Here is a 57,671-nt window from a genome sequence, read left to right on the forward strand (position 1 = left end):
ATAAAAACAATATCTTGTCTACTCTATAAACTACATATAAAAATGAATTTAGAAGACTATAAGAAAACATTTTCAGAAGATGACGCTGTTGGCTGGCTGGAAATCGACAAAGAATTTGATCGTCTGTATCCCAGTCAGGAACCCAAACATTTTGCACCTGCAATTAGTTATATGCTTGGCGGCGATAATCCGCTTGACGGCGTAAGCTATTATGAAAGTAAAAGCCAGGAAGATCACTTTCATTTTATTACTTACGGCTTTTCGGAATTATATTATAACGAAGAAAAAGCAGACGGAGAATACAGCAAATGGGGATTTGAACTCACCTTTAGATTAAAACCTTTTGAAGCCGATAACGGAAACCCAAGCTGGGCTGTAGCTTTATTACAAAATATTGCCAAGTATGTCTTCAATAGTGGTAACTGGTTCGAAAAATTTCATTATATGCCTGCAAATGGACCACTTCGGCTTAATACTGATACCGATATTACCGCTTTAGTTTTTGTTACCGATCCCGAAATAGAAAAGAAACAAACACCTCATGGAGAAGTTTCTTTTTTACAAATTGTAGGAATCACTTCTGCAGAATATGAACATATTAAAGAAAATCCCGAAAGTGTAGAAGAATTAGTAAACAAACTGAGAGAAAAAAATCCGTTACTAATTACCGATTTAAATCGAAAAGATTAAACTAAAACAGATGATTAATTATAACAATAAAGGCTTTAAATAGAAATCCGATAAAAAAACAAGTTCGTTTTATTTAAAAACAGCTAGTATTATAAGATTAAAAACTCCAAAATATTCCAGCATAAAAATAGAATTTCAAATTAATGCCTCGAAAACAATAAAAAGCAGTTGAATTCTATAAAAGAAAAGGATTCATTGAAAAAAATAGAGGTCAGTCCGGTAGCGGAACCTACATTTTATTTGAGTTAACAAAAGAAATTGTGTAATTATACCGCAAAAATCATGAATCAGGAAATTCAAAATTATAATAAGTCTCAAACAGAATCAGATAAAATAATCTGCGACAAACTTTATGGAATTATAAATCAAATTTTACCTGAGGCCGAAAATAAAATCTGGCATGCGCATCCGGTTTGGTTTTTAGATGGAAATCCTATTGTAGGTTACAGCAAATTAAAAGGTTCCGTAAGATTACTTTTCTGGAGCGGGCAATCTTTTGAGGAAGAACAACTCCAAAACGAAGGTTCCTTTAAAGCTGCTGAAATGCGATACACCGATCCCAATCAAATCAACGAAGAAGATCTGAAACGATGGCTTAAAAAAGGCCGGGAAATTCAGTGGGATTATAAAAATATTGTAAAACGAAAAGGAGTTCTGATTCGTTTAATGACCAAACCCTATTAACCATAAACCAAATTAACCCAAAAAACCAAAATGAAATTTTTTTCCTTAACCGCCTTTTTTCTTTTAACTACAATAACTTTTTCACAAACAAAAATGCGCCCTGTAAACGAATTAATAGATCAAAATGATTCCGGATGGAAACTAGTAAAAGAATGGATTGATACTGCCAAGAACAAAGTAGAAATTCTTCCCTCCGATCCCCAAAAAGCAAAAGATGCTTTATACCAGACACAAGTCACTACAAATTCTCCTATGGGAGCTGTAATTTACAAAACGGGGGGTATCTTAATCGATAACGGATGGATTAGAATCTTAGGTTCTGGAAGTCCTAAATTAAACCGCAGCCTTCCTGCCTGGAATAAAGGAAAATCTTTTAAAGAAGCTGGAGAAACGCCTGCCTTTCTTCTAATTGCAGATGATGCCCTTGGTGGTTTTTATTTGTTAAACGGAGGAGCTCTCGGAAAAGATTTGGGCAAAGTATATTATTTTTCGCCTGATAACTTAGAATATGAACCACTTGATATTAGTTATTCTGAGTTTTTAGGATTTTGTTTTTCAAATGATCTGGATAAATTTTATGCCGGAAGCAGATGGAATGACTGGAAAAAAGAAGTTTCAGAATTACAGGGAGATCAGGTTTTTAATTTTTATCCGTTTTTATGGACTGAAGAAGGTAACGACATTAATAAAGTGAGCAGAAAGCCAATTCCTGTAGAAGAACAATACAGTCTTAATCTCGATTTAAGAAAACAACTGGGACATTAAAATTTTATAATTTGGGCATTCTCCGCCGTGGCGTTAGGGCTGTCCGCTAAATTCCCGATTAACAAAAACTACGGCTAGAAAGCCTTGTTTTTCTAAATCGGGAGATACCGCTTCCATCCCTAACGCATACCGTTTTCAAAAGGATATTTTGTGTTAAAATAATTAGTATTTTAGTAAGATCAGAACTACAACCTAAAACCTTCTAAATCATGCTAAAACAAATTATCTTCCTCCTTATTTTTTGTTTCGGGATTCAAATGAATTCTCAGGAAACTGGTTTTACAACTCCTGATTATAAAGCCATCGAAAAAGAAATAAACGATAAAAATTCGAAGTTTTTCTATCCCAAATTAATGGAAAGACTCACCAAAAATGATACACTTTTAACGCATGAAGAATACCGTCATTTGTATCTGGGTTATGTTTTCCAGCCTAAATATGATGCTTTTTGGAAATCTCCGAATGAAGAAAAACTAAACGCGCTTTACAATAAAGAAAAATTGGAAACCTCGGATTACGATGAAATTATCAAGTTATCCAATCATTCCTTAAGTGACTTTCCTTTTGATTTAAGACAGCTCAATTATCTTTCTTACATCTATCATCTAAAAGGAGACGAAGCGGCTGCAAAAATTGCTTCTTTCAAATTTCATAGCATTATGAATGTCATTCTCTCATCAGGTGACGGGAAAAAATGTGAAACGGGATTTCATGTTTTGCTGGTCGAACATGAATATGTACTTCTAAATCTTTTCGAATTGGAATCAAAAGGACAGTCTTTAGTCAAAAATTGTGACTATCTCAGTTTTGAAAAAGGCGCTTACAATGTCGAGGGCATTTATTTCAATATTGAAAAAATGCTAGAAAACGAAAGGAAAATGCTTCGCTAAATAAAACTCAAAATAACTATTATTAAAAATATTTTCGAAACTTCAACAATAATCTTGTTGGAGTTTTTTTTGATTAAAATTATATTTTTATTGTTTATCAATAAATTTTTATTAATTTAACATCATTAACTTTTAATATAACTACAATGGAAATTAAAATTGGAACATCACAGATCCTAAAAATTTTGAATATTTTCTCCTGGATCATTTTTATCGGGTTATGTGTAGAAGCCGGAATGTATCTCTTTAACGGAATTTATACCATGACTATAAATTCCTATAACGCACGTTTTTTAAACTTACTGGATGTTTATAATTACAGTACTTCTTTTTACATTCAGGAAATTTGTTTTATCAGTATTGTTGCCGTCTTAAAAGCAATTATGGTTTATTTAATTGTGAAATTACTGCACGAAAAAAAATTAAATATAGAACAGCCCTTTACAGCAGAAACCGGGCGTTTTATATCTTATCTTTCTTATCTGGCTTTCGGTATTGGTTTATTCTCTCTTTGGGCTGCAAAATTCAATGGTTTTCTTATTACAAACGGAGTAAAAGTTCCATCATTAGAAAGCTTAAATCTGGAAGGCGGAAGTGTTTGGATATTTATGGCAATCATACTGTTTGTTATTGGACAGATTTTTAAAAGAGGAATCGAAATACAATCTGAAATTGAATTAACCGTTTAAACGAAAAAATTATGCCTATTATAGTAAATTTAGACGTCATGATGGCTAAAAGAAAAATGTCACTGAACGAACTTTCAGAAAAAGTAGATTTGACTTTATCCAATCTTTCTATCTTAAAAACAGGAAAAGCAAAAGCGATTCGTTTCAGTACTTTGGAAGCTATTTGTAAAGTTTTAGACTGTCAGCCAGGGGATATTTTAGAATTTTCGGAAGACTAAATATTAATTATTTTCTTTAGAATTAATTTGTATTTTCGTACAAATTAACTGAATTTTCAAATCACCTAAAAAATGAACATTTTAATTGTTTATGTGCATCCAAGCAGAAAATCTTATACTTTTCAGGTTTTAGAAAGATTGAAATCGGTTTTGGCTATAGAAAAATGGAATGTTGAAATTTCCGATTTATACGCTTCCAATTTCGTCAGCGATATGTCTGAAGAAGAATACGAACGGGAAGGTTTTGCTAAAACACAACTTCCAATTCCGGCCGATGTTTTACAAGAGCAGGAAAAATTAGAAAAAGCCGATTGTGTTATTTTCCTTTATCCCGTTTGGTGGAGCGATTGTCCAGCCAAATTAAAGGGCTGGTTTGATCGCGTTTATTCGGTTGGATATGCTTACGGGCAAAATGAAACTTCCAGAAAAATGAAAACCATTTCACTTGGACTGGTAATCTGTACAGCCGGACATCCTAATACTTTTTTAAACGAAATCGAAATTGCCCAAAGCATGGAAAAAATCATGCTCGAAGACCGACTTGGAAAACGTTTTACAAACAAAGAAATGATTATTCTTGGAGGAACTTTAGATCTCGAAAATGTTATGGCAGAACATTTTGAAGAAATTAATCAAATTCCGAAAAAAATTAAATTGATAAAAAACTAAACCTTAAATCTAAAACTAATGACATCAGAAGAAAATGTAGAAAAATCAGTGTTTGAAGAAATTCCAACAGAAAAAATTTATTCAGAAAAAGCTATTCGCATTGCTACATTCTTTGCAGGACCACTTGTAGCCGGTTACTGTATTGCAGAGAATTTTAAAGTTTTTAATGATAAAGAAAAAGTTCAAAAAACCTGGTTAATTACTGCCATCACATCTTTTTTCATAATTTGTCTGGTTTTTCTTTTACCCGAAAATTTTCCTTCCATAATTTTTCCAATTATTTATTCTTTTATTGCTTCTTACTTTTTAAAAACTTATCAGGAAAAGAACATTCAAAACCATATGAGTAATGGCGGAGAAACTTATAGCGGCTGGAGAATGACTTTAATTGGAATTGTTAGTTTGCTTACTTTTTTAGCAATAATCGTGGGCGTTCTTTTAGTTGGCGACAGTCTTTAAGTAAAACTTAGAAAAACAGTATTGAGAATATGAATCTGCAAAAAATAAAAGTTTACCATCTATTCTGGATTGTTTCTTTACTTATTGTGATAATTGGAATTGTACAAAATAATGATCCAAACGCCACTTTGGATATAAATATTCATGATACTTATTTTGTAATACGAAATATGGATGCCACGATATTTCTTTCTGTTTGTTACTTTTTAATAGGACTAGGCTATTGGTTAATTCAAAAAATATTTAAAAAACAACTTGTAAAATTTCTAACCATAACCCATTCCATCATATTAATTGGAAGTTTTATTTTTTATTGGATTATTTTCTTTTGTAACCCACAATATCAGGTAAACAGTAATTTCCCTTTATATGATGATTATGTGTCTGTTAATACAGTTTTAATTATTGAATTTTTGCTAATATTTTTTGTAGCAACACCAATTTATATTATCAATTTACTAATTGGTATTTTTAGAAAAAACAAATAAGGGATTATATACAGATTTCGATAAAAGCCCGACAGGTTTTAAAACCTGTCGGGTTTGCTATTCAAGATAAATATTGTCCGAAACACACCTCAAAATTGTCTTTTAACCACCTTAAACATTTGATTTTTAGATTGTAATTTTACTTTACTAATTTCTAAATCAATCAAAAATGAGCACTCACGATTTTACCACAAAAATAATAGTTAACCAATCTCCCGAAGAAGTTTTTAAAGCCGTACAAAACGTTCGCGGTTGGTGGTCGGAAGAAATTGAAGGAAAAACAGCCAATTTAAATGATGAATTCGATTATCATTATGAAGATGTGCATCGCTGCAAAATAAAACTGACTGAAGTAATTCCAAATCAAAAAATCGTATGGTTTATTGAGCACAATTACTTCAAATTTACAGAAGACAAAACCGAATGGACCGGAACAAAACCGACTTTTGAAATCCAACAAAAAGAAGGAAAAACAGAACTTACTTTCACCCATTTCGGATTAGTTCCGGAATACGAATGTTTCGACATCTGTCGTGACGCCTGGACCAACTATATCCAGAACAGTTTGAAAAAACTTATTGAAACCGGAAAAGGGGAACCAAACGCGACAGGAAAACCACAAACAGAAAACGAGAAGAAGTTGTCAGCTAATTAATGGATTTTAGGCAGTAAATCTTAGATTCTTAGAAACTCAGTATCTTAGAAGCTTAAAAAAAAAGCTACAACAACAATAGATTTGGATACATCATTTGTTTAGATGTTGTACAACTTTGTCATATCTAAAATTCAAAACAAATGAAAATTATAATTACAGGTTCTTTAGGGAACATCAGCAAACCTTTAACTAAGGAGTTAGTACAAAAAGGACATTCTGTTACTGTTGTTACAAGCAGTAATTCGAGACAAGAAGAAATTGAAAAATTAGGAGCGTCTGCAGCAATTGGTTCTGTAGACGATTTAGATTTTTTAGCACAAACTTTTACCGGTGCAGATGCCGTGTATTGCATGATTCCACGTGCCAATTATTTTGACCCTAATTTGGATTTGGATGCCTTTACCCGTAAAATTGGAAATAATTATGCCGAAGCAATCCAAAAATCCGGTGTAAAACGAGTTGTTTTTTTAAGCAGCATTGGCGCACATTTAGAGCAAAATTCAGGAATTATTCAGCGTTACAATGAAATTGAATCTGTTTTTAACACACTTTCAGATGTTTCAATAACATTTATGCGTCCAACTTCTTTCTATTACAATTTACTGGCCTATATTCCGATGATCAAAAACCAGGGATTTATTGCTGCCAATTATGGAGCCGACCAATTAATTCCGTGGGTTTCTCCAAATGACATTGCAACCGCAATTACAGAAGAATTAACCACTCCGCTTGACGGAAGAAAAATTCGTTACGTTGCCAGTGAAGAATTAACAGGAAATGAAACTGTCAAAATTCTTGGAGAAGCAATTGGAAAACCCGATTTAAAATGGGTTTTAATTAGTGACAAAGAAACTTTCGATGGTTTGGTTAACATTGGAATGCAACCCAAAATTGCACAAGGTCTTACAGAAATGTACGCCGGACTTTATAATGGTACTTTAGGCGAGGATTACTATAAAAACAGACCTTCGGAAATGGGAAAAACAAAACTCGCAGATTACGCAAAGGAATTTGCGGCAATTTATAATTAAAAATTAAGTATCTTAGGTTATGGCAAATCAACAACCACACAGAGTAAAAAGCATCTGCGAATTTCACGAGTTTCGGGATTTGCCAAAACCTGAGCATCCTTTGGTAAGCGTTTACAATTTTGAAGATCTAAAATACCTTAACGAAGAAGAACCCAAAAGTCTGATACTTGATTTTTATTCCATTGCACTCAAAAGAAATGCAAATGCAAAAATGCGTTACGGTCAGCAGGAATATGACTTTAAAGAAGGCGTTTTATTATTTATTGCTCCGGGGCAGGTGTTTTCTATAGAAGGGAATGCCGAATTGCAGCATACCGGATATTCGTTACTGATTCATCCTGATTTTTTATGGAATACGCCTCTCGCGCAAAAAATCAAACAATATGAATACTTTGGATATGCTGTTCATGAAGCTTTACACTTGTCTGATAAAGAAGAAAAAATGATTATTGATATCATGAAAAATATCCAGCACGAATATCAGTCCAATATCGATAAATTTAGTCAGGACGTGATTATTGCGCAAATTGATCTGCTTCTCACCTATTCTGAACGTTTTTACAACAGACAGTTTATAACCCGAAAAATAAGTAATCACGAAATTCTGGCTCGTCTGGAAAAACTGCTGGAAGATTTTTTCAATACTGATTTCCTTACCCGAAAAGGACTTCCAACGGTACAGTATATAGCCGAAAATTTAAACGTTTCTCCAAACTATTTAAGCGGATTATTAAAACATCTTACAGGACAAAGCACCCAACAACACATTCATAACAAATTAATTGAAAAGGCAAAAGAGAAACTTTCAACTACAAATTTGTCCATTAGCGAAATTGCTTTCGAATTAGGTTTTGAGCATCAGCAATCCTTCAGCAAATTATTTAAAACAAAGACCAATTTTTCTCCATTAGAATTCAGACAATCATTTAATTAAAAAGAAACTTCTCTGAAAGTTTTCAAAAATCTTCCTAAATTCGTTGTACTAAAACACGAAAAATTATGAACCCACTTTTTAGAAACACTCTGGCAGTTCTTGCCGGCCTTGTTATTGGTAGTATTGTCAATATGAGTATTCTTTCAATTAGTGGTTCTATAATTCCGGCGCCAAACGGTGTAGATGTTACAACTCCAGAAGGACTAAAAGCAACCATGCATTTGTTTGAACCGAAACATTTTCTTTTTCCGTTTTTAGCACATGCCATCGGGACTTTTGCGGGAGCCTTGACAACTGCATTGATTGCAGCTTCGAACAAAACCAAACTGGCTTTTTTTATTGGAGCTTTCTTTTTGTTTGGAGGAATTGTAATGGTTTACACTTTGCCGTCTCCGGTTTGGTTTAGCATTATAGATTTAGTTTTTGCTTATATTCCGACAGCTTATCTGGCTTCTAAAATTGCTTTAAAAAAGAAATAGTCATGAGTATTGAATCTTCTGCAAAACCTGCCAAAAAATGCTACGAACATTTGGGAGGCAAACTAGGCGAATTGCTTTTGGAAAACTTTGCCGATAAAAAATGGATTGCCAAAAAATCTCCTTCAGATAAACATTTTTACATTACAGAATTAGGAGAAAAAGAATTTACAAAATTGGGAATTGATCTTTCCAAAATCAAATCCGAAGCCATTTAATTTTATAAAAATCAAGTCATTTTCTGCAATATTTATAGCGGTTAATTTCATACCTTAGTTTGCTTTAAAATTATTGAATTATGACTAAGAAAGAAATCGCTAAAAACTTCCTGAACCTTGCCGCTAAGGGGCATTCTCACGAAGGTTTTCGATTATATGTCGGAAAGAATTTCAAACATCATAACGCTCATTTCAAAGGCGATGCACAAACATTAATGCTAGCCATGGAAGAATCTGCAAGAACAAATCCTAATAAGATTTTTAAAATTCATCATATACTCGAAGACGAAAATCTGGTTGCCGTTCATTCGCACCTAAAACAAAGTCCCACAGATATTGGTTTTGCCGTAGTTCACATCCTAAAATTCAAAGAAGATAAAATCATCGAACTTTGGGATTTAGGTCAGCCAATTCCAAAAGAAACTATTAACGAAAATGGAATGTTTTAGTTTATAATTTTAGTGGTCAGTGTTCAGTTTTTTAGTGGTCAGTCAAATTAGCACTGAAAACTAGTGGTCAGTGTTCAGCTTTTTTTTTTAGTGGTCAGTCAAATTTGCACTGAATAATGAAACTAAAGATTGAGACTAAAAACTTAAATACTGAACACTAAATACTGAACACTAAAAAACTGAACACCGAACACTAAAAAACCTGAACACTGAACACTAAATGAACTTTATTACTAAAACCGCTCTATTATTACTTTTCACCTTTAGCAGCTGTCATTCATTGGCACAAAAAAAAGACGATTACAAAAAAAGCATTGACAGCTTAATTCAAAATACAAATCCGGTTTTTAATGGTGTTGTCATTGTTTCTCAAAACGGAAAAACAATATATTCAAAAGCTAAAGGATATTCCAATTTTGAAACTAAAAAACCTTTGACATTAGACAGTCAATTTGAAATTATGTCACTTACCAGACAAATTACGGCTGCTTTGATTTTGAAAGAAGTTGAAAAAGGTAAAATTGATCTGCATACTCCAATAAAAAAATACCTTCCCAATTTAAAACAAACATGGGCAGATACTATAACAATCCATCAGTTATTAAATCATTCGCATGGAATCACTGATTTACAAAAACCTTTGCTTTTTAAATCTGGAAGTGATTTTAAATATGGAAATGAAGGTTATCCAATACTCGGTCAGATTCTTGAATCTGTATCAAAAAAAAGCTATTCAGATCTTACTAATGATTTGTTTAAAAAGCTTAAAATGAACAATACCTTTTGTTACTCACAAGATAAGGACAGGAATTTAGTTACTGGATATATGAATAATGGTGGTACTTTAGAAAAAGCGGAGAATAATTTAATATCACCCTACAAAGTACCTTCGAGCGGTCTTATTTCTACTGTTAATGATCTTTTAATCTGGAATAATAATCTTCACAAAGGAAAAATTCTAAAACCCGAATCATACAAATTGATGACATCGTATACGATTAAAAATCAACATAATTTCTTTGGAAAAGAAAAAGAAGGCTATGGTTATGGTTTAAGAATTATTGAACAAGAAGCCATAAAATATTTTGGACATACTGGTCTTGGTAACGGATTTTCTGCTGTAAATTTGTATTTCCCCGAAAGCGACGTCAGCATGATAGTTTTAGAAAATCAGATGCCTGAAGATTCTAATTTGTTTTATGCATCAGAATTTAAAATCAAAAACATTCTTTTTAAAAGTGATTTGTTAAACCAAAAATAAACTCAAAATGGCTGTCAATAAAACCACTGAAACTACAAACAGCGTTACCGATTTTATTAATGCTGTCGAGAATGAAGTAAAAAGAAACGATGCTTTTGAACTTCTTAAAATTATACAGGAAATAACTGGTTTTGAGCCCAAAATTTGGGGACCAAGCATTATAGGTTTTGGCAGTTATCATTACAAATATGACAGCGGTCATGAGGGCGATGCACCTTTAGCCGGATTTTCGCCAAGAAAAACAGCCTTGACGGTTTATTTTTATCTTCCTGAAAAAGAAAGAGAAGAACTTTTACCAAAACTTGGAAAACATACTTCCTCTAAAGCTTGCATTTACATTAAAAAATTAACTGACATCGATATCGAAATTTTAAAAAAGATAATTTTACTATCGAAAGAATATACTCAAAAATTATATCCCCCTAAATAAATGATCACATTTTTAATTCTATTAGCACTAATAGCATTTGCTCTTTATCGATTTTTAAAACATCCAAAATTTGGAAAAGCACCTTCAGGAGAAAGGCTAACTTTAATTCAGAATTCACCACAATATAAAAACGGAAAATTCGAAAATCAGAGCTTTACGCCCGATCTCGCCGAAGGAGCAAGTATGACTGGAGTTTTGTTTGAATTTTTCTTTAAAAAAGTAGAACGAAAAGTCCCTACCGATTTAATTCCGTCTGTAAAAACCAATTTACATGAATTGCCAATTGATCAGGATGTTTTGGTTTGGTTTGGGCATTCGTCATATTTTATTCAGCTTGAAGGGAAACGTTTTTTGATTGATCCTGTTTTCAGTGGCAACGCCTCTCCTATTCCAGGCACAACAAAATCATTTAAAGGAAGTGATATTTATACTGTTGAGGATCTTCCTGAAATTGATTATTTATTGATTACCCACGATCATTACGATCATTTGGATTACGATACCATTCTGAAATTAAAGTCTAAAACAAAAAAAATAATTACCGCTCTTGGCGTTGGTTCTCATTTTGAATTCTGGGGATTTCCAGCTGAAAATATTATCGAAAAAGACTGGTTTTCCAAAATCGAATTAGATGAAAAACTAACACTTTATACAGCGCCTTCCAGACATTTCTCGGGAAGAAGTTTTAAAAGATGTAATACACTTTGGACTTCTTTTATTTTAGAGACTAAAGATTTCAAAATGTATTTGGGCGGAGACAGCGGTTATGATAAACATTTTGCAGAAATCGGCGAAAAATACGGCCCGTTTGATATTGCTTTACTGGATAATGGCCAATACAACGAAAAATGGAAATACATTCACAATATGCCGGAAGATGTTGTAACAGCGATGAAAGACCTCAAAGCAAAAAGAGTATTTCCGGTACATTCCTCTAAATTTGCTCTTTCGCTACATTCCTGGGACGAACCTTTAACTAAAGTAACGGAACTGAATAGTTTAAGCGAAAATCCGATTCCGTTGATAACTCCTATGATTGGCGAAAAAGTGGAACTGAAAAATGAAAAACAGGAATTTAAACAATGGTGGCGCAATATTCGTTAATTGTTAATTGTAATGTCACCCGGAGCGATTCGGTCAAACTTGAAACCTGAAACTTCTAACTTACAAAACCAAAAATGAACCTAAAAAACTTCATAATTACCATAACCTTTCTCCTGAGTTGTAATCTGTTTTCTCAAAACACTTATGTCTTTTTAGGATCTTATAACCGTGATAAATCGGCAGAAGCGATTCAGGTGTATCAGTTGGATACTATTAGTGGAAAATTGACAAAGTTTACTTCGGTTACCAATATTGTTAATCCTTCTTATTTGACTGTTTCTCCTAACGGAAAATACGTTTACGCCTGTACCGATACCAAAACACCGAATGCAGGAAGTGTTAGTAGTTTTGAATTTAGTCCCTCGAATAAAACTTTGACTTTTTTAAACAGTCAGAGAAGCGGCGGTGAAAACCCTGTTTATGTTTCGGTTCATAAAACCGGAAAATGGATCGTAAACGCCAATTATACAGAAGGAAGTGTTTCTGTTTTTTCTGTTTTGGAAAATGGCAAAATCGATTCGATTGCGCAAAATTTTCAATATATGGACGGGAGTGTTAATAAAGAAAGACAAACCAGATCACATGTGCATTCGGCAGTATTTTCACCTCAATTTGACTACTTATTTTTACCCGATTTAGGAGCCGATAAAATTCGTTGTTATGCTTTTGACGAAAATCAAAAAAGACCTTTGGTGGAAACAAAAAATCCATTTACAAAAACCGATTTAGAAGCCGGACCAAGACATTTTACTTTTCATCCCAATCAAAAATATGGATATTGTATCGAAGAAATGGCTGGACAAATAAGTGTTTACAGTTATGAAAATGGCATTTTAAATAAAATCCAGCGCATAGCCACACATCCTGATAAAATAAAAGACGGTTTTGAAAGTTCTGATATTCATATTTCACCGGACGGAAAATTTCTGTATGCTACAAATCGAGGGAAAGAAAACAATATCGCCATTTTTTCAATCGCTAAAAACGGACTATTGAAAAACATTGGCTACCAATCGACTTTAGGAAAACATCCACGAGTTTTTGCTATGGACGAAAGCGGAAAATTTTTAGTTGCTTCGAATGTTAATACCGGGAATGTGGTAGTTTTTAAAAGAGATCCCAAAACAGGATTGCTTAAAAAAGTAGGTAAAGAAGTAAAAATGGAAAACGTTTCCTGTGTTCAGATTAAAAGAATTTAACCCTCGCTTTTCTACTCTTAGAAATGACAAATAACTGATAAAAAAATCAAAAAATGACAGCATCAAATTTCAACTTACAGCCTGATATTCTTGAAGATGAAATTGTAAAACTAATTCCATTAAAAGAAGAACACTTTGAAGCCTTATTCGAAGCGGCATCAGATCCTTTAATCTGGGAACAGCATCCTTCAAAAGACAGGTACCACAGAGAAGGTTTTACCACTTTCTTTAAAGCTGCAATGGATTCAAAAGGTTCATTTTTAATTCTTGATAAACAGACAAACGAAGTAATGGGTACAACCCGTTTTTATGAATACAATCCAGAAAAATCAAGTGTGGCAATTGGTTATACTTTCATTACAAGAAAATATTGGGGCGGACCTTATAATAAATCCAATAAAGAACTTTTAATCGATTATGCTTTTCAACATGTTAATTCGGTATTTTTTCACGTTGGAACTGAAAACTTCCGATCTCAAAAAGCCGTTTTAAAACTCGGAGCAGAAAAATCCAGAGACATGATAATTACAGCAAACGGCATTGACATGCCTTATTATGAATATGAATTGAAAAAGTAATATGTTAAGGGTTATGAATTATGAGTTACAATTTTGAACAATTAACGTATAATACATAACCCTTAACATATAACCTTTAACTCATAATTCTTAACACATAACCCTTAACTCATAACATTTAATAATAAAAAATGAAAAGAATAACAGTCTTCTGTGCCTCTAGTTTTGGAACAGAAAAAATATATGAAGAACAAGCAATCGCTCTGGGAAAAACTTTAGCAGAACAAAATATAGAATTAGTTTACGGAGGTGCCAATGTTGGTTTGATGGGTGCTGTTGCAGATGGCGCATTGAATGCAGGCGGAAAAGTGATTGGTGTGCTGCCTAACTTTTTGAGATCAAAAGAAATCGCGCACCAAAATTTAACTGAACTTATTTTGGTTGAAAGCATGCACGAACGTAAAACTAAAATGAATGATTTATGCGACGGCGTAATTGCTTTACCAGGCGGTTTTGGAACTCTCGAAGAACTTTTTGAAATGCTGACCTGGGCACAATTAGGACTTCATAAAAAACCAATTGCAATCTTAAATGTAGATGGTTTTTATGACTCACTTATAGAATTACTAAAAACCATGACCTCTAAAGGTTTACTTAAAGAAGTGAACAGAGAAATGCTTTTAATTAGTGATAATATCGATGATTTGTTGCATCAAATGAAAAATTACACTGCACCAACAGTTGGAAAATGGATTGATAAAAAGAAGTCTTAATACTAAAAAAACTTTAACAGTAATTTCTAATTCTATACATTCGTGGCCTAATTAATCGACCAAAAAAACATGAAAAAAATTACTTTTTTATTATTTACTCTTTCTTTAATTACTTTTAAAACAACCGCTCAGGAATCAAAAGTTAAATTTGGAATACATGGCGGTTTAAATTATTCCAGCTTTAGGGGTTATAGGTCTTTTACAGACGATTCTGCCGGTTTTGCCTATGTATTCGGACTCTCTTTTCAGCATCAGATTAAGGAAGATTTGTCTATAAAAGCGGATTTGAATTACGAAAGAAAAGCTCAAATTTCAAAAGCTTCTGTAGAAATTATGGATCCGTCAGTTCAATTACCTCCAGGTATTTACGAAGTAAAATCTACTGCGTATGCCAATTATGTTGTACTTCCAATTCTGTTGAAATATAACTTTTCCAGCGACAAAAGTTTTTATGTAAATGCAGGACCTTACCTGGGTTATTTATTAAAATCGGGTATAAAAACAAAAACTAATATTCCTGATGAAACGCCTCGCGATGAAGAAGATACCGACAATAAAAAATCAATGGATTTTGGATTTTCTGCAGGAATTGGAAAAGAATTTAAATTAACAGAAAATCATCAGATTTATATTGAATTAAGAGATAATCTTGGTTTATCCAATATTTCAAAAGCACAAGCTTTTAATAATAATTCCCTTAAAACCAATTCTGTTAATTTATTAGTTGGTTTTACATTTAATTAATTTTTGACATTTTTACTGCTACAATTTCATAAATTAGAGGTCACAAGAAAAAATAGAAGTTATAGAAGTAAAATGTCATTTTACATTTTACTTCTGACTTTTAACTTTTAACCTCTAACTTCTCAATAATGAAAACAGAAAATAACAAATTTGCAAAAGCCGAAATGCTGATTCGAAAACCTGTTTCCGAAGTTTTTCAGGCGTTTATTGATCCGCAGATTACAAGTAAATTTTGGTTCACTAAAGGCTCTGGCAAATTAGAAGAAAACAAAAAAACGGAATGGACCTGGGAAATGTATGGTTTTTTGCTTTCGGTTAAAACATTGGTTTTACAGGAAAATAAAAAGATTGTTATTGAATGGGGAAATCCTGATGAACTTACTTTGGTTGAATGGATTTTTAATCCGTTAAACGAAAATGAAACTTTCGTGAGCATTACTAACTCCGGTTTTCAGGGAGATTCAGATAAAATTATAGATCAGGTTCGCAATTCTACTGAAGGTTTTACATTGGTTTTGGCTGGTGCCAAAGCTTTTTTAGAACATAATTTACGATTGAATTTGGTTTTAGATAGATTCCCGAAAGGATTAGCTTAGAATAAACTTAACCGCAAAATCTGTGTGTTTTTTTTACCGCAAAGAGCGCAAAGATTTACGCAAAGTACGTGAAGTTTTTTTTGAGAATCATTAAAGTGAAAAAGTTCACAAAGCTCTGTCTTGATTTTCTATTTACAGACAAAGCTTTGTGAACTTAATAAATAGATCATGCTTAGTCTAGCAATTAAAAATAACTTAGTGTACTTTGCGGTAAATGAAAACACATATTGATTTAACCGCAAAGAGCGCAAAGATTTACGCAAAGTACGCGAAGTTTTTTTTGAGAATCATTAAAATGAAAAAGTTCACAAAGCTTTGTCTTGATTTTCTTTTTACAGACAAAGCTTTGCTAACTTAAAATATAGATTTTGCTTAGTCTTTACATTAAAAAACCTCAGCGCACTTTGCGGTAAAAATTTAACTGCAAAATCTGTGTGTGTTTTTTACCGCAAAGAACGCAAAGGATTACGCAAAGTGCGCAAAGTTTTTTTGAGAGTCATTAAAATGAAAAAGTTCGCAAAGCATTATCTACACAAAGCTTTGCGAACTTAAAATATAGATTTTGCTTAGTCTTTGCATTAAAAAAACTTAGCGTACTTTGCGGTAAAAATTTAATTGCAAAGAAAGGCAACCTGAAACTTAAAACCTGAAACCAAAAAAAATGGAAACAAAGAAACCCGAAAATATAGACGAATACATTGGCGGATTTCCCAATGATGTTCAGGAAATTTTGGAAAAAGTACGAATGACGATTCAAAAAGCGGCTCCGGATGCTAAAGAAAAAATCAGTTATTCGATGCCGGCTTTTGAGCAAAACGGAATTGTCGTTTATTTTGCTGCTTTTAAAAATCATATCGGACTTTATGCGCTTCCGAGTGGTCATGAAGCTTTTAGAGAAGAACTTTCAAAATATAAATCCGGAAAAGGTTCGGTTCAATTTCCTTTAAAAGATAAAATGCCTTACGATTTAATTACGAAAATTGTAAAATTCAGAGTGAAAGAAAATCTTGAAAAAGTAAAAAAGAAATAATAGAATAATGAATTTAACCGAACACTACGATCAACTTTATAAAACATCTTCTGAAGCTATTTCGGCAGGTACGTATGCAATTGATTCAGAAATTAAAAACGAATCTGATTCACGTTTCGGAATAACGTTATTAATTCGTCCAAACGATGAAATAAAAGCCAATATTCAGCATTTTATTAATGAACTGAAAAAAGCGGAACCGGAACAATATTTTTATCCGGATTCAGACATTCATATCACGGTAATGTCTATCATTTCCTGTTCTGCAGAATTTAATTTAAACCAGATTTCGCCAAATGAATACATAGAAATTATTTGCAGAAGCCTTGTTGATGTCAATAAAATCAAAATTCATTACAAAGGTGTGACGGCTTCTCCATCAGCCATAATGATTCAGGGATTTCCAAGCGATGAAACACTGAATAATTTAAGAAACAGACTTCGTGAAAACTTCAAAAATTCCGGTTTACAGCAAAGTATTGACAGCCGATATGAAATTTCCACAGCACATTCTACTATAATGCGTTTTCAGGATAAACTTCAAAATCCTGAAAAACTAATAGAAACTGTTGAAAAATTCCGTGATTATGATTTCGGAGAATTTGATGTAAAAAGTATCGAATTGGTTTATAACGATTGGTATCAGCGAAAAAGTACTACTCGTGTTTTGGGTGATTTTGGATTGAGATAAGTTCTTTTTTGCCACTAATTACACGAATTCCCACGAATTATTATTTTTTGAAATAAAAAAATTAGTAAAATTCGTGTAATTAGTGGCAAACCTAAATATCCATTTACTTAAACTTTCCAAAATGCCATAAAACGCCTGACGGATCATGAAGAAAGCATTCGCTTCCCCAATCCAGATATCTGGTTGGAGTTAGTTTTACTCCTTCATATTTTTCCGGAAGATTTAGTTCCAAAAGTTCGCTGTAATAGCACTCGACATCATCTACTTCTATAAAAATCATAGTGTTTTCGATCCAGTTTTTATCGTAATAATCTTGTAGATAAAATGCTGTTTCATTAGCTTTAAAAACGGACATTTTGGGATCTAAAACCGTTTCTTCAAAACCTAAATCACGATAGAAACTTCTGGAAATTTCGAAATTTTTGGAACCTATAAAGGGGCGGATTGATTTTATTTTGTGATTCATATTTTTATTTTTAATTCATGAAAACCATTCTATTCCGTTATCAAGCTTAACCAAAAAATCAGTAAACGAGTTTCCTATTTCGACATGATACTCCGTATTTAAATCCATAAAAGGAGAAAGAATAATTTTAATGGAATTATTATCGTCAAACTCAATTCCGATAAATTCGCCACTTCCATTTGTCCCGATAGCAAGCGTTTGCGGTAATTTTTCAAAAATGTGATACTCTAAATTTGCATCAATAATTTCTTCCAAACTCCAAAGCTTTATAAACTCAACTCCAATAAACTGATCTATTCCCAAGAAATTACAAACATAAAAAACATAGTCTTCAGGAAGATCAAATTTTAAATGTACCTGAATATCTTCAATACTTACTAAAGAATTCTCTTCCCGCTTTGGAAAGTCATACTTATTAAAAATCTCTTGTAATTGCTCTGTCATAATTGATAAATGAATTTTTACCCTTTCTTCAAAATACTTCCTAAACCACGTCCAATCTGTTCAATAGCTTCGATACCTTTTGCTAAAGGTGATGCTGTAAAATCTTCGTAGGCATCCATTGCACTTTCCTTGCGGTCGTCTTGCGGATAGACCAAAATCACATTGTTGTTTTCAAAAGATTTTTCGAACTTTTGAGGCAGTTTATCAAAAATTGACTGATACGAAACAGAACCTTTTCTGGAAAGATTGAAAACAACTAAATCAGTTGGTTTCATTTCGTCTGAAACAGATTCAAAATCTTCCCAGTCAGAGACATTTTTAAATCCTAATTTGGCATTCAATTTCAAATTATTAGCAATCTGCTGAATGGTTTCGTGTGTTTTATATTCAGCATAAATAACAATCGGAATACTTAATTCCTGTGATAATCGACAGATTTTCTGAAGCAATACCTGAAAACCAACGCCTCTTTCAGAAAATGGAGGGCAGACAAAAACCAATCTTTTTTCTTCAATAAAATTCTTTTGAAACCTACAGATAAACAAGCTCTTATCGACGTTATTGATAATGGAATCTACATTTTCTCCGAAGATTTTATCTATAAATCCAGTCTTTCTTGGCCAGCCGACAATCACAATATCCGACATGATTTCTTTAGAAGTTCTCGCAATTCCACTAGCCGGATTATGATCGATTCTGGCAATCGTATTGATTTTTACTTCTGAAGCAGAACCCTGAATGACAAACTTATCTGCTGCTTTTCTGTATTTTAAAATATTCTTTTCAGCCTGATTATTGTTCGGAACAATGGTCAGTAATGTAACCGGATTAGAAGATTTTTTGTCTTTAATTAAAAGTGCAAAATCCAACAAACTTGCTGCCGCCGAAGTTTTTGCCAGCGGAATTAGAATATGTTCGTCTAATATTTGATCTCTGCCTGTATCTTTCGGTGAAATTTCTTCTTCACAAATAGCAATTTTCTTCGCTGCTTTTTCAGTAGCAAAAGAAGCTACAATACAGGTAATCAGAATTAAGATAATGGTTCCGTTTAGAATATTTTCGTCTAATATTTTTGCTTTAAATCCAACCAAAATTACAGCCAGAGTTGCAGCAGCGTGTGCACTGCTCAATCCGAAAATTAGCTGTCTTTCTGTTCTTGTATATTTAAAGACAATTTGCGTAAAAAAAGCTGCAATCCATTTTCCAAATATGGCCACAACACTTAGCGTTCCGGCAACAATCAGCGCTGTTGGCCCGCTTAGAATCACACTTACATCTACCAGCATTCCTACTGATATAAGGAAAAATGGAATGAATAATGAATTCCCAATAAATTCAATTCGGTTCATTAAAGCAGACGAATGTGGGATTAACGGATTTAGCGCCAAACCGGCAACGAATGCTCCGATAATAGGCTCTACTCCTGCCACTTCGGCCAAAAAGGCTGCAAAGAAAACCACAGAAAGTACAAAAATATAATGAGCGTGTTTTTCACTTTCCAGTTTTTTAAAAAACCATTTGGCAATTCTTGGAATAACCAAAAACATAATGGCTGAAAAAATCGCCAATGAAATGGTTAATTTGATCCAAAAAGCCTGATTTAAACTTCCCTGAGCGCTTCCCATAATTACAGCAAGAATAATTAAAACCGCAGTATCGGTCAAAATTGTTCCGCCGACAGTAATAGCAACGGCCTGATTTTTGGCAATTCCCAATTTACTCACAATCGGATAGGCTACAAGAGTATGTGTCGCAAACATACTTGCCGTTAGAAAACTGGCATTAAAATCATATTGTAATAAATAAAAACAAACCGGAAATCCTATGGAAAGCGGCAAAATGAAGGTAAAAAAACCAAAAAGTAAACTCTTGTTTCGATTGGCTTTAAACTCGTTCATGTCCAATTCCAAACCTGCAATAAACATGATATACAAAAGTCCGATGGTCGAAAATAAATCGACGGCTGAGTTTTTTGCCAAAATATTTAATCCGTGTGGTCCAATAATAACCCCTGAAATAATCAAACCAATAATTCCTGGAATATTTATCTTTTTAAGTAATATTGGAGACAGCAGAATTATAAAAAGTATTAACGAAAAAATCAATACGGGATTGGTAAGTGGTAATTCGAATTCTTGTAATAGATGTTTGAAAAATTCTATCATATTGTAACTTTATCTTCTTGTGGTATTATAATTTGTAAAAAGACATTTTCAGCATTAGAACAAAATCCCTGAAGTATTAATATTAATGAAATGAGTCGTTTTTTAAAGCTCGTTTCTTTACAAAAATACCGAAAAAACACGAACTTTCTACGAAAACTGCATATTAAGGATTTAAATTTATTTCGTTGCTGAATTATTAAAATTTAATATTTTTTTTAACAAATACGCAAGATTAACAATCAAATATAACTATCCATTGCGTTATTCAATTATCTTTGTCTTAACAAAAAACGAACAATGGAAGAATGTATCTCAGTTTTTGATATGCTAAAAATTGGCGTTGGCCCTTCAAGCTCACATACTTTGGGACCTTGGCGTGCGGCCGAACGCTTTCTGGAAGAGCTTAAAGAGGAAGCAATTTTAGAGAATATTATAAGAGTAAAAGTCGACCTGTACGGCTCTTTATCTTTGACCGGAAAAGGCCACGCAACAGATCTTGCCGTTATGCTGGGATTAAGCGGTCAGGATCCTGAATATATTCCCGTTGAAGATATTGCAGGAATCATTAAAAAAATTGAGACTAATAACGAAATCAATTTGGGCAACCAAAAAGTGATCCCGTTTTATTTTCTTCAGGACATTGTTTTCAACAAGGATTTCCTTCCTTTTCATGCCAATGGTTTAAAATTTACCGCTTACAAATCGGATGATTCCGAATATGAATCTACTTTTTATTCGATTGGAGGCGGATTTGTGGTTAAAGAAGAGCGAACAAATGCCAAACAAAAAGAGGCAATAAAATGTGCTTTTCCTTATCCGGTTCAAAATGCGGCAGAATTATTAGCTTATACCGTTTCTGAAAACAAATCGATTTCTGAAATTGTATATGAAAACGAAATTTCAATGCGTCCGGAAGCCGAAGTACATTCTGAATTAATGCGTATCTGGAATACGATGTTAGAATGTATGTACATTGGCTGTCATTCTGAAGGTATACTTCCCGGCGGACTTCACGTAAGAAGAAGAGCCTTTGATATGCATCAAAACCTTATCGGATTATCTAACTATAACGATCCTCAGAGCTGGCTTCAGGAAATTAGAAAAACTGAGGTTAAATTTCGTCAGATTCTAAAATGGGTAAGTTGTTTTGCACTTGCAGTAAATGAAGTAAACGCTTCTTTAGGACGTGTTGTTACAGCGCCAACTAACGGAAGCTCTGGTGTTATTCCGGCAGTTTTAATGTATTATATGGTAATCGAAAATCATAATGCTGGTGAAAAAGAGATTAAGCAGTTTTTAATGGTTGCAGGAGAAATTGGAAGTATCTTTAAAAAAGGCTCTACTATTTCTGCAGCTATGGGCGGATGTCAGGCAGAAATTGGTGTTTCTTCTTCGATGGCAGCGGCAGCACTTTGCGAATTAATGGGCGGAACTCCTGCTCAGGTTTTAATGGCGGCAGAAATTGCAATGGAACATCATCTAGGTTTAACTTGTGATCCCATTGGCGGTTTGGTACAGATTCCTTGTATTGAAAGAAACACTATGGGAGCTATAAAAGCTATAAACGCAGCCGAACTGGCATTAGAAACGGATTCTAAAAATGCTAAAGTTCCGTTAGATAAAGTAATCAATACTATGTGGGAAACGGCAAAAGACATGAATTCCAAATACAAAGAAACCTCAGAAGGAGGCCTTGCCGTAGCGGTGAACATGGCTGATTGTTAAAAATTTTAAGTTAGCCACAGATTAAAGGGATTCAAATGATTTTTTCACGCAGATTTGGCAGATTTCAGCAGATTTAAAATAAAAAATCTGCATATATCTACTTAATTTTTAGATCTGCCTGAAATAAAAAAATCTGTGTAAATCCTTTTAATCTGTGGCTAAAACCATAAATCAACTTCATGAAAAAACTTTACTTTTTACTTTTTTTCTGTTCTGTTTTACTTCATTCACAAGAACGTTATTTTCTAAATTCTGATACGAGATTATATATTTCTCCCAACTCCACTTCTTTTTTAGGTTATTTTAGATATGGAGCTGAAGTACGTTTATTGGGTGAAAATCAAAACGGATGGTGCAAAATACAGGCTGATAATTTTAATGAAGGATTTATTCAGGAGAAATATATTGCTAAAAGCCTTAATGCTAAAGATGTAAAAATTAAAGATTATGAAAATCAAATTTTAGAAGGCGGAGATGCATATTACGGCGGAAATCATCTTTTTGTAACTGCAGCAGGACTTAAAGCAAGAGCGCTGCCTGATAAAAATGCAAAAATCAGAGAAATCCTTTTCAACGGAGATCCGGTTCCCGTAAATTATCTTCCTGTAAATCCGGATGAGTGGGTAAATATCAACGGAAGTTTTAATGAAGATTATACCAAATATACCCTGCGAAAATTCCTTGGCCAAAGACCAAATCTGGATGCTCTTATTAAAGATTTTGACAAACTGGATGTCAATGCACTTCCTGAACGCAAAACACTCAGCGAAAGAATTGTAGAGTTGGCATGGAACAGCAACTACAATGATCTTGTTCCTGCTTATCAAAGATACTACGAGGTTGTTAAACAAATTAACGATCCGAGATTAATTGCTGATACGGAATTGAATATGGCTTTAGCGAAAGCTTTATCCAAACATAAACTGCCGGAACAAATCAGTTCTTTTATTCAGAAGTCTGAATATTCATTAAGAGGCGTTAAAACAAAATCTTTGTACTTAACACAAACAGAATTAATTAAAGCTTTCGGGAATCCGCCTAAAAAAAATCGCATTTCCGATGAATGCGGTTTATATTCGAGTGATTTGTTTTATTACTATCCTGATTTGGAAACTTCTGTCGATGAGAAGCAAAACAAAGCAGAAATTATCAAAGTTTTCATTACCGAAAACAACAAATTCATTATCAACTCAAATTCAGTTTTAGATCATACCTTGTCTGAAAAAGCTTTCATTGAAAAATATGGAACCTATATTGAAGCTTCTCTAAAATCGCCTCACAAATACTTTATCTTAATGGAAGACAGTCAGTTCAAATTAGAATTTAAAGACGGAAAACTTTTTTCTGTCGAAATATTCTATTATTGCTGATTCCCATTTTACAATTATTCAATACTTTTACATATTCAAAAAAAACATAAAATGTCAGTAGCAAAGAAAGATTATAAAAGAATCACAACAAAGTCATTAATTGAAATGAAAAGCAACGGAGAAAAAATCTCTATGCTTACTGCCTACGATTATACAATGGCGAAAATTGTTGACACTGCAGGTGTTGATGTAATTTTAGTGGGTGATTCTGCATCAAATGTTATGGCGGGTCATGAAACCACACTGCCAATTACGCTAGATCAAATGATTTATCATGCTTCATCTGTAGTTCGTGCTGTCGAAAGAGCTTTGGTTGTAGTTGATTTACCTTTTGGTAGTTACCAATCAGATCCAAAAGAAGCGCTTCGTTCTTCTATCAGAATAATGAAAGAAAGTGGCGGACATGCAGTGAAATTAGAAGGCGGAAAAGAAATTAAAGAATCTATTAAAAAAATATTGCATGCCGGAATTCCGGTTATGGGGCATTTGGGTTTAACTCCTCAATCAATCTATAAATTTGGTACTTACAGTGTTCGTGCAAAAGAGGAGGAAGAAGCTGAAAAATTAATTGAAGATGCTCAAATGCTTGAGAAAATCGGTTGTTTTGCAGTTGTTTTGGAAAAAATCCCCGCAGAACTTGCGAAAAAAGTAGCTGATAGTATCTCGATTCCTGTTATCGGAATTGGAGCCGGCGGAGGCGTTGACGGTCAGGTTTTAGTTATTCATGACATGTTAGGTATGAATAATGAGTTTAGTCCGCGTTTCTTGCGTCGTTACTTAAACTTATACGAAGAAATGACTAAAGCTATCGGTCAATATGCTGCTGATGTTAAGTCTCAGGATTTTCCTAACGCCAACGAACAATATTAATTCTCTAAGATACTAAGTTGCTAAGGTTCTAAGATGCTAAGTTTTTTTTGTTCCAAAGGTTCAGAGTGACAAAGTCACAAAGGTTTTATAAATTGCCTCCAGCTTTAGCTGGAGGTTTGTTTTTAAGTTTACTGTAGAGGCTTTAGCCAAATTTTCTCAATCCAAAATAATTTATTTTGAAAATATTATCTAATAAAAATAATCTCCAAATTCTTCACGAAGACAATCACTTAATTGTGGTCAATAAACGTGTTGGAGATATTGTTCAAGGTGACAAAACCGGTGATAAACCTTTATCTGATATTGTGAGAGAATATATCAAAGAGAAATACAATAAACCCGGAGATGTATTTTTGGGTGTGATTCATCGTTTAGACAGACCGACAACTGGAATTGTGGTTTTTGCGAGAACAAGTAAAGCGCTTTCGCGAATGAATGAATTGTTTAGCAATCGCGAAACTAAAAAGACCTATTGGGCAGTTGTAAAAAATAAACCGAAAGAAGCTAAAGCAAAACTGGTTCACTATTTAAAAAGAAATGAAAAGAATAACACTTCTAAAGCACATTTAAAAGAAGTTCCTGATAGTAAATTAGCAAGTCTGGATTACACTATAATTAAAGAACTTCAAAATTATACAACGCTGGAGATCAATTTACATACAGGACGTCATCATCAGATTCGGGCTCAGTTGTCTGCTATTGGATCTCCCATAAAAGGCGATTTAAAATATGGTGCAGACAGAAGCAATCCTGATGGAGGTATTCATCTTCATGCCAGAAAACTAACTTTTGTTCATCCCGTTACAAAAGAAGATATCACAATTATCGCCCCTACTCCAGACGATCCAATTTGGAATGCTGTATGATTTTTATGATTTAATTGTTAATTTTTAAATTTTTATCGATTAACTTGCATAGAGTAAAAAAACAAGCTGATCGAAAAAATGGATTATAAAAGTGACATCGGGTATCGAAAAGAAACACTGAAAAAGTTGTTGTATAACATTCAGAAAAGTGAAGACTTAATTATCAAGGCTTTATACGATGACTTTCAAAAACCGGAATTTGAAGCTGTTGTGACTGAGACTAATTATGTAATTTCAGAGCTCAAAGACACCATCAAAAATATTAATTCCTGGGCAAAACCCAAACGTGTTTTTCCGTCGCTTCTTAATTTTCCTTCCAACGATTATATTTACAAAGAACCTTACGGCAATGTTCTAATTATTGCTCCCTGGAATTATCCTTTTCAATTGGCATTATGTCCTTTAATTGCAGCTGTCGCTGCGGGAAATAAAGTCACTTTAAAACCATCCGAGCTCACACCGCATACTTCTGCGATAATTGCAAAAATTATCGAAAAAACATTTCACATCAATCATGTCGAAGTTTTTGAGGGCGGTATTGATGTTTCTAATAAATTGCTGGCACAGCGCTGGGATTATATTTTCTTCACCGGAAGTGTTGCAGTTGGAAAAATCGTTGCAAAAGCCGCTGCCGAAAACCTTACACCTGTAACATTAGAATTAGGCGGGAAAAATCCTTGCATTGTGGATGAAACTGCAAATCTTAAACTGGCAGCTAAACGTATTGTGTGGGGAAAATTCATCAATGCAGGTCAGACTTGCATTGCCCCTGATTACATCCTGGTTCAGAAAAACATGAAAGTCAATTTTATTACCTATCTTATTGAGGAAATCATTAAAGCATACGGTAAAAAAACAGATAAATCACCTGACTTTGCGCGAATTATCAATACCAAAAACTGGTTTCGTTTAACCAATATGATTCAAAATGAGAATGTATTGTTTGGAGGAGAAAGTGATGCCAACAAATTATATATTGCTCCAACTTTACTGGAAGAACCTGAATTAGACAGTCCGGTTATGAAGGAAGAAATTTTTGGTCCAATCTTACCAATTCTCACTTATGAAACTGAAAATGATATTGAAAATGTTGTAAGCCGTTATGAGAAACCTCTTTCATTTTATATTTTTAGTGAAAATAATTCCTTTATCAAAAAATTAATTTTGAAATACTCTTTTGGAGGCGGATGCGTAAATGATACTGTCATTCATTTCTCTAACAAAAGACTTCCGTTTGGCGGAGTTGGACATAGCGGAATCGGGGCATACCACGGCCAGCGTAGCTTTGATACTTTTTCGCATCATAAAGCAATTGTCAAAAAAGGAAACTGGCTTGATTTGCCTCTGCGTTACGCTCCTTACAAAGATAAATTAGCTTCGGTAAAAAGAATTTTAGACTGGATATAAAAGAGTTAAAATCATTTTAGAATGTTTTATAGATTTTTATATTGAATTGATTAAAAATATTATATTTACGTCAAGATACCCATATAAAATTACAAGTCAATAAAACAATTTTACGTAAAAATGAAATCTACCCTTGCCCAAATTGAGGACATTAAAAAAAATGGCTATTCCCTTGATTTTGCTACAGTTTTTAATCACGCCTTCGAAAACTATAAAAAAATAGCGCTTTACTCCGGACTTATCATCCTTGTTTTTTCCATTTTGGCAGCAATGGCCTTTATGGGAATTATGGTTGCTTATTTTGGTGCAGGCAGTATTACGAAAGATTTTTTACTTGATTTAGAAAACCAGCATTTTACAGCAATTCAGCTTGTAATACAAACTGTTGCTGTTTCTGCAATAGCGGGAATCACAGCTCCATTTGGCGCTGGTTTCCTAAAAATGGCAGATTGTGCGGACAAAGATATTGAGTTTAATGTCTCAACTATTTTCAGTTATTACAAAGCTCCATACTTTGGGCAAGTTTTTATTGCCGCTTTTGTTCCTGCTCTTGTTGGAACTGCTCTTGCTAATTTTATTGACAGTTTTGAAGTTTTATACATCGGAAATGTAATTTCTTTCATGGTATCTTACTTTATGTATTTATCGATTCCGTTAGTAGTTTTCGGAAATTTAAATGCAATAGATGCTATCAAATCAAGTTTTATTGTGGTAACCAAAAATCCAATCAACATATTTGTATTTTTTATTATAGGCTTTATCGGCTCGTTAATTGGGATTTTTGCGTGCTGCGTGGGAATCATCTTTACGGTCGTTTTTAATAGTTCTATGATTTATGCAACGTATTTTGGAATTTTTGGAATAAATGAAGAAGAAGACTCAATTGATTCAATTGGTCGATCAAATGTAGATTAAACTAGAAAAATTGGTTTTAAAAAGAAATTAACCGCTTCCTTTTTAAGGTTTTTCAAAACAGTATTTACTAAACCAACATACCCCAAATTCTATGGCCGCAGACTATAGTTTTTTCAATTCGGTTATTTCAGGGATTACCAGCCTTGGTAGTACCTTAGAATCAATTATGACCGCATGGTATGTGTTCGACTCCGACATTATCTTTTATAATAACCCTAAACTTATTGTTCTAGGGTTATCTCTTTTTGCATTCCTTTCACTTCTTGTTTATCAATTTTTCAGGATCAAAACCAAAATTGGCTATTTCATCGAAAAGAAAAAAGAGCAGGATACCATTAGCAAAGAATATCAGCTTTACATTTTATTCTTTGGTATTGCAGTAATTGTGATTGAAATTATAAACGAGATATTCAAAATAAGACCCAAAAGCCTCCTATTTGTCAATGTTTCAATCGGTGTTGCTATCCTTCTCATTTATTCTATAACTAATCGGGTTAAATGGCTGAGAGATCGTATCCAGCAGATTTTTATATATTGCTTTTTCATTTACATCTCTTATGTAGCATTCAATATTATAATGCTCTCTAATGATGTGGTTCCGATTATTGTTTTCTTAATTTCGTTTTTTTTCTCCTATAGTATTCTTAAACCAGTTAAAATTTACTGGTTTTTCGTTGGACTCACTTTCATTTATTTAATTGCCACAGTTACTTTTCAGCTTATCCCTATAAAGTCTTCGATCTTACTGATTAATTTTTGTATTTTAATTTTCATTATTAATCAGGTAAAGTACGCTGTATTATTAAACAATCGTGATAATTTTAGATTTGCCAGTGAAATTGTTCATAAAGGAAATTCCCTTACAATTGCTTCCAATGAAAAAGGCGAAATTTTATTCTGCAGTGAAACTGTTACCGCTATTTTAGGTTATCAGCCTGAACAATTAATGGGATTAAAATACTGGGAACTAACTCAGGATTCTGAATTCATAGAAAAAACAAATCCTGCAAACAATGACGATAATAAACTTTATATCAGAAAATTAAAAACAGAAAACGGAGAGTTCAAATACATCCAATGGAAAGACAAAAAATTCTCCGAAGATTTAATTATCAGTATTGGTCAGGACGTTACGGAACAAATTCTTGTTCAGGATCAATATAAAAATCTAATTCAGACGGCAACCGATATTATTTTTGAAATTGATTCTGAAGGGCATTTTACTTTTATAAACGAATTTGGTTTTTCTATTCTTGGTTACGCTGAAAATGAAATAATTAAAAAACATTATTCCAATATCATTCACGAACATTACATAAAGAGTGCTGTAGAATTTTATGAAAATTTAGTTCTCAACGAAAACAATTATCCTGTAATAGAAATTCCTATTTTAAAGAAAAATGGAGAAGAAATATGGATTTCCCAAAAAATTATTGTTCGCAAAAATGACTTAGGCCAAACAACGGGATTTTCAGGAATCGCAAGGGATATTACAGAAAAAAAGAATATCGAAAAAGAGAAAAAAAGACGTCTTAAAAAAATTGAAGCATATAATAACTCCACTAAAAAATTATCTACCACCGATTTCAGTAAATTCGACAAACTCAATACCGTAATTGATTCTATATTAAAAGAAGCTGCTACAATTAGCCGTGCCAACCGTGTGAGTTTTTGGAAATATCATAAAGATTTAATTAGCTGTAAAAACCTCTTTAGTATTGATAATCAAAACCTGACAGATAAAAACATTTTAAACAAAGAATCTTATCCTATTTATTTTGAAACTTTAAGTAAAAAAGCCATTATCAATGCGCCGGATGTATTCAACAAACTGGAAACATCTGAATTTGAAAAACTATACTTTACTAAAAACAATATTAAATCCATGCTTGATGTACCAATTTTTCTATCGGGACAACTGGCCGGAGTAGTTTGTTTTGAAAGCACCGAAAAAAAACGAGAATGGGATAATGAAGATATCAATTACGCCCGAACAATTTCGGATGTAATATCGCTTGCTATTTCTTCGCAAATGCGTTTAGAAGCAGAAATAAAACTGGAATTTAAAAGTCAGTTACTTTCTGCCCTTTCTTTATGTACCGAAAAATTCCTGCTTAGCAAGACAACCCAACAAATGTTTCAGGAAACCTATGATATAATTGGAAAAGCAGCCAAAGTAGATCATATGTATTACTATGAAAAAGATCCTATTTACAATACAGTCTATCAAAAATACAAATGGTCACGCGAAGGAGTAGCACATCAAATTACACCCTTACGTCACATGACCGAAGAGAACTTAAAAGAAATCTACGAGGCTGCACAACAGAAAAAAATCCTGAATACCTTAACCCGACATCTCAATGAAGGATTCTTTAAAACTCTTTTAATCAACAACGAAATCAAATCAATTTTGATTTTACCACTTTATATCAACGATATTTTTACCGGTTTTATTGGTTTTGATGATTGTACCAAAGAAAAAAGATGGTCTGAAGAAGAAATCTACATTTTTCAGGTATTAGCCAACAATATTTCGTCTGCATTAGAACGAAATCGAAATGAAACTAAGATTGTAGAAAGTGAAGAAAAATTCAAACTGATTGCCAACAACATTCCGGGAACCGTTTATCTTTCTAAGTTCGATGCATTTTCTACCAAAATCTTCCTGAATGACGAAGTTTTAAATTTAACCGGCTACTCGAAATCAGAGTTTATAGAAAATAATTTATCGTTTCTTTCTCTGATTCATCATGATGATAAAGATGAAGTCATCAATAATCAAATTGATAATTTGCAAAAAGGAATGCCGCTTCATAATGTCTATCGTATAAAACGTAAAACGGGTGAATACATTTGGGTAGAAGAATTTGGAGATGTAATTAAAAGAGATGACGAAATTGAATTTGTGGGCGGAATCTATTTTGATATTACCAACAAAAAAGAGATCGAAGATGCCATAAAAGCCAAGCAACTGGCTGAAGCCGCCAACAAATCCAAATCTGATTTCCTGGCCAATATGTCTCATGAAATCAGAACTCCGCTGAATGGAATCATTGGTTTTACTCATTTATTAATGAAAACCGATCTGGAAGAAATTCAGGAAAAATACATGACCACGATTAACCAATCGGCTCATTCATTACTTGAAATTATTAATGATATTCTGGATTTCTCTAAAATCGAAGCAGGAAAACTAGAACTCTTCATTGACTTATATGATATTAAAAAAGTTCTTGGACAGGTTTTCGACTTGATTGTTTATGAATCCAATCAGAAAAATCTGGAACTGGAATTAAACATCGATCCCGATGTTCCAAAATATATCTGGACCGATATAGTCCGAATCAAACAAATTCTGATCAATCTCCTTTCAAATGCTGTTAAATTTACAACACAAGGTTCTATTAAATTAAATGTAACCGTTTTAGAAAAAAAGAAAAATAACAATCATGTCATCCGTTTTTCTGTAGTGGATACCGGAATTGGGATTTTGGAAAAGAATCAAAAGAAAATCTTTAAAGCTTTCTCACAGGAAGATAGTTCTACAACGAGAAAATTTGGAGGAACCGGTTTAGGATTAACTATTTCCAATCAGCTACTGGCGTTAATGGAAAGCCGATTACAACTCGAAAGTCAAATTGATGTGGGAAGTAATTTTTTCTTCGATTTAAATCTAAAAACCAGCAACCAGAGCATTAACGACAAATACAATGCAGAACTTAAGAACCTCAATATTGAACTTGATTCTGAAAATATAGAATCGAACAGCAATACTATTACTTTTTTAATTGTTGAAGACAATAAAGTCAATATGCTTCTTCTGAAAACAATAATAAAAAACCTTTACAACAACGCTTATATTCATGAATGTGAAAACGGATACGAAGCCATTCAGCAGTTTGAAAAAATAAATCCAACTATTGTTTTCATGGATATTCAAATGCCTATTATGAATGGTTACGAAACTACAAGGGCGATTAGAAACACCAAAAAAGGCCGCGATATTCCGATTATTGCGGTTACAGCAGGAGCAGAAAAAGACGAAAGAAACAAATGTATTTCTGCCGGAATGGATGATTATATTTCAAAACCAATTATGAAAGGCAGTGTTGAAGAAACCTTAATTAAGTGGCTCGGTTAATTCGTATTACCCTGCTTAAAAAATCTTTTTTTTCTTTTTAATCTTTTTTGAACATAAATGTTTCAATTGTAAAATTTATCATAAAAAATCTATAAATTCGTAAACCTCTTTTATAACAAGTTTAAAAACAATTCAATATGAAATGGCAAGGCAGAAGACAAAGTGATAACGTAGAAGACCGAAGATCAATCTCAGGAGGAGGTAAAGCTATAATTGGCGGAGGAGTAATTGGTATTATTGTTTTACTTCTTAATGTCTTTGGTGGCGAAACAGGTCAGCAAATCGCTCCTATATTGGAACAAATGCAAGGCGGAGGCCAACAAACAGAAGCTGCCGCTCCATTAAGCAAAGAAGATGAGGAAATGGGAAATTTCGTGAGAGTTGTTCTGGCAGATAACGAAGATATCTGGAGCAAGATTTTTGCAGAGCATGGTATAACTTACGAAAAACCGAAATTAGTTCTTTTCAGAGGTTCTGTACAAACAGCATGTGGCGGGGCATCATCGGCATCTGGACCTTTTTATTGTCCGGGAGATCGTAAAGTCTATATGGATTTAGGTTTTTTTGAAGAATTAAAAACCAAATTTGGCGCAAAAGGAGGCGATTTTGCAATTGCCTATGTAATTGCGCATGAAATTGGCCATCATATACAAACTTTACTGGGAACTTCTGCAAAAATGCGTCAGGAACAGCAAGGAAAAAGCGAAGCCGAAGCTAATAAATTATCTGTAGCACTCGAACTACAAGCAGATTTTTATGCAGGAGTATGGGCGCATTATAATCAGGAAAATTTAGATACCGGAGATATCGAAGAAGCATTAAGTGCCGCAAACGCAGTTGGAGATGATGCCATTCAAAGTAAAATGCAGGGACATGTTGTTCCGGATTCTTTTACTCACGGAACATCAGAACAAAGAATGTATTGGTTTAAGAAAGGTTTTAAAACCGGAGACATTAAACAAGGAACTACATTTGAAGAAATTCGATAATACGTCAACCAAATATAATAACCACCAAAAAAAGCACAACTTAGCAGTTGTGCTTTTTTTATGAAACTCCAAAAAAAAATTCCAAATTCCAAATGGATATAATTTGGAATTTGGAATTTCAAAAAATTGGAATTTTGCTTTTTTTTGTTTTCGTCAGAAAACAAAAAAAGCCTTGAATTTCTTCAAGGCTTTAAATCTGGGTGGCTGACCGGGTTCGAACCGGCGACCCGCGGCACCACAAACCGCTACTCTAACCAGCTGAGCTACAACCACCATTTTTCTGCTTAGCGAGTGCAAATATAGAACAAAGGTTGAGTTCTACAAAGAAAAAAATGAAAAAATTTTATAAAAATTACATCAAATTTTCTAAACTATTGACTGCCAAACATCTTTCGACTGTAAAACCTTCCGCAAAATCTTTACCAACCAGTCTTCCTAAGTCCTGCGCACGATAATTTAAGCTCTCAAAGAAGTTTTTGCTCGTAATTGGCGTAGCAGGTTCTTTTGAATTTGGATCATAAAATTGCGTTTTATAGGCAGAAATTGCTTCCACTTTCTTTTTTTCGAATCCGGTAATGTCTACAACGAAATCCGGAGTGATGTTTTTCCATTGAATATAATGATACACTACTTTGGGTCTCCAGGCTTCCTGTTTTTTTCCATCAATCGAAGTTTCAATTTTCATCAAACCAGAAAGGAAACAAGCATCAGAAACTAATTTGCTTCCTTTTCCGTGATCGATATGGCGATCGTCAATTGCGTTGCACAATACAATTTCCGGTTTGTATTTACGAATCATTTTAATGACTTCTAACTGATGCTTTTCATCATTAACAAAAAATCCATCACGCAATCGTAGATTTTCACGCACCAAAACACCTAAAATCTTTGCAGCATCTTTTGCTTCCTGATCTCTGGTTTCAGCTGTTCCACGCGTTCCTAATTCACCACGCGTCAAATCAACAATACCTACTTTTTTTCCAAGTGATACTTCTTTTAAAATGGTTCCCGCACAACCCAATTCTACATCATCCGGATGTGCACCAAAGGCTAATATGTCTAATTTCATTTATTTTTGTTTTTTGTTTGTTTTGTTTCAGGTTTCAAGTTGCTTGACTTTGAACATAATTTTAACCGCAAAGTTCGCAAAGGTTTAGCGCAAGGTTCGCAAAAAAAATTAGCGTTCATAGCGTAAATCTTTGCGAACTTTGCGGTTAAATATACATGCTAAAACTTGAAACTTTAAACTTGAAACTTATTTTTTCAAAACTCTCTTCATCGTCATTGATTTATTGACGCTTTCCTCCCATTCTTTTTCCGGGATACTTTCTTTTGTAATTCCGCATCCCATGTACAGAATGGCTTTATTTTCCTGAATTTGCATGCTTCGCAAATTTACGAATAAATCAGAACTTGAATTGTTTCCTGCAAAACTGCTATTTAATTCCCCCAGAAAACCACTGTAAAAAGTACGATCGTAATTTTCATTCCCTATAATAAATGCTTTTGCTTTTTTCTTCGGAAGACCACAAACAGCCGGAGTTGGGTGAAGTGTATCAATGACTTCTTCTAATGTAGAATTCTCTTTTAAAACTCCCGAAATATCCGTTTTAATATGCCAGATTGATCCGGCTTTTAAACTGTATGGCTCAGAAACGACTACAGAAGCAGCAAATTCACGAAGTCTTTTCACAATAAAATCGGTTACAAACTGTTGCTCGTCTTTTTCTTTCTGCTGCCAGACAATTTCAGTTTGTTGATTATCTTTCTGCGTTCCTGCCAAAGCCATCGTTTCAAAAACATTTCCGTTAGCTTTTAAAAGTTTCTCTGGCGTTGCTCCCATCCAAAAACCAACTTTTGGATGAAAAAAACAATAACAGAATGTCGCAGGATATAATTGAACCAGATGCTGAAAGGTTTCAACAAAATCAAATTCGACCAAAAGTACATCTTCACTTCGGGACAAAACCACTTTTTTGAACTCTTCGTTTTTAATTGCTTGAATTCCCTGAGCAACTAAATATTCGTATTGAAATTTAGCTTCGGGATCAAAACCCAAATCATCTATCTCAATTGATTCAAATGAAGTCGGTTCTTTTTCTGAAGTAATGATTTCAGATTCATTTTCCGGAATTAAGATTAATTGTCTTTCATCAAAAGAAGCAAAAACAAATCCCTTTTCGCTATAATCTGAAACCGTATGCAGATTATTATTGTGTTGTAAAATTCCAACTAGGTTTGTCGAGTTGGGTTTTGAATAAAGTACAAATGGTAAATTTTGTTCTTTATGATTTTTAATTTTTAAGAAAAATGGACTCATAATTTATTCATTCTTCTTTCTTTCCAAAACCATATTCGTCAACTTGCATAGCGAAACCAAATTACCTTCTTCATCGGTAATTTTGATTTCCCATAAATGAAGGCTTCTTCCTTTATGAATAATTCTCGCCGTGCCAAAAACATAACCTTCACGAATACTTTTTAGGTGATTTGCCGAAATTTCAATTCCTCTTACCTCCTGCTCTTTTGGATTGATAAAAAAGAAAGAAGCCGCACTTCCTACGCTTTCCGCCAAAGCTACAGAAGCACCTCCGTGCAATAATCCCATTGGTTGATGAACACTTGGATTTACAGGCATTTTTGCAGTTAAAAAATCTTCTCCGGCGTCGATATATTCAATTTTCAGCGTTTCCATTAATGTGTTTTTAGAAAACTCATTACAGCGCGCTAAAATCTGCTCTTTTGTATAGTTCATTAAAATAATCTTTAAAATCGTAAAATTAAAGAAAGATAAGACATAAATCTAAAATCACATTCTAAAATTTAAAATTCAATTATGAACTTGTCAGTTTTTTGCTATTTTTACAAAAACAATCAAAATTAATCTTTGGCTTTTTTTTGCCACAGATTACACAGATTAAACGGATTTTTTTTAGATAGCCACGAATTGCACGAATTTCCACGAATTTTTATTCAATTTAATTCGTGTAATTGGTGGCAAAAAAAATCTTTTTTAATCCTTTTAATCTGTGGCTAAAAAAAAAATCAAATGCGTCAATACTTTGCAATCTTTATTCTTGGTTTAATTTTAGTTTTTAGTTCGTGTAGAACGGACTTTGATACTGTTGCCAGCACTGGAGATTTGAAGTTTTCAAAAGACACTGTTTATCTGGATACTGTTTTTAAAAATATTGGTTCGAGTACGTATCAATTAAAAGTCTATAACCGAAGTAAAAATGATATTTCGATTCCGGTTGTTCAGCTTAAAAAAGGTTTAAATTCTAAATACAGAATGACCGTTGACGGAATGACAGGCAATAACGGAAAGATTTTCAACAATGTCACGCTTTTAGCAAAAGACAGTCTCTACATTTTTATAGAAACCACCGCCGATATTACAGATGCCAATCCAACCGATTTTTTATATACTGATGAAATTCAGTTTGACAGCGGTGATAATCTTCAGGAAGTAGCTTTGGTTACTTTGATTCAGGATGCCATTTTTCTATATCCGAATCAAAATCCTGACGGCACAAAAGAAAAAATCAAAATCGACGGCAAAGATGTGGAGGGATTTTATTTGAGTGAAAATGATCCTGAAAACGGAAACGAATTGATTTTTACCAAACAAAAACCTTATGTAATATATGGCTACGCAGGAGTTCCGGAAAACAAGACTGTAATTTTTGAAGCCGGAGCAAGAGTTCATTTTCATGCTAATTCCGGATTATATGTTGGAAACAAAGCTTCTTTACAAATTAACGGAACAACTTCTACAACAGACAAACTCGAAAATGAAGTTATTTTTGAAGGCGATCGTCTGGAATCACTTTATTCTGATATCCCAGGTCAATGGAAATCGGTTCTTTTTGCAAATGGAAGTACCAATCATTTCATCAATCATTTGACTTTAAAAAATGCTGTTATAGGTTTAGATTTCAAAAATCCATTTAACAACATTACAATTCAGAATACGCAGATTTATAATTGTGTTGAATATGGAATTTTAGCTCAAAACGCTCAGATTACCGGAGAAAATATAGTGATTAATTATGCAGGTTTAGCCAGTTTATCTTGTGTTTACGGTGGAAACTATAAATTCACGCATTGTACCTTCAATAATAATTGGTCAGCGCCTACGCAATTTGCCGTTAGCTTGAGCAACTCGTTAACTGGTGCAGTTCCTGAATCAAATGCTTTAACACAGGCTACTTTTAACAACTGCATCATTTATGGATCGGGAACAAACGAATTTAATTTGAGTAAAAACGCTAATTCTGCTTTTGTTTATCAATTGAATAATTGTCTTTTAAAATTCAGCAGTTCGTCTACAAATCCACTTTATCAGTTTAAAACAGACACAGAACATTACAACAACATTATTCTGAATGAAAATCCTAAGTTTTACAAACCTTCTGAAAATAAATTTAATATTGACAAAACTTCTTCCGCTTTCGCGAAAGGGAATCAGGCTTACATCATTCCGTTGGATATTTTAGGAATTACAAGAACTTCTCCGCCGGATTTGGGTGCTTATCAGAGTCAGGATTTCCCTAAATAGTTTTTTATTTGCCACGAAAGCACTAAGACACTAAGTTTTTTTGTCTTACTCAAAAAGTCGTGAAGTCGCAAAGTTTTGCTACAAAGTACTCCAAATAGTTTGTCATTTCGACGAAGGAGAAATGACAAAAAATGACAAAAATCTTTGCGGTTCATATAAAAAAACTTTGCCACTTCGCGACTTTGCGAGATTAAATTTCGTCTATTCTGCAAATTTCTCGGATTTACTTTAGAAAAATTTGTAATTAAATTTTAAGAATCTCTTTCATCTTATCAAGTACTTTTTCGACTTAAATTTTAAAAACAACAACAGTTTACAAAGAAAAACTGAAGAGTAAAAAATGTTAAATTCTGAACGGAAAAACAAGCAAAAAAATTGCATTTTCAGGGCAGAAAAGGGTAAAAATAAATAATTAAAAACGCACTGTTTGTTGCTTTTTTTTTCGGTTTAGATTGTCTAAATTTGCACCTCAATACAACAAACTACACAAATGATCCATTTCTTTGAAAACCAAAGCAAAACTGTTTTTGCGGTACAAACGCAAAACGAAATTTCAGCTCAAGACATTTCAAAATTAAACTGGCTTTTTGCCGATGCGAGTAAGATTGAAAAATCAGCATTACCTGGTTTCTTCGTTGGGCCTCGCGCAACCATGATTACACCTTGGAGTACAAATGCTGTAGAAATTACTCAAAACATGGGAATTTCAGGCATTATCAGAATCGAGGAATTTCATCCTGCAACGGAAGATTTTACTGATTTTGATCCAATGCTTTCTCAAAAATTCAACGAATTAGATCAGGAAATCTTCACTATCAACATTCAGCCGGAACCAATTTTAGAAATTGACGATATTGCTGCTTACAACAAAGTAGAAGGTTTAGCTTTAAGCGAAGAAGAAGTTGATTACTTAAACAATCTTTCAACTAAACTAGGAAGAAAATTAACCGATTCTGAAATTTTCGCTTTTTCTCAAGCAAATTCAGAACACTGTCGTCACAAAATCTTCAACGGAACATTTGTGATCGACGGAGAAGAAAAAGAAACTTCTCTTTTCAAATTAATCAAAAAAACATCTCAGGAAAATCCTAACGATATTGTTTCTGCTTACAAAGACAACGTTGCTTTTGTAAAAGGACCAAAAGTGCAGCAATTTGCACCAAAATCGGCAGACAAACCTGATTTTTACGAAATAAGAGAATTTGATTCGGTTATCTCATTAAAAGCCGAAACACACAATTTCCCAACAACAGTGGAACCTTTCAACGGAGCTGCAACAGGGTCTGGAGGAGAAATTCGTGACCGTTTAGCGGGAGGACAAGGATCTTTGCCATTAGCCGGAACTGCAGTTTACATGACTTCATATTCTCGTTTAAACGATGATAGAAAATGGGAAAATGCTGTTGAAGAAAGAAAATGGTTGTACCAAACACCAATGGATATTTTGATCAAAGCTTCAAACGGAGCTTCTGATTTCGGAAATAAATTTGGTCAGCCTCTTATTACAGGTTCTGTTTTGACTTTCGAACATTCAGAAAACGACCGTAAAATTGGTTATGACAAAGTAATCATGCAAGCGGGAGGAATTGGATATGGAAAATTAGATCAATCCATTAAAAAGAAACCACAAGAAGGCGATAAAATCGTAATTCTGGGTGGAGAAAATTATAGAATCGGAATGGGTGGTGCTGCAGTTTCTTCTGCAGATACTGGAGCTTTCGGTTCAGGAATCGAATTAAATGCGATTCAGCGTTCAAATCCTGAAATGCAAAAACGTGCTGCAAACGCGATTCGTGGTTTAGTAGAAAGCGACAATAACCCAATTGTTTCTATTCACGATCACGGTGCGGGTGGACACTTAAACTGTCTTTCTGAATTGGTTGAGGAAACTGGAGGTTTGATCGATTTAGACAAATTGCCTGTTGGAGATCCAACACTTTCTGCAAAAGAAATCATTGGTAACGAATCTCAGGAAAGAATGGGATTGGTTATTGGTCAAAAAGATATTGACACACTACAAAGAATTGCCGACAGAGAGCGTTCACCAATGTATCAGGTTGGAGATGTAACAGGAGATCACCGTTTTACATTCGAATCAAAATCAAATGGTTCAAAACCGATGGATTATGCTTTAGAAGATTTCTTCGGAAGTTCTCCAAAAACGGTTATGACAGATAATACAGTGGACAGAAAATATGCTGATGTTGCTTACAACACTGCAGATTTCGAAAGCTATTTAAAAGACGTTTTACGTTTAGAGGCTGTTGCTTCAAAAGACTGGTTGACGAACAAAGTTGACCGTTGCGTTGGAGGAAAAGTGGCTAAACAACAAAATGCTGGTCCGTTACAATTGCCTTTAAATAACGTCGGCGTTATGGCTCTGGATTATTTAGGAAAAGAAGGTATTGCAACTTCTATTGGACACGCTCCTATTGCCGCTTTGATTGATCCGGTTGCCGGATCTAGAAATGCGATTGCAGAATCATTATCAAACCTTATCTGGGCGCCAATTAAAGAGCAGTTAAAAGGAGTTTCATTATCTGCAAACTGGATGTGGGCTTGTAAAAACGAAGGTGAAGACGCTCGTCTATATGCTGCAGTTGAAGGTTGTTCTGAATTTGCTATTGAATTAGGAATCAATATTCCGACAGGAAAAGATTCACTTTCGATGAAGCAAAAATATCCAAAAGACGAAGTAATTGCGCCAGGAACAGTTATTATTTCGGCTGCCGGAAACTGTACCGATATTAGAAAAGTAGTTGAACCAGTTTTACAGAAAAACGGAGATTCAATCTATTATATCAATTTGTCTCAGGATGATTTCAAACTTGGAGGTTCATCTTTTGCACAAATTAGAAATACAATCGGAAACGAAACGTCTACAATTAAGGATGCTTCTTTCTTCAAAAATGCCTTTAATACAATACAGGATTTAATCGGCGAAAGCCAAATTTTAGCGGGTCACGATATCGGAAGCGGTGGTTTAATCACTACTTTATTAGAATTGTGTTTTGCTGATGTTAACCTTGGTGCTAAAATTGATTTCAGCGCTTTCACGGAAAAAGACTTGTTGAAAATCCTTTTCGCAGAAAACATCGGAATCGTTTTTCAAGCTAAATCTGATGCTGCTGTTGAAGCTAAATTAAAAGCTAACAATATTGAATTCTTTAAATTAGGTACAGTTCAAAGCAAACCAAGTTTGGAATTTGGAATTTATAATTTGGATATTGCGGAATACAGAGACGTTTGGTTCGAGACTTCTTATTTATTAGATCAAAAACAATCTAAAAATGGAAGAGCTCAAGCACGTTTCGAAAACTATAAAAATCAAGTTTTAAATTATACTTTCCCAACACATTTTACAGGGAAGAAACCAGAAATCGACAACTCTAAACCAAGACCAAAAGCGGCGATTATCCGTGAAAAAGGAAGTAACTCTGAGCGTGAAATGGCAAATGCTATGTACTTAGCAGGTTTTGATGTAAAAGACGTTCACATGACGGATTTAATTTCTGGACGTGAAACATTAGAAGATATTCAATTCATTGGAGCAGTTGGAGGATTCTCTAACTCAGACGTTTTAGGTTCTGCTAAAGGCTGGGCCGGAGCTTTCTTGTACAACGAAAAAGCAAAAACTGCTTTAGATAATTTCTTCAAAAGAAATGATACACTTTCTGTTGGAATCTGTAACGGATGTCAGTTGTTTATGGAATTAGAAGTGATTAATCCTGAACACGAAATTCACGGAAAAATGCACCATAACGAAAGCCAGAAACACGAAAGTATTTTTACTTCTGTAAAAGTTCAGGAAAACAACTCAGTGATGTTGTCAACTTTAGCAGGAAGCACTTTAGGAGTTTGGGTTTCACACGGAGAAGGTAAATTCAAATTACCTTATGCCGAAGATCAATACAACATTGTTTCTAAATATGCTTACGAAGGATATCCAGCAAACCCAAATGGTTCTGATTACAACACTGCTATGATGTGTGACAAAACAGGAAGACATTTGGTGATGATGCCTCACATTGAGCGTTCGACTTTCCAGTGGAACTGGGCACATTATCCAAAAGACAGAAATGACGAGGTTACGCCTTGGCATGAAGCTTTTGTTAATGCCAGAAAATGGATTGAGAAAAACTAAGAAATATATTTTTACTAAAAGCGCCCGATAAACTCGGGCGCTTTTTTTTTGATAGCCACGAATTCACGAATTTTCACGAATTATTTTTTGCTAGTCCTGATTGTTATCTAATGGGATTTTTTATTGATTTGCATAAGCAAATCAATAAAAAACCTAATTCGTGAAAATTCGTGCAATTCGTGGCTGAAAAAACACACCGACGCTATCCCCAAATATGTCGAGGCATTTCTATATTTTCAATCTTTAAATGCTGTTGCAATTCCAGTTACAATATTAGCAGTACCAAAAGCAAATAATCCCGAAGCAATTGCTGCTTGTCCTGAAAAATATTGACTTTCGCGAATCACCATACTAAAAACCGTTCCGCCGGCAAGTCCGGCAATTAAGCCCAAACCAATAGTCGAAATAATCCACCAAGGTTCGGGATCAGGAATTGGAGGTTTCTTCAAAAAATTACGCCACCAGCCCGGATACTTTGTGCCGCACCAGCCCATCGCCAAGAAAAAAGCAGTTTCCATAGTATTTTATTTTATGTAAGGCCTACTCTTTTGCTTTTCGGCTTCCGCATTATGACGGGGATAAAAGTAAGATTTGACCTTTTTAATTAATCTATGTGATTTCCTGTTTTTAACAGGGGAAAAATCCCCTTTTTTCAGAATCTTAATTTTATTTAAAGCCAACCATTCATAAGCCCTAAGTTTAATTTAATAATATCTTAAGGCGCTTTATTCGTCCGTGTTTTATGTGATAAATAACTTTGCTTCATGAAAAAATCGAAACAAATTTTAGTCACTGCAATTTTATTATTTGCCTTTCAAAACTCTTTTAGTCAAAAAACGAATTCGATAAACGGAACCGTTTCAGACGGAAAAATACCTGTCGAATTTGTAGATGTTGTTTTAAAACCTGCTAATGATACCACCAAAACGACTGCCTATGCAGTTACAGATGTTTCGGGAAAATTCATTCTGGGAAACATCAATACCGCCGATTATGTATTAAAATTGAGATTGATTGGTTTTAAAACCATTACTCAAAAAGTAAAATACACCGGAACTCCAATTTCACTTGGAACTATTATTTTGCAGGAAGATGCAAACCTTCTTAATACTGTAGTGGTAAGTTCTCAGAAAAAACAAATTCAGAAAACAAATGAAGGTTTTGTTTTTAATGCGGTTTCAAATATTTCGCAGTCTGGCGGAACAGCAATTGATATGTTAAAAAATATTCCAACCGTCTCTGTTGATGCCGATGATGCTATTTCACTAAGAGGAAAAACACCACTGATTCTAATTAACGGAAAAAATTCTGCCATTACCGACATGAATCAAATTCCGGCCAGCAGTATTGAGAGTATAGAAATTATTACAAGTCCAACCGCAAAATATGATGCCAATGCAGAAAGCGGCATCATTAATATTAAACTTAAAAAGAATAATTCAAATGGTTTAAATGGAGCTGCTGTTCTTGGCGGTGGATTTGGTGCAAAAGGCAGAATGAATAGTTCTGTTCTTTTGAATAATAAAACAGATAAATGGAATATAGGAATAGCTTACGACAATCGTTTTGCCGGCCGAACAAAAAAAATTAAAGGTGAAAGAACTAATTATTTTATTGAAGATGAACATTTTATTAACCAAAACAGAAGCGACCAACGAACAGAAGGTTTGCAGAATTTAAAATTCAATGTTGATTTTTCTCCAAATGACAACAATACCTTTTCATTTGAAGCGCTTGGAAATCTGGAAAACAAAGACAATGATGAAACCTTAAAAACAGATATTTTCAACAATTCCGGTCAGTTTTTCTCCGGAAATCAACGCCATTCAATAGAAATTCAAAAAGCCAAAGCTGCAGAAATGGCTTTCAATTATGATCGAAAATTTTCTGACGTCAGAAAAAGTTTAAATGCCAGTATCACCACATCATTTAATTTTGGAAAAGAAAACACTGATATCGATACCAATAAATACGATGAAAATGAAACCATAATTGGAGATCCTTTTTTACAGCAAACTCATAATTATGCAAAAGAAAATATCTCAAATGCAATTCTGAATTACGCTTTTCCTATCTCAGAAAAAGCTACAATTGAAACAGGATATAAAGGAACATTAAGATTCTTCAATTCCGATTTTCAAAGCGCAGATTTCGTTAACAATGAATATGTAGTGAATCCGCTGGTAAGTAATATTTTTGATTTTAATGAACAAATTAACGCTGTTTACGGACTTTGGAATTCTTATTCAGGATCAGAAGAAAATCAAAAATGGAAATACAACATTGGTCTTCGCGCTGAACAGGTTTCAAATAACGGAAAAACTGAAAATGGAAGTGATCGCTTCTCCAACAATTATACAAAGCTTTTCCCTTCTGCCTCTTTACAATTGAATATAAAATCAAACGAGTCATTAAAATTGGGATACAGCAAAAGAATCAATCGCCCGGACTTGGATGATTTAAATCCATTTGTTGATATTACAGATGCACTCAATCCTCATGGAGGAAACCCTTATTTAAAACCTGAAATCATTCATATCGCAGAGTTAAATTATAATAAAGAATGGGAGAATTACTCGCTTTCTGCCAATGCTTTTTACAGAAATGCAAAAGATGCCATCAGACAGTATTCAATACTACAAGATAATGGAGCGGTTTTGTTACAGCCTCAAAATATTGGAAGTACAATAACTTATGGACTGGAAACGATCTGTAGTTTTAAACCATTTTCTTTTTATGACGCGAATATCAGTCTGACCGCTTTTGAACAGCAAATCAATGCAGATAATCTGGTACAAGCTGAAGATGCTGTAAAAAATGCTTTCAGCTGGTACGGAAAAATCATTAATAATTTTGTTCCCTGGAGAGGTGGAAAACTGCAGATTATCGGAAACTATAATTCTTCGGTTGCAACAGCACAGGGAAAAAGAATTCCAATTTACAATATAGACATGGGTTTTCAGCAGAAACTAGGAAAAAGTAATGCCCGCTTAGGTTTGGTTGTAACGGATATGTTTAATACTCTGGAAAGCGGTTATAAAAACAATACTTTATTATTCAGCAACAACAGAACTTCTAAATCGGACACTCGTGCTTTAATGGTCACTTTCGCTTACACTTTCAAATCTGATTTTAAAGAAAAATTACTGGAAAATCAATTTTCTACAGAATAAAGGAGACTTCAAAAAGCCCTAAAAATTAAAAATTTCATTCTTGTATTTTTAAGTCATAGTTCTATTAAAAAATTGGACTATATTAGCCACAGAAAAAATTTACCACTAGATTTTTCAGGCTCCAAAAACACTTAAACCTACATAGAATGAAATTTTTAAAATTACTTATCTGCAGTTTATTTTTAACTGCTTTTCAATTACATGCCCAAGTTCACGTAGATCAGATTACCCACAATTCTAAAGAACGTTATATTACCACTACCATTGGATATCCGGTTCCGGGAACTTATGCTCCTTTAAATCAAAAACAACCTATTACAGTTTTAAATCCGGACGGAACAGGTTTTATTCAGGCAGAAGATTTAAGCAAACAAAAAATCAACTGGGGAGTAGAATGTACAGAAGAAGGCGTTCCTGTTTTTAAAGAAGGGTTCAATAGTGCTTCATACACTTTTTGGTACAGACCAAATGACACTGACGAATGGTATTATTCTCAATTCTCCATTCATTTTACTAAGAAAAAAATGTTCTTAATGGGAGAAAGAGTAAAAGATTATGTGGATTATAATGTCCAATAAATAATAAAAACTGGCCTTCTTATTAAATATTTAGTCGATTTTGACGGTATTTTGTACAAAAAAGAAAACGTTTTCGTTGAATTTTGATAGTACCCGTAAATTTTCCGATTAAATTTTATAAATTTAAAAATCATACCCAATTTTTATTTAATTTGCAATAATAATTCAATATATTAAACATGGTTTCAATCACACGCCTTTTTGATTTTCCCTATTATCAACAAGAAACTTACAACCTCCAGGTTGCTCTCGCAACTAAGAAAAACGGAATCTGGGAAAAAACATCTAGCCAGGAATATATTGCAAAAGCAAATGCTATTTCGAGAGCATTATTGCGCATGAGCGTACAGAAAGATGATAAAATTGCATTAATCTCTTCCAATAACAGAACCGAATGGAACATTATGGATATTGGTATCCTGCAAACAGGTGCACAAAATGTCCCTATTTATCCAACTATTGCAGAAGAAGATTACGAATATATTTTAAACCATAGTGGTAGTATTTACTGTTTTGTATCAGATGATGAAGTATTACAAAAAGTAAACGCAATTAAAGCCAATGTACCAACTTTGAAAGAAGTTTATTCTTTTAACGAAATTCCGGGATGTAAACACTGGAGCGAACTTTTAAATTTGGGTGCAGATGAAAGCAACCAAAGTGAAGTTGAGGCCAGAAAAGACAGCATTCATACAGATGACTTGGCAACAATAATTTATACTTCCGGGACAACCGGAAGACCAAAAGGTGTAATGCTTTCTCACAAAAATATTGTTTCAAACGTTCTGGACAGCGCACCTAGAATTCCGTTTGATCCGGGAAAAAGTACAGCTTTAAGCTTCCTGCCTATTTGCCATATTTTTGAACGAATGATTTTATACATCTATCAATATTATGGTGTTTCGGTTTATTTTGGAGAATCTATTGATAAAATTAGTGACAACTTAAAAGAAGTACGTCCAACTGTAATTACGGCTGTACCAAGACTTTTAGAGAAAGTTTACGATAAAATTTATGCAAAAGGAGCCGAATTAACCGGCATCAAGAAAAAACTATTTTTCTGGGCCATTGATTTAGGTTTAAAATACGAACCATACGGAGCAAATGGAGCCTGGTATGAATTCCAGCTAAAAATTGCCCGTAAATTGATTTTCAGTAAATGGAAAGAAGGTTTGGGCGGAAATCTTGATTTAATGGTTTCCGGAAGTGCTGCTTTACAACCACGTTTGACAAGAGTTTTCGCAGCTGCAGAAATTCCGGTTATGGAAGGTTACGGTTTAACTGAAACTTCTCCTGTAATTGCTGTAAACGACCAAAGAGATAAAGGTTTTAAAATTGGAACTGTTGGAAAACCAATTCGTAATCTTGAAGTTAAAATTGCTCAGGACGGCGAAATTTTAATAAAAGGCCCTAACGTAATGTTAGGCTATTATAAAGATGAAGAAAAAACAGCCGAAGCTTTACAAGACGGCTATTTTCATACGGGAGATATTGGAGAAATTGACAGCGAAGGTTTCTTAAAAATAACCGACCGTAAAAAAGAAATGTTCAAAACTTCCGGTGGTAAATATATTGCTCCACAAATGATCGAAAATGCGATGAAACAATCTCGTTTTATTGAGCAGATTATGGTTGTGGGTGAAGGAGAAAAAATGCCTGGAGCTTTTATTCAGCCAAACTTCGAATTTGTAAAAGAATGGGCAAAAATTCATAAAATTACTTTAGGAAGCACTGATGCTGAAATTAGTTCAAACCCAGACGTTATTAAACGTATCGATGAAGAAGTTGAAAGCATCAACAAAAAATTCGGACACTGGGAACAAATTAAACGTTTTGAACTAACTCCGGATGTTTGGTCAATTGATGGCGGACAACTTACTCCTACATTAAAATTAAAGCGTAAAATTATTAAAGAGATTTACAAAGATCTTTACGCAAAAATTTATGGTCAGAATTAAATCAAAATAATATAACCCAACGAAAACGGCTGTCATTAGACAGCCGTTTTTTATTTCCTCAATTTCAGTTTATACTTCATAACATCCTTAAGCATCGATTTGTTTTTTTCATTAAAAGCAAGTAATTCAGATGCGATATCCGGTTTAATTGTAATCTGATCGGCTACAATTTCGTAAGCAATATTTTTGGTGATTTCTTCTAAGTCTTCATGTTTTTTAAACTCCTGTTTCATAGCCTTTAAAAACAACTCTGAATTCTCAGCCGAAACCTCTGTTTCATAAATGGAAGTTATGGCTCCGGATAATTTCTCTGTTGATTCGATATTCACAAAATAGTTATTGAGGCAATTGAATGCATCTTTATTGCTTCTCCAGCCCGTTATCAAAACTTCCTGCGCTCCATCAATATTCCAGATTTTATCTTTATAAATAAAAGACGCTTTTACGAATTGATTACTCTCTTTGTACTCGTCTATCACTTTACCATAAAACTTATCTGCTTCCGGTTTGTCCTTTAGAATCGTATACAAATCGCCCACTTTTTCGTTTTGATTGAGTTCTCTGTATAATTCAATTGCCTGTTTGTAAACATGTCCTTTTTCGTAACACTCTGCTGCTTTGTTTTTATTATTACAATATTTAAGATGTACTGCTGCGGCTTCACTGTACAGCTCACCTTCCTCAAGCACATCTGCGGCTTTGTAATGATTTTTAAGCAGTTTCATATATATATGTGCGGCTTTGGCGTAATCTTTTCTTTCTTTAAATTGCTCAGCCATTTTTTCATATCGGCTTTGTATAGTCGAAAAACGTTCCGAATCTATCAAAGCTGAACCTCCTGAACCCGATGGTTGACGTTTTGGCTCTGAATAACTTCTGGAAGAACCGGCTGAGCCACTGTCTTTTACAGCCATGGCAATAATTAACACAAGTGCACCTAAAATCACAACTAAAGCGACAAAAGGGTTCATCCCACTACTACTAGTGCCTGAGGAAGAGCAACTTCGCATGTTTAACAAAAAAATCGATGCAAAAGCTAACGTCAAAACAATAGTAAAAGGTCCACATCCGGAATCGGTGGATTCATTTATCGTCTTTCTTCCTCCTCCTGAAAAAGAGCCACCAGCACCAGCAGCAGAACCTGAACCAATTCCTTCAAAAGAAAGCTTTCCATCAAATCCACCTCTTGCTGTTTTTAAGGTATCCAGAGGAATAGCCATTTTTAAAGCCAGTTCAGGATTTTTATCCAGAAGCTCCAAAAACTTATCCATTTCTTTCTGATTTCCCTGCATTAACTTTTCCATATCAAACGGCAATTCTCCTAATACTTCTTCATCAGAAAATGGTTTTTCTATGTTTTCAAGAATCTCTTCCGTATTAGCTTCGTAACGTAATGACTCTATATGCTGCGGAATATAAACTGTTTTGAAAGGTTCGAGTATATCAATTTCTTTCAAAATTGGCGTTTCAAGTAAATCAATCCAGGAAACCTCATCCTTCAATTCCACCAATCCAATATCTGGATGCATGAAATGATAATGTTCAGAAAATAAACTGTGCCACTCAGCCTTTGTTAACTGAGGGGTCACAATTGTATTTTCGGGAATGAACAATTTATTTTCTATCAATTGACAATAATAGTTCTTTCCAATAGCATCAATTTTAGTCCGACTCTGATCCAAAACTAACAAACAACCAAACAACTCATTGACATCTGCTCCCGGAACCGGAAAAGCTTTGACCAAATGGAACGGTAATCCAATACTCTGAATTTCCTGAAGCCATACTTTGACCAAACCGCTTTTTATAAAAATACCTCCTTTGGGAAATGTATTTTTAGTATTTATTCTAAGTTTAAGTTCCATTTTGTCTTACATTTTTAATAAACGGATCCAGATATTTCTCCAGAAAATCTTTCTCTTTTATACTCATTAGGAAAGAATCTATAATAAAATAATCGTTACCGGAATATTCTGTTTCCGAAGCCATAATTGTCCTTGCGTTTACAATAAAAGGAACATAAAACTTAGGAATATCCTCTTTACTGCTTTCAAAAATTAAAATTCCGTCCTTATTTCTTACCCGGCTTCCATCCTTAGATTCAAAAGACAAGGTTTCGATGTAGCAAATTGCTCCGTTACTTTCTATTGTACTCTTCAACGCTTCTGCTTCTTGTCTTGTCACATCATTCAAAATTACACCAAGCTCTTCATCTACAACAGCTTTACTTTCAACTAAAGATTTGGCTGTATTTAGTTTTATTATTTTAACAAGATCAAGAGCAGATGCTCCTTTGTTTTTCAGAATAAGATTTACTTTTTCATCAAATTGTATCGATGGGTGTTTCCAGTCCTGAGAATAATAACCTCGCTTAGAAAACTCTAAGTGCGTTAAGTTAAATCCGTTAATTGTGATACCATCATTAACAATTGATAATCCTTTTATTTTTTTTATGATACTGTATTTGAATTTACTATTCATAAAATTTTGAACAAAAGAATTTTGTTTTAAGCTATAGGCCGAGAAAGCTTCATTAAGAAAATTATTACCACTGGATCTTATTTTTAAAGCATCATCGACACGCCAATAATAGGTGCCATCGGTTAAATAGAACTCATTTTTATATCCAAATGCATTAACTTTCACTCCTTTAAGATCTTCATCAGAAACCATACTGCTCTTTAACTTCTGTTGATCAATGTTATATACATTAATTCGGGGAGCCGAAGCGCTGACATAACATAATAGCAGTTTTTCACCTTTGTCATTGGTTTTCATGGCAAATTCCCCTTTCTCAAAAGGAAGATTTGATGCTAATTTTTTAAATCCTTTGTCGAACTTATTACTAACAAACCAGTATAAATTTCCATTCAGGTAGGTATAAAAATCCGTTCCGTAATAAAAAATATTCTGGTAACTTCTCTCAATTGGAAATAGAAGAGGAATATCATCGAACTCTGTTTCAGCAGGTTTTCGACGCGGTAAATCTTTCTTCTCTTTATTCCACAATTCCTCCAGCGGCATTATAATATGTTGAAGCATTTTTCTGCCATTATTCTGATTTTTATAGACTTTGATACCTTCGATTTCCATTTCGAAAACATACTTGATCTCGTTATAGTACGCGCTAATCACATTTTTCATTGCAGTAAGTTTCAAACTATCTTCTGAAGAAAAAAGAAATACTTCCTGATTTTTACTGCTGATTTTATTTTGCTGAAAAAACGCTTCAAGTCCCATCGAACAATCCAGTTTACCGCTGAGCTCACTCAAAGCCTCAATAACATCATGAACGTTTTCTAACGGAACTTCTTTAAAATCCTGTCCTGCTATAAAAACTCTGCATTTAATATCCGTTTTTGGATGTCTTGCAATGGCAATCGCCGAAGCAAAAGACAGAATCTTAGGATTTCCCCAGTTTTTTAATGAGCTGTCAATAATCAGAATACGTTCGAACTTATCGGCTTCCGGCGGAACTTCTCTTTGAATATACAGTGCTTCGTTGTTGGCAATTCTGGACATAAAAACATCATCATCATAAGCAAATTCAGAAATTACCAGTTTATCAAAATCACCTTTGTTGGTCAAGTCTGAGATTCCTCCCAAAGGCTGCTCACTCGGATGATTATGGTGCAACGGAATATGAAGTCCGGACCAAAGTCGCTTGATAAGGCTTCCTACATGAAACGTACGGTCGTCCTGAATAAGTTGCTCAATAAAAGTAGCGGTATCAGCAAGATTTTCTTCTTCTAAAATTTCTTCTTTCAGCTTCTCTTTTACCTCTTCATGTGGATTATTCTCCATGGCAGACAAAATCGACTCCACCGTTGGAAAGTTCTTTTTAAGCAAAGCTAGCGTTCTGAAATCTTTTATAAAATTGGCCTCATTAAAAGGCTCTTTTACACCTGCCCTTACCAAATGATGTCTATGCTCTTTGTACTCTTCCAGAATCTTTTTTGCTTTTTCGGAAGAAATTCTGTTGTGACAACCATCAAAAATGGTCTGAAACATTTTCAGTCTTTTTTCTCCCATTTTATATTCATCCGGCAAAGCCGCAAGTTGTCTCATAAAACCAATACTGGCACCTAATCTAAACGAATGTTCTACAGGAAAAGATTTGGTTATTTCCAGGGCTTTTGCCCAATCCTGAATTCTGTCGATAGTTTCTTTACTATCGTGATTGGTTGCTGTAATGGCTAATAAAAGGGTTCCGAATGGCGGAAAATTAGTATCAGAAAGCGCTTCTAAAACTTCAAAGACAAATTTCTCATAACCGATCGTTTGTCCATTCGGAATTGTGATCGTTTCAAATACACTATCGGGAGAAAATATCTGATTTTCCCATTCCCAAAAATAGTCTGTAAACGATTGAAAATATCTTTGAAATTCCATTTTTATTTTATGAAAAAGTTAAGCGAAATGAACTAATTGATAGTGGTTTAATATTTTGTTTTGGAATAGAGGAATAACTGTTATCCTTATTCCAGAGTATTAGGTTTTTATCAAAAGGATTTATTTTATCCTTAAGCGTTTGAGTCAAAACTGGCCATTCAAAATCATATCCCGAAGGCAGTAAAAAATCATTCTTCTGCCAATAGGTATCTCCTTTTAAAGGCAACAAAGGTTTCCCGATAATCAACGCTTTATTATGGATTACAACCCATTGTAAAGGTTCCAGTCGGAATTTTGGAGCTGATTCGATATACACTTTCAATTCCTGATATTCTACTAGTAAAGCCTGTGCTTCTTTTTCCTCTTCTGATCGTTTTAATCCAATCTCAAGCTTCTGATTTATACCAAAAAAGTTATGATTGAAATTCGGCAATGAAACGGGCAAACCTCTCAAAACCGGCGACCATAATAAACCCGAAGGCAGTTTTTTGGACGGTAATTGTTTGCCTCTTTCGAACAACAAATTTTCTTTTAACTCGTATATTTTGGTATACGGAATCTGAAGAAGTTCAGCCGAATTTATTTGTTCGGCCGAAAACTCTTTTATCCAGATCGTGTTGGCTTCAAAAGCAATTTTGAGATTTTCCCAATGCCGCACTGCACCAAGAAAATCTTTATGCTCTTTGTTAATTTCTAAAAAGTACATTTTTTAAATAGTTTGCAGAATTTTTTGCCACAAAGATTCTATATGTTCCTGAATATATTTTTTCTTTTCTGCGTCTTTAATCCAGTCGCAACGCGTTTGAATGTATCGTAATTTATCTTTGATTACGTTCTGTTCTTCAAAAGAAAGACTGTCTTCCTGCCATTTTTCGATCAGATAATTTACTTCCTTCATTACACTTTCTGCATCCGGTGTTTTGTTGTACATCGCCTGTGGATGTGCTTCTGTAGAAGTATCTTTTTCAATAATTTTATTGATGATTCCTTCCAGAATTTCAATTTGCTCTTCGTTGTCCCAGATGTATTTCAACACCCAGAAATCGGATACAATCGATTCTTTTCTACCGCACATTAAAGCACTTGCCGCGATAAGGTTCTGAAGTTTTACGGCACGTCGGTCAGAAACTTTGATTCCGGTATTTCGAAGGCTATGAATAATATCTACATATTCTTTTCGTGTAGCACTCAAATCGACCTGACGACAAAGTTTTTGCAATTCGCGAACCTCATCTGCCGAAATGGTTGGTACTTCTTCCGTTACCGAACCTTCCAGTTTCCATCCTGCAAGTAACACCTGATGCAGTAAATCCGGTTCTACGTAATCACATTTTATACGAATCAAAAAACGGTCTAGTAAAGCATTTAACGATTCATCTTCGGGCATAAGGTTACTTGCGCCAACGAACATCAAGGCCGGTAATTTTTTAGTTTCCTTACCACGACGAAAGATTTTCTCGTTAAGCGCCATCAGCAAACTGTTCAGGATAGCCGAATTGGCGTTAAAAATCTCATCCAGGAAAACCATCGAAGCTTCCGGCATCATTCCGTCAGTATTCGTAATCAATTCTCCTTCTTTCAGTTTTCGAATATCAAACGGTCCAAAAATCTCGTTAGGTTCTGTAAAACGGGTTAACAGATATTCGAAATTTTTGTCGCCCTCGATTCCTTTAGAAAGCGATCTCACGATGGCACTTTTTGCCGTTCCCGGAGGCCCAAGCAAAAAGGCATTTTCTCGTGCCATTAATCCAATTCCCAACAAATCGATGATTTCATTTTTACCAACAAAAGTTTCTTTGATATATTTTAAAACGGCATTTAATTTAGCTGTAGCATTCATTATTTACTTCTATTTTTATTAATTCGTTTATTTTAAAGCTGTGCCCAAAATAGTTTTTGATAGTCTCCAAATCCTATTTCTAGTTGTTTTTTTATAAAATCAGACTGTGCCCATTTTACAGATTTTCTTTGCACGATTCGGTCAACATAAAGTTGAAGCAAACAATCATTTGCCGCAACTACATCAAAACTTATATTTTCGGCATACAAATCAGATCCTATCGCCGAATAATGAAACTGGATTAAATGTTGCTCTAATATCTCAATAATCAAATCTTCCGGATCAATCTTCCTTATTTCTGTTATAATCTGAGGCAAAAAACGAAGACACAAATCTGCCGAAATAATTGCCGAAGCATCTATTACACCAATATAAAAAGGCAAAAGTTCCTTTACATCGCTCATTTTATGCTCTCTATGCAACAAAAGTTGTGTGGCCAAATATACTGTTCTGGCAGCCCATAAAGCGGATTCCGAATTAAAACCTGGTGCTATTCCCGGGTATTCTAAAGTTTCCTTTTCATATTCTGTTTCCAGAAACAAAACGGCTTCGTTTTCCTCTGTTGGGGCAATTGTAATTAACTTATCATACAAAATAACCTGTTCGATTGTTCTGAGATGATAAATAGTATCCAAAAAAGGTGTTTTTATTTTCTCCATATTGTTAATTATACCTATTTTGAATTGGGTAATTTTTTAAGAAAACAATTTCCCGTCTCATACGAAAAATTGTACAGGAACAAATATATTATTAAATCCGAACCTTTGCTCAAATATTATTTTTAGCTTTTGCAATTGTTTTTAACAAAAAAGAGAAACTACAGCTGCGAAAAACTGCAGTTTCCTTCTACAGCTATCAACCATGCATTTTGATAACTGTTTTCAACAAATTAAATTCTAGTTCTTAAGGCACCAATCCAAAATCTTAGCGATATTTTTTGCATCGTCAATACCTCTATGATGTGTTCCCTCCAGTGGAATATTCAATAATTGCAAAGCACCATTCATTCCAGTGGATCTTTTAAGACCAAACTTTTCGGCAAAATGCTCTTTTACATTGATGTGTTCCTCTCCCATCGGATAGGAAATACCAAAGGATTTACATTGCTTCATGAGCATATTCAAATCGTACTGACCGTAACTTGCCCAAGTATATAAATCGGGATTATATTCGTCGATTAGCAAATCGACAGCTTCTTCAAAACCAACTCCGTTTTTGTTCAGTAAATTCTGAGTAATAGTTGTCAGTTCTGTACAAAACGGACTCACACTGGAATGCTGTGGTTTGATTAAAATGCCTTTATTCTGGCTGATTACTCCTGTTTCTGTATCCAAAACCGCTAATCCGATTTCTATAATTTCATTTTGCTGGCCTTTCGGGACTGCTCCCTGCCAGCATGTGGCTTCTAAATCAATAATGATGATTTTATCTGTAGTTTTCATTTTTTAAAATTTTTAAATAATTGTGTTTATATTTTTTAACCGCAAAGGGCGCTAAGATTTGTTTCACGCAGATTTTGCAGATTTTTTAAATAATCCTCTTAATCTTTATAAGCTGTGGCTAAAACTTTGCGCTTTTGCGTCTTTGCGAGATTTTTTTTAACCGCAAAGGGCGCAAGGGTTTACGCAAAGGAACGCTAAGATTTGTTTCTCGCAGATTTGGCAGATTTTTTTAATCCTTTTAATCTGTGACTAAAAAACTTTGTGCCTTAGCGCCTTTGTAGCAGAAAGATTAGAAAAACATACTTTTAATATCTAGAAAGAAACTTCTTTTCTTAGATTTTTTTTCAGGCTTCTCTTTTTTCAGAGCATCTTTCTTTTCTAAAACAGCTTTAACTTTCTCAAGCTTTTTTACTGGTTTTGCTTCTTCTTTTTTAGAAATTTCATAAAACTTTTTGAAAGGTCTTGGCTCAAAATCAACCAAAATAGCTGCCATATTTATAGCATCGATATTTGATGGATCTGTCTCTCCTTTTAAGAACGTTTCAATCGGTCGGAATTTGTCTTTCTTTTCCTTGAACTTATTCTTTTTGGTATGATCAAAATCTAGTCCCAATAGATTCTTGAAAACATTCAAATCATCTTGAGTTGGGTTATTTTCGAAAATAAGCCAGCACAAATCACGCAGTTTACCACGAGAAGGCTTGTATAAATAATCAAAGTATTGACCGCCTTTTTCTGTCTCGTATTTATTTCTAATTGCTTTTTTATATTTTTCTAGTGTATTGTTTTGCATGGTATTTTTTTTTTGCAATTCTTGGAAATCTCAGGAAAGACCAGGTAATTCTTGAGATTTCAGTAGTATGCAAAGCTTTAAAAAGACCTTTACTTTACTGGATAAATACCTCTAAATGAGATAATCTCTAGATTTCACCTTCTCTTTCCATTGCTTAATGTGCTCCGCATTTACCTCTTTACTCGAGGCAAACGCAGATTCACTAAGCTCAACTATACCGTCTTGACCAAACTGATGGCACGACGTAAAAACTATTTCTTGATTCATCCTTAAATTTTTATTATTAAACTTAAACTATCAACATTTACTGCTAACGGTTCCTATTTTACTTTACGAAGATTTCTTTCAATTGACCAATTACGTTTCCGCCTCCAGAAATGGTGATTTCACCAATTTTATCCGCGATTTTTTCAACGTATTCCATCTCTTTCAACTTCCACAGCATTTCGTTTTCTTCCATCAGCTTAGCTGTGTTTAACAAACTTCTTGTTGAAGCCGTTTCTTCTCTTCTCATGATGCTGTTCGCCTGTGCTTTTTTCTCTGCAACCAAAACCTGATTCATAATCTCTTTCATATCACCTGGAAGAATTACATCTCTTATTCCGGCGTCTGAAATTTTCAAACCTAAGTTTTCGATTTTTGAAGCCACTTCTGCCAGAATTTCTTCCGCAATAGCATCTTTTTTGTTTAACAATTCATCCAAGGTCAAACCTCCGATAAAAGCTCTTAAAGCCAATTGCATTGCTACATACAATTGCTTTTCAAAGTCCTTGTTTTCTATCAAAGCTTTCATAATATCAACTACTTGGTATCTCACAAAGAAATTGATTCTCAATCCCGCTTTATCTTTAGTCAACAATTCCTGACCTGATATTTCAACTTGCTGTTGTCTCATATCGATTGTTTTTACTTCGATTGTAATCGCGTTGTTCCAGAAGTAATGCGTTCCAGATTTCAACTCTTTTACAAAAGTTCCGTTCACAAACAACAACGCTTTGTCGTTGCTCGCTACAATAAACTTTCTTACGAAGTATCTCATTTTCACATTTTCCAATAAGTTTACCTTAATGTCTTCTGTGATTTCGATTTTTGACAAATCAGCCTTTGTGAATTCATTTTTCACAATTCCTTTCCAGAAAGCATATCTTCCTGGAGTTAAAACTTCTTTAAAGTTTCCATTCACGAACTGCAATACAATTTCGTTATCGGCAACCTCAACAATTTCAAGCATTGAAGCCAAAACTTCATTTTCCAATAAAATATTCAATTCAAATGGAGCCTGAAAAACGGCATTCATATCGTAGATCAACACATTTTTGTTTCCAAAAATCCAGTGTAAACCTTCTTCTAATACTTTTACTAATTTTCTGTTTTCGAAGACCAAGCCCACTTGGTATCCTCCGATTTTAATTTTCTTTATCATTTTTATTTTGTTTTAAGGTTTCAGGTTTAATGTTTCATGTTCCGAAATCTATAAAACCTTTATCCTCTATTATCTTTATGCTATTTTATTTAAAAGTCAAACGTCTAACTTTTAACATTTAACTTATAACTTCCTTTAATAAAAAACCTCCTTGCCTTTATCCTCCGAAAAAAGCGGGTGAAAAGTTGTCCTTTGTTTACCTGAGTCGTTTGCGATTATCTTTTGTCTTCATGATCCCCAAATCATTTTAACAATCAAACCGAAAAGAAAACAAGTGTTTCAAAAAACAGTACTTTCCGCACTGGCTTTATCATGAGTGTGAAATTTCAGTCCCGAAGCCTCGGG

The 57,671-nt window shown here is 33.9% G+C and carries 52 protein-coding genes and 1 tRNA gene; 37 read left to right on the top strand and 16 right to left on the bottom strand.

Going from position 1 to position 57,671, the window contains the following annotated elements:
- Positions 1 to 42: 42 nt before the first annotated feature.
- The 24 genes from HYN56_RS22895 (at position 43) to HYN56_RS23020 (ending at position 17,661) form a co-directional block, all read left to right on the top strand.
- A complete protein-coding gene (locus HYN56_RS22895) occupies positions 43 to 690 on the top strand; it encodes a suppressor of fused domain protein (RefSeq protein ID WP_109194321.1) in 648 nt (215 codons plus the stop codon).
- Between the two features lie 282 nt (positions 691 to 972).
- Positions 973 to 1,374 carry a DUF1801 domain-containing protein gene (locus HYN56_RS22905; RefSeq protein WP_109194322.1) on the top strand — a complete coding sequence of 134 codons (402 nt, stop codon included), beginning with the start codon at positions 973 to 975 and terminating at the stop codon, positions 1,372 to 1,374.
- Between the two features lie 30 nt (positions 1,375 to 1,404).
- A complete protein-coding gene (locus tag HYN56_RS22910) occupies positions 1,405 to 2,139 on the top strand; it encodes a DUF2625 domain-containing protein (RefSeq protein ID WP_240622620.1) in 735 nt (244 codons plus the stop codon).
- A gap of 209 nt (positions 2,140 to 2,348) precedes the next feature.
- Positions 2,349 to 3,029 (top strand): DUF4919 domain-containing protein, encoded by a 681-nt coding sequence (locus HYN56_RS22915; protein WP_109194323.1) that lies wholly within the window; start codon positions 2,349 to 2,351, stop codon positions 3,027 to 3,029.
- A gap of 146 nt (positions 3,030 to 3,175) precedes the next feature.
- The gene (locus tag HYN56_RS22920; protein ID WP_109194324.1) at positions 3,176 to 3,718 is read left to right on the top strand and encodes a DUF2975 domain-containing protein; all 543 of its coding nucleotides are present in this window, start codon (positions 3,176 to 3,178) and stop codon (positions 3,716 to 3,718) included.
- Positions 3,719 to 3,729: 11 nt separating this feature from the next.
- Positions 3,730 to 3,936, top strand: coding sequence for a helix-turn-helix domain-containing protein (locus HYN56_RS22925; RefSeq protein ID WP_008468622.1), 207 nt, complete (start codon positions 3,730 to 3,732; stop codon positions 3,934 to 3,936).
- Positions 3,937 to 4,008: 72 nt separating this feature from the next.
- Positions 4,009 to 4,605: an NAD(P)H-dependent oxidoreductase gene (locus tag HYN56_RS22930; protein WP_109194325.1), complete on the top strand. Its 597-nt coding sequence runs from the start codon at positions 4,009 to 4,011 to the stop codon at positions 4,603 to 4,605.
- A gap of 18 nt (positions 4,606 to 4,623) precedes the next feature.
- A complete protein-coding gene (locus HYN56_RS22935) occupies positions 4,624 to 5,064 on the top strand; it encodes a hypothetical protein (protein WP_109194326.1) in 441 nt (146 codons plus the stop codon).
- A 657-nt stretch (positions 5,065 to 5,721) separates the two neighbouring features.
- Positions 5,722 to 6,207, top strand: coding sequence for an SRPBCC family protein (locus HYN56_RS22945; RefSeq protein WP_109194328.1), 486 nt, complete (start codon positions 5,722 to 5,724; stop codon positions 6,205 to 6,207).
- A 140-nt stretch (positions 6,208 to 6,347) separates the two neighbouring features.
- Complete coding sequence (locus tag HYN56_RS22950; RefSeq protein ID WP_109194329.1) at positions 6,348 to 7,238, top strand: NmrA family NAD(P)-binding protein; 891 nt, start codon at positions 6,348 to 6,350, stop codon at positions 7,236 to 7,238.
- 19 nt (positions 7,239 to 7,257) lie between these two features.
- Positions 7,258 to 8,172 (top strand): helix-turn-helix domain-containing protein, encoded by a 915-nt coding sequence (locus HYN56_RS22955; protein ID WP_109194330.1) that lies wholly within the window; start codon positions 7,258 to 7,260, stop codon positions 8,170 to 8,172.
- A gap of 65 nt (positions 8,173 to 8,237) precedes the next feature.
- Positions 8,238 to 8,651 carry a hypothetical protein gene (locus HYN56_RS22960; RefSeq protein WP_109194331.1) on the top strand — a complete coding sequence of 138 codons (414 nt, stop codon included), beginning with the start codon at positions 8,238 to 8,240 and terminating at the stop codon, positions 8,649 to 8,651.
- A 2-nt stretch (positions 8,652 to 8,653) separates the two neighbouring features.
- The gene (locus tag HYN56_RS22965) at positions 8,654 to 8,866 is read left to right on the top strand and encodes an ArsR family transcriptional regulator (RefSeq protein WP_109194332.1); all 213 of its coding nucleotides are present in this window, start codon (positions 8,654 to 8,656) and stop codon (positions 8,864 to 8,866) included.
- Between the two features lie 80 nt (positions 8,867 to 8,946).
- Positions 8,947 to 9,315, top strand: coding sequence for a nuclear transport factor 2 family protein (locus HYN56_RS22970; protein ID WP_109194333.1), 369 nt, complete (start codon positions 8,947 to 8,949; stop codon positions 9,313 to 9,315).
- A 220-nt stretch (positions 9,316 to 9,535) separates the two neighbouring features.
- Positions 9,536 to 10,576, top strand: coding sequence for a serine hydrolase domain-containing protein (locus HYN56_RS22975; RefSeq protein ID WP_109194334.1), 1,041 nt, complete (start codon positions 9,536 to 9,538; stop codon positions 10,574 to 10,576).
- A 7-nt stretch (positions 10,577 to 10,583) separates the two neighbouring features.
- Entirely contained in the window at positions 10,584 to 11,006 is a 423-nt protein-coding gene (locus tag HYN56_RS22980; protein WP_109194335.1) for a DUF1801 domain-containing protein, read from the top strand.
- Complete coding sequence (locus HYN56_RS22985) at positions 11,007 to 12,110, top strand: MBL fold metallo-hydrolase (protein ID WP_109194336.1); 1,104 nt, start codon at positions 11,007 to 11,009, stop codon at positions 12,108 to 12,110.
- A gap of 74 nt (positions 12,111 to 12,184) precedes the next feature.
- A complete protein-coding gene (locus HYN56_RS22990; protein ID WP_109194337.1) occupies positions 12,185 to 13,309 on the top strand; it encodes a lactonase family protein in 1,125 nt (374 codons plus the stop codon).
- A gap of 53 nt (positions 13,310 to 13,362) precedes the next feature.
- Entirely contained in the window at positions 13,363 to 13,887 is a 525-nt protein-coding gene (locus HYN56_RS22995) for a GNAT family N-acetyltransferase (RefSeq protein WP_109194338.1), read from the top strand.
- 131 nt (positions 13,888 to 14,018) lie between these two features.
- Complete coding sequence (locus HYN56_RS23000; RefSeq protein ID WP_109194339.1) at positions 14,019 to 14,600, top strand: LOG family protein; 582 nt, start codon at positions 14,019 to 14,021, stop codon at positions 14,598 to 14,600.
- 69 nt (positions 14,601 to 14,669) lie between these two features.
- Complete coding sequence (locus tag HYN56_RS23005) at positions 14,670 to 15,344, top strand: porin family protein (RefSeq protein WP_109194340.1); 675 nt, start codon at positions 14,670 to 14,672, stop codon at positions 15,342 to 15,344.
- A gap of 128 nt (positions 15,345 to 15,472) precedes the next feature.
- The gene (locus HYN56_RS23010) at positions 15,473 to 15,940 is read left to right on the top strand and encodes an SRPBCC family protein (protein WP_109194341.1); all 468 of its coding nucleotides are present in this window, start codon (positions 15,473 to 15,475) and stop codon (positions 15,938 to 15,940) included.
- 661 nt (positions 15,941 to 16,601) lie between these two features.
- A complete protein-coding gene (locus HYN56_RS23015) occupies positions 16,602 to 16,970 on the top strand; it encodes an iron chaperone (protein WP_109194342.1) in 369 nt (122 codons plus the stop codon).
- Positions 16,971 to 16,977: 7 nt separating this feature from the next.
- Positions 16,978 to 17,661 (top strand): 2'-5' RNA ligase family protein, encoded by a 684-nt coding sequence (locus tag HYN56_RS23020; RefSeq protein WP_109194343.1) that lies wholly within the window; start codon positions 16,978 to 16,980, stop codon positions 17,659 to 17,661.
- A 103-nt stretch (positions 17,662 to 17,764) separates the two neighbouring features.
- Here the strand turns inward: HYN56_RS23020 and HYN56_RS23025 are convergent, their stop codons facing one another.
- From HYN56_RS23025 to HYN56_RS23035, 3 genes are read right to left on the bottom strand one after another with little or no spacing between them, the layout of a single operon-like run.
- A complete protein-coding gene (locus tag HYN56_RS23025) occupies positions 17,765 to 18,127 on the bottom strand; it encodes a VOC family protein (protein ID WP_109194344.1) in 363 nt (120 codons plus the stop codon).
- Between the two features lie 15 nt (positions 18,128 to 18,142).
- Positions 18,143 to 18,571, bottom strand: a complete 429-nt coding sequence (locus HYN56_RS23030) for an SMI1/KNR4 family protein (protein ID WP_109194345.1) — start codon at positions 18,569 to 18,571, stop codon at positions 18,143 to 18,145.
- Between the two features lie 17 nt (positions 18,572 to 18,588).
- A complete protein-coding gene (locus HYN56_RS23035) occupies positions 18,589 to 20,736 on the bottom strand; it encodes a cation:proton antiporter (protein WP_109194346.1) in 2,148 nt (715 codons plus the stop codon).
- A gap of 297 nt (positions 20,737 to 21,033) precedes the next feature.
- Between HYN56_RS23035 and HYN56_RS23040 the strand changes: the two genes are divergently transcribed.
- From HYN56_RS23040 to ypfJ, 8 genes are all read left to right on the top strand, one after another.
- Positions 21,034 to 22,461 carry an L-serine ammonia-lyase gene (locus HYN56_RS23040; protein ID WP_109194347.1) on the top strand — a complete coding sequence of 476 codons (1,428 nt, stop codon included), beginning with the start codon at positions 21,034 to 21,036 and terminating at the stop codon, positions 22,459 to 22,461.
- 179 nt (positions 22,462 to 22,640) lie between these two features.
- Positions 22,641 to 23,831 (top strand): SH3 domain-containing protein, encoded by a 1,191-nt coding sequence (locus tag HYN56_RS23045; protein WP_109194348.1) that lies wholly within the window; start codon positions 22,641 to 22,643, stop codon positions 23,829 to 23,831.
- A gap of 51 nt (positions 23,832 to 23,882) precedes the next feature.
- Complete coding sequence (gene panB / locus HYN56_RS23050; protein ID WP_109194349.1) at positions 23,883 to 24,701, top strand: 3-methyl-2-oxobutanoate hydroxymethyltransferase; 819 nt, start codon at positions 23,883 to 23,885, stop codon at positions 24,699 to 24,701.
- Between the two features lie 176 nt (positions 24,702 to 24,877).
- Positions 24,878 to 25,567, top strand: coding sequence for an RluA family pseudouridine synthase (locus HYN56_RS23055; RefSeq protein WP_109194350.1), 690 nt, complete (start codon positions 24,878 to 24,880; stop codon positions 25,565 to 25,567).
- Between the two features lie 78 nt (positions 25,568 to 25,645).
- Positions 25,646 to 26,974: an aldehyde dehydrogenase gene (locus HYN56_RS23060; RefSeq protein ID WP_109194351.1), complete on the top strand. Its 1,329-nt coding sequence runs from the start codon at positions 25,646 to 25,648 to the stop codon at positions 26,972 to 26,974.
- A 120-nt stretch (positions 26,975 to 27,094) separates the two neighbouring features.
- Positions 27,095 to 27,889 (top strand): hypothetical protein, encoded by a 795-nt coding sequence (locus HYN56_RS23065; RefSeq protein ID WP_109194352.1) that lies wholly within the window; start codon positions 27,095 to 27,097, stop codon positions 27,887 to 27,889.
- Positions 27,890 to 27,980: 91 nt separating this feature from the next.
- Positions 27,981 to 32,033, top strand: coding sequence for a PAS domain S-box protein (locus HYN56_RS23070; protein WP_109194353.1), 4,053 nt, complete (start codon positions 27,981 to 27,983; stop codon positions 32,031 to 32,033).
- Between the two features lie 137 nt (positions 32,034 to 32,170).
- On the top strand, positions 32,171 to 33,022 hold the full coding sequence (ypfJ, locus tag HYN56_RS23075; RefSeq protein ID WP_109194354.1) for a KPN_02809 family neutral zinc metallopeptidase: 852 nt from the start codon (positions 32,171 to 32,173) through the stop codon (positions 33,020 to 33,022).
- Positions 33,023 to 33,221: 199 nt separating this feature from the next.
- Here ypfJ and HYN56_RS23080 read toward each other — a convergent pair.
- From HYN56_RS23080 to HYN56_RS23095, 4 genes are all read right to left on the bottom strand, one after another.
- Positions 33,222 to 33,295, bottom strand: a tRNA-His gene (locus HYN56_RS23080).
- A 79-nt stretch (positions 33,296 to 33,374) separates the two neighbouring features.
- The gene (gene bshB1 / locus HYN56_RS23085; protein ID WP_109194355.1) at positions 33,375 to 34,091 is read right to left on the bottom strand and encodes a bacillithiol biosynthesis deacetylase BshB1; all 717 of its coding nucleotides are present in this window, start codon (positions 34,089 to 34,091) and stop codon (positions 33,375 to 33,377) included.
- Between the two features lie 186 nt (positions 34,092 to 34,277).
- Positions 34,278 to 35,342, bottom strand: a complete 1,065-nt coding sequence (locus HYN56_RS23090) for a chorismate-binding protein (protein ID WP_109194356.1) — start codon at positions 35,340 to 35,342, stop codon at positions 34,278 to 34,280.
- A 3-nt stretch (positions 35,343 to 35,345) separates the two neighbouring features.
- A complete protein-coding gene (locus tag HYN56_RS23095) occupies positions 35,346 to 35,777 on the bottom strand; it encodes a PaaI family thioesterase (protein ID WP_109194357.1) in 432 nt (143 codons plus the stop codon).
- A 294-nt stretch (positions 35,778 to 36,071) separates the two neighbouring features.
- On the opposite strand from HYN56_RS23095, the gene HYN56_RS23100 reads away from it, so the two are divergent.
- Together HYN56_RS23100 and purL are read left to right on the top strand one after the other, a co-directional pair.
- A complete protein-coding gene (locus HYN56_RS23100; protein ID WP_109194358.1) occupies positions 36,072 to 37,583 on the top strand; it encodes a hypothetical protein in 1,512 nt (503 codons plus the stop codon).
- 490 nt (positions 37,584 to 38,073) lie between these two features.
- Complete coding sequence (purL, locus tag HYN56_RS23105; protein ID WP_109194359.1) at positions 38,074 to 41,727, top strand: phosphoribosylformylglycinamidine synthase; 3,654 nt, start codon at positions 38,074 to 38,076, stop codon at positions 41,725 to 41,727.
- Between the two features lie 236 nt (positions 41,728 to 41,963).
- Here purL and HYN56_RS23110 read toward each other — a convergent pair whose 3' ends face one another.
- Positions 41,964 to 42,245 carry a hypothetical protein gene (locus tag HYN56_RS23110; RefSeq protein ID WP_109194360.1) on the bottom strand — a complete coding sequence of 94 codons (282 nt, stop codon included), beginning with the start codon at positions 42,243 to 42,245 and terminating at the stop codon, positions 41,964 to 41,966.
- Between the two features lie 246 nt (positions 42,246 to 42,491).
- On the opposite strand from HYN56_RS23110, the gene HYN56_RS23115 reads away from it, so the two are divergent.
- From HYN56_RS23115 to HYN56_RS23125, 3 genes are all read left to right on the top strand, one after another.
- Positions 42,492 to 44,900, top strand: coding sequence for a TonB-dependent receptor domain-containing protein (locus HYN56_RS23115; RefSeq protein ID WP_109194361.1), 2,409 nt, complete (start codon positions 42,492 to 42,494; stop codon positions 44,898 to 44,900).
- 146 nt (positions 44,901 to 45,046) lie between these two features.
- Positions 45,047 to 45,478 (top strand): hypothetical protein, encoded by a 432-nt coding sequence (locus HYN56_RS23120; RefSeq protein WP_109194362.1) that lies wholly within the window; start codon positions 45,047 to 45,049, stop codon positions 45,476 to 45,478.
- 179 nt (positions 45,479 to 45,657) lie between these two features.
- Complete coding sequence (locus HYN56_RS23125; protein WP_109194363.1) at positions 45,658 to 47,436, top strand: AMP-dependent synthetase/ligase; 1,779 nt, start codon at positions 45,658 to 45,660, stop codon at positions 47,434 to 47,436.
- Positions 47,437 to 47,486: 50 nt separating this feature from the next.
- On the opposite strand, the gene HYN56_RS23130 is transcribed toward HYN56_RS23125, so the two are convergent.
- The 8 genes from HYN56_RS23130 to HYN56_RS23165 form a co-directional block, all read right to left on the bottom strand.
- A complete protein-coding gene (locus HYN56_RS23130) occupies positions 47,487 to 49,301 on the bottom strand; it encodes a hypothetical protein (protein WP_109194364.1) in 1,815 nt (604 codons plus the stop codon).
- Complete coding sequence (locus HYN56_RS23135; RefSeq protein WP_109194365.1) at positions 49,291 to 51,828, bottom strand: ribosomal protein L7/L12; 2,538 nt, start codon at positions 51,826 to 51,828, stop codon at positions 49,291 to 49,293. The genes HYN56_RS23130 and HYN56_RS23135 overlap by 11 nt, the downstream gene beginning before the upstream one ends.
- 7 nt (positions 51,829 to 51,835) lie before the next feature.
- Positions 51,836 to 52,534: a hypothetical protein gene (locus HYN56_RS23140; protein WP_109194366.1), complete on the bottom strand. Its 699-nt coding sequence runs from the start codon at positions 52,532 to 52,534 to the stop codon at positions 51,836 to 51,838.
- A gap of 3 nt (positions 52,535 to 52,537) precedes the next feature.
- Positions 52,538 to 53,668: an AAA family ATPase gene (locus HYN56_RS23145; protein WP_109194367.1), complete on the bottom strand. Its 1,131-nt coding sequence runs from the start codon at positions 53,666 to 53,668 to the stop codon at positions 52,538 to 52,540.
- 32 nt (positions 53,669 to 53,700) lie between these two features.
- A complete protein-coding gene (locus HYN56_RS23150) occupies positions 53,701 to 54,327 on the bottom strand; it encodes a hypothetical protein (protein WP_109194368.1) in 627 nt (208 codons plus the stop codon).
- A gap of 237 nt (positions 54,328 to 54,564) precedes the next feature.
- Positions 54,565 to 55,110, bottom strand: coding sequence for a 3'-5' exonuclease (locus tag HYN56_RS23155; RefSeq protein WP_109194369.1), 546 nt, complete (start codon positions 55,108 to 55,110; stop codon positions 54,565 to 54,567).
- A 289-nt stretch (positions 55,111 to 55,399) separates the two neighbouring features.
- Entirely contained in the window at positions 55,400 to 55,903 is a 504-nt protein-coding gene (locus HYN56_RS23160; RefSeq protein WP_109194370.1) for a hypothetical protein, read from the bottom strand.
- A gap of 325 nt (positions 55,904 to 56,228) precedes the next feature.
- Positions 56,229 to 57,326 carry a slipin family protein gene (locus HYN56_RS23165; protein ID WP_109194371.1) on the bottom strand — a complete coding sequence of 366 codons (1,098 nt, stop codon included), beginning with the start codon at positions 57,324 to 57,326 and terminating at the stop codon, positions 56,229 to 56,231.
- Positions 57,327 to 57,671 lie beyond the last annotated feature (345 nt).

Source organism: Flavobacterium crocinum, assembly GCF_003122385.1.
GTDB classification, from domain to species: Bacteria; Bacteroidota; Bacteroidia; order Flavobacteriales; family Flavobacteriaceae; genus Flavobacterium; species Flavobacterium crocinum.

Coding starts and splice junctions, on each gene's coding strand:
- HYN56_RS22895 (WP_109194321.1), top strand. CDS start 43: ATGAATTTAGAAGACTATAAGAAAACATTTTCAGAAGATGACGCTGTT.
- HYN56_RS22905 (WP_109194322.1), top strand. CDS start 973: ATGAATCAGGAAATTCAAAATTATAATAAGTCTCAAACAGAATCAGAT.
- HYN56_RS22910 (WP_240622620.1), top strand. CDS start 1,405: ATGAAATTTTTTTCCTTAACCGCCTTTTTTCTTTTAACTACAATAACT.
- HYN56_RS22915 (WP_109194323.1), top strand. CDS start 2,349: ATGCTAAAACAAATTATCTTCCTCCTTATTTTTTGTTTCGGGATTCAA.
- HYN56_RS22920 (WP_109194324.1), top strand. CDS start 3,176: ATGGAAATTAAAATTGGAACATCACAGATCCTAAAAATTTTGAATATT.
- HYN56_RS22925 (WP_008468622.1), top strand. CDS start 3,730: ATGCCTATTATAGTAAATTTAGACGTCATGATGGCTAAAAGAAAAATG.
- HYN56_RS22930 (WP_109194325.1), top strand. CDS start 4,009: ATGAACATTTTAATTGTTTATGTGCATCCAAGCAGAAAATCTTATACT.
- HYN56_RS22935 (WP_109194326.1), top strand. CDS start 4,624: ATGACATCAGAAGAAAATGTAGAAAAATCAGTGTTTGAAGAAATTCCA.
- HYN56_RS22945 (WP_109194328.1), top strand. CDS start 5,722: ATGAGCACTCACGATTTTACCACAAAAATAATAGTTAACCAATCTCCC.
- HYN56_RS22950 (WP_109194329.1), top strand. CDS start 6,348: ATGAAAATTATAATTACAGGTTCTTTAGGGAACATCAGCAAACCTTTA.
- HYN56_RS22955 (WP_109194330.1), top strand. CDS start 7,258: ATGGCAAATCAACAACCACACAGAGTAAAAAGCATCTGCGAATTTCAC.
- HYN56_RS22960 (WP_109194331.1), top strand. CDS start 8,238: ATGAACCCACTTTTTAGAAACACTCTGGCAGTTCTTGCCGGCCTTGTT.
- HYN56_RS22965 (WP_109194332.1), top strand. CDS start 8,654: ATGAGTATTGAATCTTCTGCAAAACCTGCCAAAAAATGCTACGAACAT.
- HYN56_RS22970 (WP_109194333.1), top strand. CDS start 8,947: ATGACTAAGAAAGAAATCGCTAAAAACTTCCTGAACCTTGCCGCTAAG.
- HYN56_RS22975 (WP_109194334.1), top strand. CDS start 9,536: ATGAACTTTATTACTAAAACCGCTCTATTATTACTTTTCACCTTTAGC.
- HYN56_RS22980 (WP_109194335.1), top strand. CDS start 10,584: ATGGCTGTCAATAAAACCACTGAAACTACAAACAGCGTTACCGATTTT.
- HYN56_RS22985 (WP_109194336.1), top strand. CDS start 11,007: ATGATCACATTTTTAATTCTATTAGCACTAATAGCATTTGCTCTTTAT.
- HYN56_RS22990 (WP_109194337.1), top strand. CDS start 12,185: ATGAACCTAAAAAACTTCATAATTACCATAACCTTTCTCCTGAGTTGT.
- HYN56_RS22995 (WP_109194338.1), top strand. CDS start 13,363: ATGACAGCATCAAATTTCAACTTACAGCCTGATATTCTTGAAGATGAA.
- HYN56_RS23000 (WP_109194339.1), top strand. CDS start 14,019: ATGAAAAGAATAACAGTCTTCTGTGCCTCTAGTTTTGGAACAGAAAAA.
- HYN56_RS23005 (WP_109194340.1), top strand. CDS start 14,670: ATGAAAAAAATTACTTTTTTATTATTTACTCTTTCTTTAATTACTTTT.
- HYN56_RS23010 (WP_109194341.1), top strand. CDS start 15,473: ATGAAAACAGAAAATAACAAATTTGCAAAAGCCGAAATGCTGATTCGA.
- HYN56_RS23015 (WP_109194342.1), top strand. CDS start 16,602: ATGGAAACAAAGAAACCCGAAAATATAGACGAATACATTGGCGGATTT.
- HYN56_RS23020 (WP_109194343.1), top strand. CDS start 16,978: ATGAATTTAACCGAACACTACGATCAACTTTATAAAACATCTTCTGAA.
- HYN56_RS23025 (WP_109194344.1), bottom strand. CDS start 18,127: ATGAATCACAAAATAAAATCAATCCGCCCCTTTATAGGTTCCAAAAAT.
- HYN56_RS23030 (WP_109194345.1), bottom strand. CDS start 18,571: ATGACAGAGCAATTACAAGAGATTTTTAATAAGTATGACTTTCCAAAG.
- HYN56_RS23035 (WP_109194346.1), bottom strand. CDS start 20,736: ATGATAGAATTTTTCAAACATCTATTACAAGAATTCGAATTACCACTT.
- HYN56_RS23040 (WP_109194347.1), top strand. CDS start 21,034: ATGGAAGAATGTATCTCAGTTTTTGATATGCTAAAAATTGGCGTTGGC.
- HYN56_RS23045 (WP_109194348.1), top strand. CDS start 22,641: ATGAAAAAACTTTACTTTTTACTTTTTTTCTGTTCTGTTTTACTTCAT.
- panB (WP_109194349.1), top strand. CDS start 23,883: ATGTCAGTAGCAAAGAAAGATTATAAAAGAATCACAACAAAGTCATTA.
- HYN56_RS23060 (WP_109194351.1), top strand. CDS start 25,646: ATGGATTATAAAAGTGACATCGGGTATCGAAAAGAAACACTGAAAAAG.
- HYN56_RS23065 (WP_109194352.1), top strand. CDS start 27,095: ATGAAATCTACCCTTGCCCAAATTGAGGACATTAAAAAAAATGGCTAT.
- HYN56_RS23070 (WP_109194353.1), top strand. CDS start 27,981: ATGGCCGCAGACTATAGTTTTTTCAATTCGGTTATTTCAGGGATTACC.
- ypfJ (WP_109194354.1), top strand. CDS start 32,171: ATGAAATGGCAAGGCAGAAGACAAAGTGATAACGTAGAAGACCGAAGA.
- bshB1 (WP_109194355.1), bottom strand. CDS start 34,091: ATGAAATTAGACATATTAGCCTTTGGTGCACATCCGGATGATGTAGAA.
- HYN56_RS23090 (WP_109194356.1), bottom strand. CDS start 35,342: ATGAGTCCATTTTTCTTAAAAATTAAAAATCATAAAGAACAAAATTTA.
- HYN56_RS23095 (WP_109194357.1), bottom strand. CDS start 35,777: ATGAACTATACAAAAGAGCAGATTTTAGCGCGCTGTAATGAGTTTTCT.
- HYN56_RS23100 (WP_109194358.1), top strand. CDS start 36,072: ATGCGTCAATACTTTGCAATCTTTATTCTTGGTTTAATTTTAGTTTTT.
- purL (WP_109194359.1), top strand. CDS start 38,074: ATGATCCATTTCTTTGAAAACCAAAGCAAAACTGTTTTTGCGGTACAA.
- HYN56_RS23110 (WP_109194360.1), bottom strand. CDS start 42,245: ATGGAAACTGCTTTTTTCTTGGCGATGGGCTGGTGCGGCACAAAGTAT.
- HYN56_RS23115 (WP_109194361.1), top strand. CDS start 42,492: ATGAAAAAATCGAAACAAATTTTAGTCACTGCAATTTTATTATTTGCC.
- HYN56_RS23120 (WP_109194362.1), top strand. CDS start 45,047: ATGAAATTTTTAAAATTACTTATCTGCAGTTTATTTTTAACTGCTTTT.
- HYN56_RS23125 (WP_109194363.1), top strand. CDS start 45,658: ATGGTTTCAATCACACGCCTTTTTGATTTTCCCTATTATCAACAAGAA.
- HYN56_RS23130 (WP_109194364.1), bottom strand. CDS start 49,301: ATGGAACTTAAACTTAGAATAAATACTAAAAATACATTTCCCAAAGGA.
- HYN56_RS23135 (WP_109194365.1), bottom strand. CDS start 51,828: ATGGAATTTCAAAGATATTTTCAATCGTTTACAGACTATTTTTGGGAA.
- HYN56_RS23140 (WP_109194366.1), bottom strand. CDS start 52,534: ATGTACTTTTTAGAAATTAACAAAGAGCATAAAGATTTTCTTGGTGCA.
- HYN56_RS23145 (WP_109194367.1), bottom strand. CDS start 53,668: ATGAATGCTACAGCTAAATTAAATGCCGTTTTAAAATATATCAAAGAA.
- HYN56_RS23150 (WP_109194368.1), bottom strand. CDS start 54,327: ATGGAGAAAATAAAAACACCTTTTTTGGATACTATTTATCATCTCAGA.
- HYN56_RS23155 (WP_109194369.1), bottom strand. CDS start 55,110: ATGAAAACTACAGATAAAATCATCATTATTGATTTAGAAGCCACATGC.
- HYN56_RS23160 (WP_109194370.1), bottom strand. CDS start 55,903: ATGCAAAACAATACACTAGAAAAATATAAAAAAGCAATTAGAAATAAA.
- HYN56_RS23165 (WP_109194371.1), bottom strand. CDS start 57,326: ATGATAAAGAAAATTAAAATCGGAGGATACCAAGTGGGCTTGGTCTTC.